Genomic DNA, 54,491 nt, shown 5'->3' with positions numbered 1-54,491 from the left:
TGGCGGTGCAGCAGCGGATTCGATTCGGTCGCGCTGTATCGCCAAGTAACATATTGCAGCGCTTCAGCACCAAATACGTGTTTTCCCTAGGGCGCTCTCCCTATAATCGCTCCGCATCTATCCATTTGAAGAATAAAGGGTCGCTATGAAGAAATCGGCAATTGTGGGCATCGTGGTCGTTCTGGGCGCGGCATGGACCGGTACCGCCTGGTACACGGGCCAAAAGGCCGAGGCTTTCGTCAATCAGTCCATTGGCGATGCCAATGTCGAACTGAAGAAATTTAGCGACCAGTGGGGCATCGCCTCCAACGTCGAGCTGGTGTCCTTCGAACGCGGTGTGTTTTCGTCCACCGCGCGCTACCGCGTGAAGTTCTCGACGCCGGCCGAACAAGGCAAGCCGGCGCAAGACCGCGACGTGCTGTTCGTCGAACACCTGTCGCACGGCCCGCTGCCGCTGTCGAACCTGAAGTCGGGCTCGTTCGCGCCGGCCATGGTCGCCAGCGACTTCGTGCTGGAAGAGACCCCCACCGTCAAGGAATGGTTCGCCGCCACCAAGGGCGTGACGCCGCTGTCCGGTCACTACAGCGTCAGCTACGCCAAGAACATCACCGGCAAGTTCAACCTGGCCCCCGCGGAAGTCACCAAGGGCGACACCAGCCTGACCTTTTCGGGCATGACCGGCAACGTCGACTACACGACCTCGAACAAGCATGGCGTCATCGACCTGAAGACCGACAAGCTGGTGCTGGCCGGCCAGACCGAAAACAGCGACATCGTCAGCATGGCCCTGCAAGGCATTTCGCTGACCAGCGACATGACCCCGGCATCCAACGGCATGTACGTGGGCAGCCAGAAGCTCACGTTCAAGGACTGGACGATCACGTCCAAGGAAAAGCCGCCGGTTCAGTTCAAGGACACCTCGATCGCCGTCGACATGACCGAGAACGGTCCGGCCATGGGCGCCAAGATGGCGCTGGACTTCGGCATGATCAACGTGCAAGCCAAGGACGTTGCCGGCATGAAGCTGGCCCTGGACGTGCAGAAGCTGGACTCCAAGGCGTTCAAGGCGCTGAACGACGTCTATGAAGCCGCTTCGCGCCGCATGATGCAAAGCAATGGTCAAGAGCAACTGCCCCAGTTCACCGAACAGGAACAGCAGGTCATCAAGGCCAATGTCGAGCAGATCCTGGCTGGCAACCCCACGCTGGCCGTGTCGCCGCTGGAAGTGCGCACCGCCAACGGCACGTCCACGTTCAACCTGAACCTGGACTTCGCCAAGCCGGCATCGATGGATGGCGAGTTCGCGGACACGCTGACCCAGGCCGTCAAGAAGCTGGACGCCAAGCTGGTGCTGTCCAAGGGCAACCTGAGCGACCTGATGGCCGTTGAACCGCAGATGCGCGGCGTGTCGGCCGAACAAGCCGTGCAGACCGCCAAGGGCCAGGCCGAAATGGTCGGCACCATGGCTGCCGCGATGGGCGTTGCCAAGGTCGAGAACAACAACATCGTCACCTACCTGAACTACGCTGACGGCCAGGTCGATTTCAACGGCAAGAAGATGCCGGTGGAACAGTTCTTGATGATGGTCATGAGCGGCGCAATGGGTGGCGCGCGCTAAGGCGCGAACACCCGCCTCGCGCAATGAAAAAGCCGCCGCGCCGAAAAGGCGCGGCGGCTTTTTTTATGGTGTGCGCCCGCGTGCCAGTCAGAACGGCAACGCGCCCGCCGCCAGGTCGCCATTGCGCAGCACGGCTACGTGGAAGCGCTTGTCGGCCGCTTTCAGGATGTCTTCGGTCGGATCTCCCTGCACCAGCAACAGATCGGCCACCTTGCCCTCGGCGATCACGCCGTGGTCGGCCAGGCCCATCAGGTCGTGACCGCGCGACGTGCCGGCGATCAGCGCGTCCACGGGCGTCATGCCGAATTCCACCATGAACGCCAGCTCCATCGCATTATCGCCGTGCAGGTTGAACGGCGTGCCCGCGTCCGTGCCCATCGCGATGCGGCCGCCGGCCTTGTAGTACATCTGGAACGATTCACGATGACGTTGTTCGACGGCGCGCGCCTTTTCCACCGCGTATGCCGGGATGCCGTTGTCGGCATTGGCGATGATGTTGCGCACGGCGGCGATAGTCGGCACCAGATAGGTTTCGGCCTCCAGCATTTCGCGCAGGCAGTCCTCGTCCATGAAGATGCCGTGCTCGATGGAGTCGATGCCCGCGCGCACGGCGTTCAGAATGCCTTGCGTGCCCTGCGCGTGGCTGGCGGTGCTTTTGCGAAAGCGCTTGGCCTCGTGCACGCCGGCCTTCAGCTCATCGAAGCTATAGTGCGCGTCCATCGGGCTTACGCCCGGCGTCATGACTCCGCCCGTCGCCATGATCTTCACCAGATCGCAGCCCGCGTGCACCTGTTCGCGCACGGCCTTGATGACGTCGTCGCAGCCGTCGGCCACGCGGCCGATGCGGTTGCCGTGTCCGCCCGTCATGCAGATGATGCGGCCGGATGCCTTGATGGTAGGGCCTGGAAAAATGCCGCGGGCGATCGCATCGCGCACTCCGAATTCCAGGTAGTCCTTGCCGCCGCAGTCCCGCAAGGCGGTCACGCCGCCGCGCAGGCTCGCCTGCGCGTTCTCCAGCGCGGTCAGCGTGATCTGCGCGGGCCCCTGCTTGCTCAGGTGCGCGTTGGGATCGGCGCCGCCCGTGTACACCAGGTGCACGTGGCAATCCGCCAGGCTGGGCATCAGCGTCATGCCGGTGGTGTCCACCCGGATGCCGGCATAGCCTTCGAACTCGGCGGCTGGCGCTACGCGCGCGACCCCCTTGCCGTCGACCAGCACGCCGTGATCGCGCAGCATCTTGCCCAGGCCATCGAATACCAGGCCGCCAATAAACAGGGTCTGCCGTGTCGCCGTCATCTCTTGCTCCGGTTGCGCCGGGCCATCAGCCTTGCACCACATCCAGTCCCTCGCGGGACATGGTTTGCAGGCGAGGCATGAGGCCAAGCAGGTGCTGGCTGTAGGGGTGTTGCGGGCGTTCGAACAGCGTTTCCGTTTCGGCCACTTCCAGCAGTTCGCCGTAACGCATCACGCCGACCCGATCGCACATCTGGCGGATCACCGGCAGGTCGTGGCTGATGAACAGCATGGTCAGCCCCAGTTCTTCCTGCAGGTCTTTCAACAGGTTCAGGATCTGCGCCTGGATGGATACGTCCAGCGCCGACGTGGGTTCATCGCAGATCAGAAAGCGCGGCCGCGTGGCCAGCGCCCGCGCGATGCAGATGCGTTGGCGCTGCCCGCCCGAGAACTCGTGCGGAAAGCGCTCGGCGGCGCGATCGCCCAGGCCCACCACGTCCAGCAGGTCGGCTACGATGCGGCGCGTCTCTGCTTCGCTGGCCGCCAGCTTATGAAAGCGGATGGGTTCGGCGATGATGTCCAGCACGCGCATGCGCGGATTCAGCGACGAGAACGGGTCCTGGAAAATCATCTGGATCTGGCGGCGAAACGGATTGAGCTGCTTCTCGCCTTTCAGCGCGGTCAGGTCCGTGCCGCCGAATGTCACCGAGCCTTCCGAAGGCGTGTACAGCCCCGAAATCAATCTTGCCACCGTGGACTTGCCCGAGCCGGATTCGCCCACCAGGCCGAAGACCTCGCCTTCACCAATCGAAAAGTTCACGCGCTTGACCGCGTCCAGCGTGCGCTGGTTGCGCTTGAACAGCGCGCTCTTTAGCACGAAGCGCATCGACAGGTCGCGCACTTGCACCAGCGGCCCGTCGGTATGCGCGCCGAAGTCGCGCCGTTGGCCCAGCCAATGCGTGGCCAGGTCCAGCGGTTGCGACGGCGTCTTGACGTCTTCGATGTAAGTGACCAGCGGAAAGCGCTTGAGCTTGATGTCCGGACGCGGCACGGCCGAAATCAGGCTGCGCGTATAGGGATGGTCGGGGTCGCCCAGGATCTTGGCGGTCGGCCCTTGCTCGACCAGCTTGCCGTGATACAGCACCGCCACGCGGTCGGTCACGTCGGCGATCACACCCATGTCGTGCGTGATGATGATCATGCCGACCTGCTCTTCGCGGCACAGCTTTTTCAGCAGCTCAAGGATTTGCGCCTGGATGGAAACATCCAGCGCGGTGGTGGGCTCGTCGGCGATGATGACTTCGGGTTCGCAGCACAAGGCCAGCGCGATCACCACACGCTGCCGCATGCCGCCCGAGAATTGGTGCGGGTATTGCTTGACGCGCAGTTCCGGCTGATCGATGCCCACCTGCACCAGCAACTGCACCGCGCGTTTCTTGGCTTCGGCGTGCGTCAGGTTCAGGTGTACCTGCATGGTTTCCACCAGCTGGCTCTCCACCGTTTGCAGCGGGTCGAGCGACGTCAGCGGGTCTTGAAAGATCATGCCGATGCGGCGTCCGCGCACCTTGCGCTTTTGCGCGGGCGTCAGCGTGTCGATGCGTTCGCCATTGAGCAGCACCGCGCCGCCCGCCAGCCGTCCGGGCGCTTCCAGCAGGCCGATCACCGCGTTGCCGATGGTGGACTTGCCCGCGCCGGATTCGCCCACCACGCCCAGGATCTCTCCCTTCTCCAATGCCAGCGATACGCCGTCCACGGCCACCAGCGTGCCACGGCGGCTGGGGAATTCGATTCGGATGTCTTCTATGTTCAACAGGGCCATGACGTCCTCAGCGCAGCTTGGGGTTGAGCGCGTCGCGCAGCCAGTCGCCCAGCAGGTTGACCGATAGCACCAGCGCCACCAACGCAATGCCGGGGAAAATCGAAATCCACCACATGCCCGAAAACAGATAGCTGTTGCCGATGCGGATCAAGGTGCCCAGCGACGGCGCGGTGGGCGGCACGCCCACGCCCAGGAACGACAGCGTCGCCTCGGTGATGATGGCAATCGCCAGGTGGATGGTGGCGATGACCAGCACGGGCCCCATGACGTTGGGCAGGATGTGGCGGCGCAGGATGGTGAAGGGGCCGATGCCGATCAGCTTGGCCGCCTGCACGTATTCCTTGTTGCGTTCGACCAGCGTGGAGCCGCGCACCGTGCGCGCATATTGCACCCAGCCCGAGATGCCGATGGCGAAGATCAGCACATACAGCGCCAGCTGGTCGTGCATGTCGCGCGGCAGCACCCCGCGCGCCACGCCATCGATCAGCAGCGCGACCAGGATGGCGGGGAACGACAACTGCACGTCCGCGATCCGCATGATGAAGCTGTCGATGCGGCCGCCGGCGTAGCCGCTGATCAGGCCCAGGGTCACGCCCAGCACCATCGAGAACAGCACCGAGGCAAAACCCACCAGCAGCGACACGCGCGAACCATAGAGCACGGCCGACAGGATGTCGCGGCCCTGGTCGTCGGTGCCCAGCAGGAAGTCAGGGCTGCCGCCCTCTTCCCACGAAGGCGGCGTGTTGGCGTCCATGATGCTCAAGGAAGCCAGGTCGAAGGGGTTGTGCGGCGCGACGATCGGCGCGAACAGCGCGCCCAGCAGGATGGTCAGCGTGACGATCGCGGCGATGATGGCGCCGGGCGAACGCTTGAAGCTGTGCCACAGGTCGCTGTCGGCGGCGCGCGTGAAGAAGGGAGCGATGCGAGCAATCATGTTGATTCCTTTACTTGCTCTGCACGCGCAGACGCGGGTCCACGGCGAAGTACAGCAGGTCGACGACCAGGTTGATGACCACGAACATGAAGGCGATCAGCACCAGGTACGCCGCCATCACGGGGATGTCCACCATGCTGATCGCCTGGATGAACAGCAAGCCCATGCCCGGCCACTGGAACACGGTTTCGGTGATGATGGCGAACGCGATGATGGAGCCCAGTTGCAGGCCGGTGATGGTGATGACGGGCACCATCGTGTTCTTGAGCGCGTGGCGGAAATTGATCAGCCGTTCAGGCAGGCCGCGCGCGCGGGCGAACTTGATGAAATCCGCGCGCAGCACTTCCAGCATCTCGGCGCGTACCAGCCGCATGATGAGGGTCATCTGGAACAGCGCCAGCGTGATCGCCGGCATGATCAGCGCAAGCCATCCCGACTTGGTCAGAAAGCCCGTGGTCCACCAGCCCAGGCTGACGACGTCGCCGCGTCCGAAGCTGGGCAGCCATCGCAGCTGCACGCCAAAGACAAGAATGAGCAGGATGCCGATCAGGAACGTGGGCAAAGAGATGCCGGCCAGCGACAGCGCCATGAAGGTCTTGGACAGCACGCCGTGGCGCCGCAGCGCGGTGTAGATGCCCATGGGTATGCCCAGCGCCAGCGCCATCACGGCGGACACGAACGACAGTTCCAGCGTGGCGGGCATGCGTTCTTCAAGCAGCTCGCTGACGGGCCGGCGCTGCCGGTATGAAATGCCGAAGTCGCCTTTGGCGGCGTTGCCGACAAAGCGCGCGAACTGCACGACGAAGGGATCGTCCAGGCCGAGCTGTTCGCGCAACTGCGCGCGTTGCTCAGGCGTGGTGTCCTGGCCGACCATGCTGGCGATCGGGTCGCCCACATAGCGGAACATGGAGAACGCGATCAGCGCCACCGTCAACATCACCAGCACCGACTGGATAAGTCGCTGCGCAATAAAGGAAAGCATTATCGGTTGCCCTCGTTTGCAAATAACGCCGGGCCGCGCTTGCCGAGACTGCCGCAAGCGGGGCTGGGCCGGGCGCGCCCGGACGGCTTGCGCCGCCCGGGGCTCACGTCGTTATGGAATCACGACGGCGGTTTACGGCAGGACCACGTCGCGCAGGTCGAGCACGTCGTCGGCGCGCTGGATGACCTTGATGTTGTCCTTCACGCCCCACGACATCGGCTGCTGGTGCAGCGGCAGATAGCCGTAGTCGCTGCGCACGATCTCGAAGGCTTCCTTGATCATGGCGTTGCGCTTGGTCTGATCGGTTTCGACGCCGATCTTGTTGGTCAGCTCGTCCACCTTCTTGTTGCAGTAGCCGCCCAGGTTGAACTGGCCCGCGGCGGTCTTGGCGTCGCGGCAGGCGGCCAGGTTCAGCAGCGCGTTGTGCGCGTCGGTGGAGCTGGGCGTCCAACCCAGCATGTACATGCTGGTCTGGTTGCCCGCTTGCAGCAGGATCTTGCCGAAGTACTTGGACTTGGTCTGCGCCAGCAGGTTGATCTTGATGCCCACGCGCGCCAGCATGCCGGCCACCGCCTGGCAGACCTTTTCGTCGTTGACGTAGCGGTCGTTCGGGCAGTCCATGGTGACGGTGAAGCCCTTCGGATAGCCGGCTTCGGCCAAGAGCTTCTTGGCGCGTTCGGGATCGGGCTTGTAGGGCGCGCCGTAGGAATCGGAATAGCCGTTGATGGCGGTGGCCACCAGCGAGCCCAGCGGCTTGGCCGCGCCGCGCATGATCTTCTCGTTGATGGCCTTGGTGTCCACGGCCAGCACGACGGCTTCGCGCACCTTGGCGTCCTTGAACGGATTCTTGCCCTTGACGTCCGAGAACAGCAGCTCGTCCCGGTCCTGGTCCATGCCGATGAAGATGGCGCGCGCTTCCGGCGCCGTCAGCGGCTTGACGCCTTTGGCGTCTTCCAGCCGCTTCCAGTCTTGCACGGGCACCGGTTGCACCAGGTCCATCTCGCCGGAGATCAGCGCGGCGACGCGCGTGGCTTCCTGCGTGATGGGCTGGAAGATGACTTCGTCGACGTTGGTCTTGATGTCCTTGTTCCAGTAGCCGTCATAGCGCTTGAGCACCGTCTTCACGTCGGGCTGGCGCGACACCAGCATGAAGGGGCCCGTGCCGTTGGCGTTCAGGTTGGCGTAGTTGCCCTGGTTGTCGCCCTTGACGTTGGTGGCCTCGGTGGTCTTGTTTTTCTCCGCCCAGTTCTTGCTCATGATGTACAGGAACACCCATTCGCGCGGCAGGATGGGATTGGGCGTGGGGGTGGTGACTTCGACGGTGTAGTCGTCGATCTTCTTGATGTCGGAAGCCTTGGCGCCGTAGCCCTTCATGTCCGAGCCGGGCGTCAGGCTGCGCTTCCACGAGAAGATCACATCGTCGGCGGTGAAGGGCGAACCGTCGTGAAACTTCACGCCCTTGCGCAGCTTGAACACCCATTTGGTGGGCTCGGGGTTTTCCCAGCTTTCAGCCAGCAGCGGCGTCAGTTTCAGGTTGCCGTCGTAGCCGGCCAGCGTTTCGTAGATGTTGCCCTGAAAGCCCAAGGTGAACGTCTCGTTCAGGGCCATCGGGTCCATCGAGGTGGCGTCGCCCTGATACGCCCAGTGGAAGGTCTTGGCGGCCGCGCCGGCGCTGAACGCCATGGACGCGGCAATGGCGGTCGCCAACGCAGCTTGCTTCAGGTGAGGAAAAGTACGCATAGCCCTCATGCTCCGTGTGGTGCGCGGATCGCGCGACAGAAGTGACAGGGCCCCAGCCCCAACGGGTTCCGGGGCATGGCGTTGCTGCTTACGACGAAAGGCGGTGCGGGGAGGAACGGCGCGCGGCGCAAACCGCGCACGGGCCATGAAAGGCGATGCCGGGAATCACTACAGTGGACTTCGACTTCACGATAGACCCAACCCCTTGTGATTGTCATGGCGGGGACGTGCCCGCGCCGATGCAGATCGAATCTTATAGACGCATTCGTTTAAGCGTCAATCGGTTTGGATTGGGGTTAGTCCGCGCTTGCCGGATGGCTTGAATGGTGCGTTTTCCCGGCCAAAAAGGGGGCGTCGAGCGCGCCGCGCAACGCCGGGCTATTCGTTTGCAGGCAGGGGCGATGCGGGCGTTGCGGCAAGCGTGCGCGCCAGTTCATGGACGGTGCGCTTGCGCCGGTCGCTGTCTTCGTAATGCTTGCCCAGCGCCGACCATTCGGGCCGGCTGCGGGCTTCTTTCAAGGCCTCGGGCAACGGGCCCTTGCGCCAGCCTTCATCGTCCGGAAGGGCTAGTTTCAATGGCTGGCGCGCGGCGTGGCCGCGGCGTTCCAGCGCGTCGATCAATTGGCGCTGGCGCAGCGCCAACAAGCGCAGCACGGCGTCGTCGACGCTGATTTCACGCCAGCCGCGCAGTTTGCCCGCCATGCGCCTGCCCAACTTTTCCACGCCTTGCCACAAGCCGCCCGCCGCCGCGCCGATCAGCATGCCGGTGCCCAGGCTCAAGCCCGCGCTGAAAAGATCCACCGCCGCGCCAGCCATGGCGCCAGCAGCCGCGCCCATGCCCACCTGCACGCCCATGTCCTTGAGCGCTTGCGGATGGAACAGGTCCATGCCCCAGCGTTCGCCTTGCAGTGGCAAGGCTTCGTCGGTGAAGTCGGCCGCGCGAAAGTTGTATAGCGCCAGCAGCGCATTCACGCAGGTTTGTTCGCGTTGGCGCACCTGGTCGCGCAATTGGTTGGAGGTGGCGGCCAGCGCGGCGTCGTCGCTGGGGCTGGCCAGATGCAGCGCCGCGACGTCGATCAGCAGGTCCGCCAACAGCTCGTAAGCGGCGGCGCGGCGTTCACGGCGTTGCGCGGAAAGGCTGTCGGACAGTCGGGCCAGTGCGCCCGCGTGGCGGTCCAGCAGCACGCCCAGCTTGGCGTACAGCTGCTGCTCGCCATCGAGCGGCGGCGCGACGGTGTCGAATTCCACCACTGCGTGCAGGCCCAGACGCGCCATCGCGTCGCGCCATTCGTTGGCGCGGTGCGTGGGGGCGTTCACGAAGTTGAGCACCGGCAGCAAGGGCCGGCCGCAGGCGGCAAGAATGGCGAGTTCATCGCGGTGCTTGCCCAGCACGGGGTCGCGCGCGTCGATCACATACAGCGCCGCATCGCACTCCAGCATTTTGGTGAGCACGCGGGCTTCCTGTTCGAAGCGTCCATGCGCCTCCGGCGTATTCAGGAAGCGGCGGATGCGGGCCGGGCCGTCCAGCCGTTCGTCCGGTTGATCCAGCCGTTCCAGGTATTCCAGCAGCGCGATGCTGTCTTCCATGCCGGGCGTGTCGAACCATTCCAGCACGGGACGGCCGTCCAGGCGCAGGCGCGCGCCTTCAACGTGGCGGGTGGTGCCGGGGCTGTCGGCCACTTCGCCAAAGCCCGTGTCGCGCGTCAAGGTGCGCAGCAGCGATGTCTTGCCGGTGTTGGTGTGGCCGACCAGCGCGATCCTGATGAGTTCGTCAGCCATGGCCGGCCTCCAGCCAGTTCAGCGGTGCGGTAGGCGTTTGCAGGATGGCGTCGGCGGGCAAGCCCAGCGCCAGCAGACGCTCGCGCCAAAGCGCGGCGCGCGAATGCGCATTGTCCGACGGGGATGCGATGAGCCACACGGCGGTATGGCGCGCGTGGGCGGACAGTTCGGCGATCAGCGACAAGGTGCCGCGATCGGGGGTCTGGCGCGCATCGCAGGCGATCAGCAGGCGCGACGCGGCGGCTTGGGCCAGCGCGTCCAGCACGCGATTGCGCTCTTCGCGCGTGTCCAGGTTGCCCGCCATCTGGATGGACGCGGGCAGATCGGTCGGCGGCCAGGCGAGGTCGCCCGGCAGTTCCAGCCCCAACAGCACGGGCTGCCCCGCCAGCCCGGACAACGGCGCGGATTGCACGCGCGGCTGGTGCAGCGCATCCACCGGGCGGTCAATGCCGGTGGATTGCGCCGGTGGCTCCAGGCGATCGCGCAAGGGCGCGAAGCCGGCCAGCAAGGGGTCGATGCGCAAGCGCCGCAGCGCCCGCAGCGTGGCGGCAACGCAGAGCATCGCAGCGAGCAGGCGGGGCACGATGCCGTATACGACCACGACGCCGATCAGCCACCACGACCACTGCACCTGCGCGTCGGCAGACAGCGTCTGCGCACCATCGCTGGCGCGTATGACCGCCGCGTCCGGCATCGCAAAACCCAGATGCGCGGGCAGCCAGCCGATGGCCTGCGTCAGCCAGACAAAGGTGTCGGGCGCGAGCAGCGTGGTGGCCCAGACGAAACGGTAGCTGGCGGTAGACAGCACCAGCAGCAAAGTCGCCAGCGCGGCAGACAAGGCGGTCAGCCATAGCAGGTGGCTGATCGCGCCGAACAGCCAGCGCAAGGCGCCCGCGCGCGCCAGCAGGTTCAGAAAGGCCTGCGGCACCAGCGCGCTGTCAGGACCCCGCGCAAGCTTGCGGGTCGCCCACAGCCATAAACGACCCAGCCCGGTCGCGGCGGTGGGCCTGAGTAAAAAGCTGGCCAGCCAAAGCAGGAAAGTCAGCGCGTGCAGCCCCAGCATTGCGCCCAGCGCCCACAACACGTTGACGGGGCGAGAACCGTCGCCCAACGCGCCAAGCGCCACGCCAATGCCGGACATCAGGGCCAGTACGAACAACGTCGCCAGGATGGCCTGGGCGCTGCGGCGCCAGCCGTCCACAAGGGAAACCAGGTTTTCACGTTGCGCGAGCAGGTCGGCGCGAGCCAGGATGCGCGAGGGCAGATCAGTGTCCAGCTGGCGCACGCGACGCACGGCGTCGGCATCGTCCAGCGGACCCCAATGCGTTTCGCGCAGGCGGATGAGTTCGGCCAGCCAATGCGCGCGCAATCGGCGCGGGGCGTCGGAGCCGGGCGGAGGATCAAAAGCGCGAGAGGTCGAGGGCGGCATCGCGTTGGTAAGCGGCGCGGTGGGACCGCGCGTGAAGGCCGCAAAGGGCGATGCGCCATTGTAGACCCGGCGCATCGGCGCAACGGGCCGACGCGCGGCCGACGGCGATGCGTTCAGCGTTGCCGGCGGGCGCTTCGATATTGGCCGGGCGTGACGCCCACGGCGTCGCGGAACACGCGCGACAGGTGGCTGGCGTTGCCAAAGCCGCTGGCCTGCGCAACACCGGCCAGATCGCCCTTGCCCGCTTCCAGCAGCGTGCGCGCGTGCGCCAGCCGCCGCGCCCGCACCCAGGCATGGGGCGGTTCGCCGAACGAGGCGTGGAACATGCGCGCGAAATGATAGGTGGACAGGGCGGCCACGCCCGCCAGTTCGTCCAGCGTCAAGGGCGCGTCCAGATGCGCATCGACGTAGTCCATGATGCGGCGGCGCACGGCGGAAGCCAGGCCGCCGCGAGCCGGCTGTACGGACTTGCGCGCCACGCCTTGCCGCAACAGATGGTGCAGCACCGTCTCCGCCGCGCTGCTGGCGGCCAGCCGGTCGGCGGGCTGGGCCCAATCGGTTCCCAGCAGTTGCCGGCAGACATCGATCAGCGAGTCGTCCTGGATGTAGGTGCGGTCGCGCAGTTCCAGCGTGCGCGGCTCGCAGTCCAGCCGCATGACGGCCTCGCGGGCAAGGCGCTCGGGGGCGATGTACAGGTGCAGGAAGTGCACCTGATCGTTCATGCACCAGCGCGAATAGTGTTCGGCCGGCAGCACGCAGAACTTGCCCGCGCCGCCGTGCAGTGCGTCTCGTCCCACGCGGAAGGATTTGTCGCCGCCGTGCAGATAGAGCGACAGCGTGTGGTGGCCGGGCGTGTCGTAGCCCAGCGTCTCGCAAGCGCTGCGGGTCCATTGCGAAATGGCGATGCCTTCGCCCAGGGTGGTGGCGCGTTCCAGCGTGGCGGTGGAGCGCGACAGGGTGCGAAAGACGGAGAAGTCGGCGGGGGCCGAAGCGACGGTGCCCATAGAAGCGAAATGCTACTGCGATCTCGCGCGCGCGGCGCGCGTGGGCGCATAAAAACCGCAAGATCCGGCAATCGGGGCGCGGGCTGTCGGCGCACACTGGCGGCCAGGCGAGGGATGACTCCCGCCGACGCCGCGTCCCTTTAATTCTGCCAACCGCATCGTGAACCTTTTCCTGTATTTCCTGACCGTCGTGATCTGGGGCACCACCTGGATCGCCATCAAGCTGCAACTGGGCGTGGTGGCCATACCGGTATCGATTTTCTATCGTTTCGCGCTGGCGGCCCTGGTGCTGTTCGCCGGGCTGCTGCTGACCCGCAAGCTTCAGAAGCTGGACCGGCGCGGTCATGCCCTTTGCGTGGGACAGGGGCTGTGCCTGTTCTGTCTCAACTTCCTGTGCTTCTACACGGCCACGCAGTGGATTCCAAGCGGACTGGTGTCGGTGGTGTTTTCGGCGGCGACCTTGTGGAACGCCTTGAACGCCCGCCTGTGGTTCGGCACCCGGGTTGCACCGCGCGTGATGCTGGCCGGCGCCATCGGGTTCTCGGGGCTGGTGCTGCTGTTCTGGCCGGAGCTGGCCAGCCAGCAAGCCAGCCATGAAACCCTGCTGGGATTGGGGTTTGCGTTGTTGGGCACGTTCTGCTTTTCGACGGGCAACATGCTGTCGTCATTGCAGCAGCGCGCGGGCGTGCGGCCGTTGACCGGCAACGCCTACAGCATGTTCTACGGCGCGACGATCCTGCTGGCGGGCTGTCTTGTCGCGGGCGTGCCGTTCCAGTTCGACACGTCGTCTGAATACGTCGGCGCCCTGCTCTATCTGGCGATTCCGGGGTCCGTGATCGGCTTTACGGCTTACCTGACGCTGGTGGGACGCATGGGGCCGGCGCGCGCCGCGTATTGCACGGTGCTGTTCCCGGTGGTGGCGCTGGGTGTGTCGACGGTGGCCGAAGGCTATCAGTGGACGCCGCCCGCGCTGGTCGGGTTGGTGCTGGTGATGGCTGGCAACCTGCTCGTCTTCACGAAGTGGTCGCCGTTCATGCGGCGCGTGGCGGGTTAAGGGCGCGAGCGCGCCAATTGGCGCAGGGCATCAAGCAGACGGTCGATTTCATCGTCGTTCGTCAGCGGGCTGACCGACACCCGCGCGATCTGGGTCAGGCCGCGCGCCTGCATGTCCAGCGGCGTGTACGGCACGCCATTGCTGCCGATCGTCACGCCCACGGCAGCCATCGCGCGCTGGACGTCGGGGGCGGCCCAGCCGTCCAGGTTGAACGAGATCAGGCTGGATTTTTCACGGCCCTGGTCCAGCACCGTCAGGCCGGCGATCGCCGCAAGTTCGGCGCGCAGCCGTTGCGCGGTGGCGTCCACTGTGGCGCGGATGGACGGCAGCCCCAGCGCCAGCGCCTCTTGCAGCGCATTGGCCAGGCCGCAGCGCAAGGCCAATGAGTTCTCGGCGGACTCCAGGCGTCCGGCGTCGGCGCGCAGCACGGGCCTGCCATCGGCGCCCAGGGGCGCGGAATAGGTGTCGACATACGCGGGCGTCAACTGTTCGAGAAAGCCGCGCCGCACGTACAGCAGGCCGGTGCCGCGCGGGCCACGCAGCGCCTTGCGCCCCACCGTGCTCAATACGTCGCAACCTACCTGCGCCACGTCGACGGGCAACTGCCCGACCGCCTGCGCCGCGTCCACGAAATAGGGAATGCCATGTTGGCGGGCCACGCGGCCGATGGCGGCAGCCGGGTTGATGAGGCCGCCGTTCGCCGGCAGCCAGGTCAGCGCGATCAGGCGCACGCGGTCGTCGATCATGGCGGCCAGCGCGTCGGGATCGACACAACCGCTGGCATCGGACGCTATGGTTTCCAGCACGGCGCCCGCGCGTTCGGCGTGCAGCCGCATGGCCGCCAGATTGCCGCCCCATTCGTGGCGGCCGACCAGGATACGGTCGCCGGGCCGCCACGGCGCGAGCGCCGCGAAGGCCGCGCCCCAACCGGCGGAATTGCCGCTGGTCAGCGCGATTTCATCGGGCTGCGCATTCAGCAAGCGGGCGGCCAGCGTGCGCGCGTTTTCGGTGAGCGCACGCGAGGCCACGCCCGCCTCCATGGGACCCAGCGTGGCCTCGCGTTGCAGATGCGCCTGGATGGCTTGCAGCGTGCCGGTGGAGGGCAACGAGGACCCAGCGTGATTGAAATGCACGCAGGTCTGCGTGCCCGGCGTCTGCTCGCGCAGGGACTGGATGGTGGCGGCGGTCAGGGGGGCGGACATGGTTTGTTCCGTGGAAAGCACGCGTGGTGCAGGCTCGGGCAAGGACTCAGGCGGGGGTCAGCGCGATGACGGCTTCGATCTCGACCGCAACGCCTTGGGGCAGCGAGGCCACGCCCACGGCGCTGCGCGCATGGCGGCCGGCGTCGCCGAATACGTCCACCATCAGGTCGGACGCGCCATTGGCAATCGCGCTCTGGCGGTTGAAGTCGGGGGTGCTGGCCACGAACACGCCAAGTCGCACGACGCGGGCCACGCGGTCCAGGCGGTCGCCGGTGGCGGCAGCGATTTGCGCCAGCAGGCTCAGGGCCGACAGTCGGGCCGCTTCGACGCCATCGGCGTCCGAGATCTGATTGCCCAATTGGCCCAGATACTGGGGCTTGCCGCCCTTGCGCGAAATCTGTCCCGAAATGGTCAGCAGGTTGCCTTCCAGTACGAAGGGAACGTAATTGGCGGCGGGCGCGGCGGCGGCTTCCAGGGCGTAGCCCAGTTCGGCCACGCGGCCGGAGATCGTGCGGGTCATAGCGGATGTCCTGTCAAAGTTGATGGCGTTCAAGCCAGATGGGCAGGCCTTGATGCTATCGGCCATGCAGCTTCCTGACCAATCAATTCTTGTCCGCGACGCATGAACCAAACTAATGCGTTGACGATGCAAGCGGTTCGTCGGCGCGCGCGGCCTCGGTCAGCCAATCCCGCAGGGCGGCGGCCTGGGGCGGCAACGCGCCGCGTGGCGCGACGAACCACCAGCCGATGCGGGGATCTTTCAATACCGCGCCGGGCAGTGCCTGCACCAGCGCGCCGCTGGTCAGATGCGACGCGATCAGCCGGTGCCGGCCCATGGCCAGCCCCTGTCCGGCCAAGGCGGCCTCGACGACGATGTTGTAGTCATGCAGATGGACGGTTTGCGCGCGGCCCAGGTCCATGCCGAATTGGCGCGCCCACGCGTCCCATTCAAAAGGCTGCCTGGCGTGCGAGGTGAGAAGCGGATGGCGCAACAGGTCGTCGGGCGTGCGCGGCCGCTTGCGCCCCGATACGAGCCCGGGCGCACCGACCACCGACAGGTGTTCGGTCATCAGCAACCGCGAGGCCACGCCGGGCCATGACCCCCTTCCATACCGTATCGCCACGTCCACATCCCCGCCCGCCACGTCGGCCAGGCCGATGTCGGGCAACAGTTGCAGGTCGATCTCGGGATGGGCGGCGGCGAAGGCGGGCAGGCGCGGCGCCAGCCAACGCGTGGCGAACGAGGCCAGCAGACCGACCTTGAGCGTGACGCGCGGCGCTGCCGAGGCGCGCAGTTGGTCGGTGCCCTGCCGCAACAGCTCGAACGCCGGGTGCACATGCTGGAAATAGGCGAGACCCTCGGGCGTTAACGCCACTGCGCGCGTGCGCCGTTCAAACAGCGCCACGCCCAGCTCTCTTTCGAGCCGCTGGATGTGATGGCTGATGGCGCTTTGCGTGACGAAGAGCTCCTGCGCGGCCAGCGAAAAACTCAGGCGGCGCGCGGCCGCTTCAAAAGCGCGCAGGGAAACCAGGGCGGGCAGAGATCGCGTGGATCGCATGGCGGGCAAGACGGGCGTCGATGGAGATGCGCGATATCCTACGCGCTTGCGGCGCGGTTGCCCTTTGGTTGCCGCGGATGGCTGCCCATCCATGCATCGCGTGTCGGGCACGGACGGACGCAACGACGAATGCAACGGCGAATGCACACGCCGCCCAATGCAAAAAGCCCGCAAACAAGTTGCGGGCTTTTTTAGGGGTACTGCAAGCGGTGCGGATACTGCATGCACTGCTGAAATTTTGGCTCCCCGAGCTGGGTTCGAACCAGCGACCTGCGGATTAACAGTCCGTCGCTCTACCGACTGAGCTATCGGGGAACAGGTAGAGGGGCCGAATTATGCACAAAAAATCGGAAGAATGCAAAGCGGCCTGAAAATTTCTGTTCAGGCGTGTTGAATCGCGTGAGCCGTGCGGAACAGTTGCGGGACGATATCGCGCAGCAAGCGCTCGCTGGAATAGTCGTGACGCGGCGCGCTGACGCTGATCGCCGCCAGCGGCACATCGCGCGCGTCGCGCAGCAAGACGGCCGCCCCGACCTGGTTTTGCAGAACCTGATCCTCGGTCAGTGCGTAGCCCGCGTCGCGCGCCTGAGCGATCAGCGCCAGCAAGGCTTCTGGGTCAATCACCGTGCGCGGCGTGAACGCGCGCGGCGGCGCATTCACGAGCGCCTGCCGGATCGCCTCGTCGTCGCGCTGCGTCAGCAACATGCGGCCGCCGCTGTTGCACCAGGCGGGCATGCGCCGGCCGGGCAGCATCTCGGCCAGCGTCATTTGACGGCTGGGCAGGCGCAGCAGATAGATCATGTCGTTGCCGGTCAGCACGCTCATGTGCACGGCCAGGCCGCAGCGATCGCGCAGCGCGACCAGATGCGGTGCGGCGATCGACACCAGCCTGTCGTTGCGCAAAAAGAAGTAGCCGAGTTCGACCACGCGCGGCCCCAACCGATAGCGGCGCGACGCCGGATCCTTGATCAGATAGCCCAGCCGTTCCCAGGTATGCACGAAGCGCTGGGCGGCGCTTTTGCCCAGGCCCGTCAGCGTGGCGATCTCGGTCAGGCCCAGCGAATCAGCGGCGTCGCGAAAGGCGTCCAGCACGCGCATGCCCTTTTCCAAGGAGGCGACAAACAGCGCGTCGTCGGGGTCGGTCACAGCGGTGTCGGGAAGGGAAGTTTTGCGGGTCGTCATGAGTGCAGAGGCCGTGGCGTGAGGGGGCGGCACTAGTTTCCCCGAATTGTCCGGGGGCTGAATACCCACTATAAAGGTGATTATTCAATACTTTGTATCGCATAGCAATACTTATATCCACCCACTTGCCGCCCTGCTTTTCGTTCTCGATGACCCATTCCCCCTCTCTCTGCGATATGACTGCCGTGGCGCTGCGCGCAGAAATCGCTGCCGGCCACGTCAGCGCCCGCGACGTCATGGCGGCGCACCTGACGCGCATCCAGGCCTGCAATCCTTCTATCAATGCCATCGTCACCTGCGATGCCGAAGGCGCGCTGGCTCGCGCGGCGGCGGCCGACGAACATCAGGCGAATGGCGACGCGCTGGGCCTGCTGCATGGCCTGCCGATCGTGCACAAGGATTCGTTTCTGACGGCGGGCATGCGCACGACCTACGGCTCGCCGCTGTACCGGGATTTCATTCCCGACCGCGACAGTCTCATCGTGACGCGAGAACGCGCGGCCGGCGCCATCACGCTGGGCAAGAGCAATCTGCCGGAATTCGGCGCGGGCTCGCAGACGTTCAACGCGGTGTTCGGCGCCACTCGCAACCCGTACGACCTGCGCATGACGGCAGGCGGCAGCAGCGGTGGCGCGGCAGCGGCTTTGGCCGCGCGCATGGCGCCGTTGGCCGACGGCACCGACATGGGCGGATCGCTGCGCAATCCGGCCTCGTTCTGCAATGTCGTCGGCCTGCGCCCGTCGCCCGGCCGCGTGCCGCAATGGCCCTCCAGCAACCCCTACAACCCGCTTACGGTGGCGGGCCCCATGGCGCGCACCGTGGCCGACGTGGCGCTGCTGCTGGCCGCCACGGCCGGTCCCGACCCGCGCGATCCCTTGTCGATCGATCAAGACCCGGCGCGTCTGCTGGCCAGCCTGTCGCGCGATTTCAAAGGCGTGCGCATCGCCTATGCGCCTACGTGGGGCGGCCTGCCGGTGCAGCGGCGGGTGTTGCAGGTGCTGGAAAGCCAATTGCCGGTCTTCACCGATCTGGGGGCGCGGGTGGAACAGGCCTGCCCGGACTTCACGGGCGCCAACGACGCCTTCCAGGCGCTGCGCGGCCAGGTGTTCGCGGTGGGCTACGAAGCCGCCCTGCGTGAGCACCGGCATCTGCTCAAGGACACCGTTATCTGGAACATCGAACTGGGGCTGACCCAGCCCGCTGCCACCGTAGTGCAGGCCGAACGCGACCGCGCCGCCCTGTTTGCTCGCATGCATGCCTTCATGCAGACGCACGAATTTCTCATCGGTCCTGTCAGCCAGGTAGCGCCGTTCCCGGTGGATGAGGAAACCGTCAGCTGCATCGGCGATACGCCCATGCACAACTACATCGACTGGATGCGATCCGGCTACTACCTGTCGCTGACCGGTCATCCCGCCATCTCGGTGCCTTGCGGCTTTACCGACGACGGCCTGCCGGTGGGCATCCAGATCGTGGGACGCTACCGCCAGGAACATGCGCTGCTGCAACTGGCGCACGCATTTGAACTTGCCACCCAGCACTGGCGCCGCGAGCCGGTGCTGCCCGACTGACCATTCCAACAACACAAGGGGAAATCCATGAACAAAACACTATCGCGCGCCTTAGCCCTGTGCGTGCTGGCCGCCACGCCGTTGCTGGCAGCGGCCGACACCTATCCGTCCAAGCCGATCACCATGGTGGTGCCGTTCCCGCCGGGCGGGTCGACCGACGTGATCGGACGCCTCTTCGCCGCCAAGCTGGGCGCGCGCCTGGGGCAGACGGTCGTGATCGAAAACAAGCCGGGCGCCAACACCAGCATCGGCGCAGTGGCCGTGGCGCGCGCAGCGCCCGACGGCTACACGCTGATGATCACCGGCGCGCCCACGTTCACGTTGAACTCGCTGCTGTATTCGAACTTGAACTACGACCCTGTCAAAAGCTATGAATACGTCGCCATCGCGGGCAGCACGCCGTTCGTCATCCTGACCAACCCGCAGACCGGCATCGGCACGATGGCCGACATCACCAAGAAATCGGCCGCGCAGTCACTCAGCTTCGGCTCATTCGGCAACGGTTCTACGCCGCACATCGCCGGTGAATCGCTGGCCCAGCGTACCGGCGCAAAGCTGCTGCACGTGCCCTATCGTGGCAGCGCGCCGGCGATGACGGACCTGATCGGCAACCAGATTCCGCTATCGATCGACACGCTGGTCGCCAGCCTGCCGCAGATCAAGGCAGGCAAGGCACGCGCGGTGGCGTTGACCGGCAGCGCGCGCTCGCAGCTGGTGCCCGACGTGCCCACCGTGGCCGAAAGCGGCGTGGCAGGCTACGACTTCGAAACCTGGTTCGGCGTCGTCATGCCGAAGGGCACGCCCGCGCCGATCGTCAATCGCATGTCCAAGGAAATCCAGGCGGTGATGGCGGAGCCTGACACGCGCGCCAAGTTGCAGGAACTGGGTTTCGACGCCACGTATCAGGATCCGGCGGCATTCCGCGCCAAGGTCAGCGCTGAACTTGAGCGCAATGTGGCGGTCATCAAGGCGGCGGGCATCAAGCCGGATTGATGCAGTGCAGCGGCGGCAAGCCACGCGGCGCGTGGTTTGCCGATCCCGTATCATGGCACCCAGAAGGCTCGCGACCTTTCTCGTTTTTTCTGGGTTAATCCATGTCTTCGTTTGACATTCAATTGCTGCTCACTGCCCTGGTGAGCGTCCTGGTGCTGGTCGCTCTCATCGTCTCGCGCATCCGCATGCATCCGCTGCTGGCGCTCTTGATCGTATCGATAGGCGTGGGTTTTGCGACCGGCATGGCGCCCGGCGCCATCGTCAAGAACCTGACCGATGGCGCAGGCAAGACGCTGGGCGCGGTCGGCGTAGTGATCGCGCTTGGCGCCATGCTGGGCAAGATCCTGGCCGATTCCGGCACCACCGAGCGCCTGGCCAACGCCATCCTGCGGCGCACATCCACCCGCATGATTCCCTGGGCCATGACGTTGGTGGCCTTCGTCATCGGCATTCCCATGTTCTTCGAAGTGGGCCTGGTGGTCATGCTGCCGCTGATCTTCAGTGTGGCGCGCAAGCTTGAAACCCAGGAACGCTTCAAGGGGTCGGCCTACGTCTACGTCGGCGTGCCCGTCATCGCCGCGCTGGCGGCCATGCACGGCATGGTGCCGCCGCATCCCGGCCCGCTGACAGCCATCGCCACCTTGAAGACCACCGTCGGCCCGACGATGATCTATGGCTTTCTAGCCGCGTTGCCCGCGATGGTGCTGGGCGGCCCGCTCTATGGCGCCTTCATCACGCCACGCATGACGACCCGGCCCGACGAGGCGCTGCTGGAGCAATTCACCGCTGTCCAGGAAAAGGATGCGGGATCGACCGCGCCCAGCGTCGGCCTGGGCGTGCTGGCGGCCTTGCTGCCCGCGCTGCTGATGCTGGTGCATGCAGTGGCAGAAATGTTGCTGCCCAAGGACTCCGGCGTCACGCACGTGGCGGCCTTCCTGGGCAACCCGCTGGTCGCCATGCTGCTGGGCGTGCTGTTCGCCGCCGTGACGCTCGTGTTCATGCGCGGTGGCGATGCGGAAAAGCTGCGCGACGGCTTGGGCAAAAGTTTGAAGCCCATCGCCGGCATCATGCTGATCATCGCGGGCGGCGGCGCGTTTCAGCAGGTGCTGACCAGCGCCAAGGTGGGCGACGCCATCGTGCACCTGACGCATCAGTTCGCCTTTCCGCCGCTGATCCTGGGCTGGCTGATCGCCATGCTGTTGTCCGTGTCCACCGGTTCCGCCACCGTCGGCATCGTGGGCGCGGCGGGCCTGCTGGCCCCGCTGGCCGGCGCAGACCCCACGTTGAATCTGCCGCTGCTGGCGCTGTCGATCGGCTGCGGTTCGCTGTTCTTCAACTACGCGAACCACGCCGGCTTCTGGATGGTGAAGGAATCGTTCGGCATGACGATGGGCGAAGCCACCAAAACCATTTCCGTCGTGCAATCGATCGTCGCCCTGGTTGGTTTGGGCATGGTCCTGCTGATGAACCTGCTGCCGCCGATGGGCTGATGCCTGTCGCGCTGGCTGCGCGTGGGCGAAAGGCCGTCCAGTAAAAAGGGAAGCCAGCAGGCTTCCCTTTTTGAATTTATGCCGGGACCAATTTTTTCATTGGCGATGGCGGGCCAACATCTTCGCGCGCCCCTTGCATGATGCCTGCGCTTCCGCTCGTGATTGCACGTACGCCGAAGTCGGTAAGCGTAAGTTCACGGACTTCCATTACTGCACCTGGCTTCGAAATGATTTTGGACTCTTTGACGAAAGTCTCGGGCGGCTTCTTGGTGTCAGTGTTCATATCAGTACCTTTTCGTGACAAAGTCGTTAATGGCCTTGGTGCCAGCACCAACAATTTCTACCACGTCGTCGCGTTCGAAGAGCGCGCGGTCACTTGAGTCGAAGTAAATCACGCCAATGGGGTGCTGTCCAGATCGATCCAGAACGGGTACGGCCATTGCAGAATAGCGACCTGGCCCAAGTTTGCGAGCTTCGGCCTCGGTGTATCCCCAATCGAGCACCAATTCAGTACGGAGTTGCTCTTCCGTACCATTTTGACTGGCCATCACCAATGGCTTCTTAGTTCGGATAGCCCTGCCAGTTATGCCTGTATGGATGGGGAAAGTCCGTCCAACACCCTCACCATTAGAGCCGGCATAGTTGATGATCTGCTCTATCTCACGCGGCTCGTGGATTGGGGGGACCACGCGATGGAACGTGGCCCGGATGTCAGCGCCATATTCGCGCTTGTTACACCATTCGGAAAGCATGGCATGGACCGCGGAGACCGCTGCATAGAGCCCTTCGTGGATGACGTCGGGGCCATCCTTTTGGTCTTCGGCGTGTGCGGTCGCGATGCGAACCAGGGTCGCGACGATCAACCAGACGCATGCTGCGACGGCAAATCCAAATATCCATTGATCGAAGGAAGGATCTCGCCAAGTTTTCACCGCAGCGGATCCTGCAACGATTACTGGGGGGCCGTTGAACAGGACTTCTCTAGGCCACTTCTTTTGCCAGAAGCGCTTTCGTTGTGCTCCTGGCAGATGATGTGCATTCATGCCGAAACCCTCCCCCAGCTGTTTATTCTGCCCAGGACGCGGTGCTACGTCAGCAAGCTGCGCCGAGCGACTTTCCTCATCCCACTTCCGTATCAGGATGCCTTGGTTTTAACTCAGAGAAATCGTACTGGTGAGCTAGTGGGACAAAAAGCGCTCTCAGTTGAACCTCCCGCAGCGACGGGGCCGAAGCCTGAAATTTCAGAGAAATCAGATTCCTGATAAGCCGCCGCGCTGGGGCGTGCTGATAGCGCCAGTGTCGTTACGCTCAGTGGGGATTGCTGCTGTGAGCATTGCAGCTCAACGATCCCGGCGCAGTCCTATGGCACTTTCGTACTTCTTCGAAGTACATCTCATGGGGCGGATCTGCAAAAGACGCTGTGAACGCAGTCGGGCAAAAAAAATCCGCATGGCCACGGCTGATGCGGGTTTCTGGTCCGTCTCGGATGGAGCTGGATTGCGTATTGGTGCCGGTGAAAGGAATCGAACCCTCGACCTTCTCATTACAAGTGAGCTGCTCTACCAACTGAGCTACACCGGCACGGCGTGCCGGGGGCACGCGCAGGGACTGCATTGTAATGAAAAATCGGCAGGGCCGCGTGCGCAGGCGCACGGGCCGCCGATCACATCCATTTGGAAGCGCGGGACAGCGGAGCTACAGACATCGCACCGCGTGCCAGGCACGCCGCCCCGCGTCAGGAGGCTACTTAACGATGGTCAGGCGCGGACGCTTGGGTTCGTCGTCGTTGCCGCCGTCATCGCCCTGCGAGGCGTCGGCTTGGGCGTCGGCGCCTTCGGGGGCGGCGGGTTCCGCCGCGCCCTGAGCGCCGGCTTCCGGCGGTTCATAGGGCTGCACTTCAAAGCCCATGCCCGCCCCGGTTTCGCGCGCGTAGATGGCGCTGACGGCGCCGACGGGAACGTAGACGTTTTCGGTCACGCCGCTGAAGCGGGCTTGGAATTCGATGAATTCGTTGCCCAGCACCAGGCGGTTGGTGGCCAGCGTGCCCACGTTCAGCGTGATCTGACCGTCACGGACATGCGCGACGGGCACCATGGTGTGCTCATCGACCTGTACGGTGATGTACGGCGTGTAGCCGTTGTCGGTGCACCATTCATGCAGTGCGCGGATCAGATACGGTTTGGTCGAAGTTTCACCCATCACACAACCAGCCTTAACGACGCATCACTTTTTCCGAAGGCGTCAGCGCTTCGATGTAGGCCGGGCGCGAGAAGATGCGTTCGGCGTACTTTTGCAGCGGGGCCGCGTTCTTGGGAAGTTCGATGCCGTAATGGTCCAGGCGCCACAGCAGCGGAGCCACGGCCACGTCCAGCATCGAGAATTCCTCGCCCAGCATGTACTTGTTCTTCAGCAGCATCGGAGCCAGTTGGGCCAGACGGTCGCGAATGTTCTGGCGCGCGTTGGCCAGCTTCTTCTCGTCGGGCTTGGCGCTGCGGTCTTCCAGCGTCGAGACGTGAACGAACAGTTCTTTCTCGAAGTTGTACAGGAACAGGCGGGTGCGGGCGCGCATGACGGGATCAGCCGGCATCAGTTGCGGATGCGGGAAGCGCTCGTCGATGTACTCGTTGATGATGTTGGACTCGTACAAGACCAGGTCGCGTTCGACCAGGATGGGCACTTGACCGTACGGGTTCATCACCGCGATGTCTTCGGGTTTGTTGTACAGGTCGATGTCACGGATCTCGAAGTCCATACCCTTTTCGAACAACACGAAGCGGCAGCGTTGCGAAAACGGACACGTGGTTCCGGAATAGAGCACCATCATGGTGAAAGTCCTTTATGAAAAACGAAAGGCCAGCGCCTAAATCTAGCAGGCGCTGGCCCCAATTGCCAGACGGGATAGGCGTACGGCCCTATCCTCCGTTGCCGTCCCTTTTTTAGATGGGTGTCGGCGAGCTTGCCTGGCGGGGCGTTGCGGTTAGCGCACGTGTTTCCAGTACGAGGCGTTCAAGCGCCACGTAACGAGGAAGAACAACAGCAGGAACAACATGACGCCAACGCCGAGACGGACGCGGAAAGTCTGGACGGGCTCGGCCATCCAGGACATGAACGCGGTCAGGTCTGCGACGTCGTTGTCGTATGTTGCGACTTGGGCCGGGTTGGCGGCCTTAAATTTGGCATCAAAGGTGGCATGGCCCCGGTAATCAGCTACCGGTTCGGCCTTGACCGTGGAAAAACCTTGAGCATCGTACACCGTCGTGACGCGTTCCCAGGTTTTGGGTGCGCCTTCCTTGGCATCCTTGACTTCCACTTCGTGCATCGCGGTGGTGGTCAGCTCGCGCGGACCCTGGCGTTCCCAGAGCGCATGGGGCATGCCCACCGCCGGGAAAACCAGGTTGTTCCAGCCGGTCGCGCGCGACGTGTCGCGGTAGAAGGTGCGCAGGTAGGTGTAGATGTAGTCGGCGCCGGACGGGCCGGCGTTGACCGATTTGGCGCGAGCGATCACGGACAGGTCCGGGGGCGTCGTGCCAAACCACTTCTTGGCGTCCTTGGGTGACATGGCGATGGTCATCATGTCGCCCACCTTTTCGCCGGTGAACAGCAGGCTTTCCTTGATTTGCTGGTCGGTCAGCCCGATGTCCTTGAGCTTGTTGTAGCGCATCGACGACGCGCTATGACAGTTCAGGCAGTAGTTGACGAACAGCTTGGCGCCGTTTTGCAGCGACGACATGTCGTTGACGCGGTACGGCGCCTTGTCCAGTGGGAAACCGCCTTCGGCGGCAAATGCGGTGGTACACGTGAGCATCAAGGCCACGGCACCAATCAGCTTCTTGATCATGGTTAATCCGTTATCTGGTGGGCTCAGTGGGCGTGGAACGTAACGCGCTCGGGCACTTGCTTGAAGGTGCCAAGGCGGCTCCAGACCGGCATCAGGAAGAAAAATGCCAGGTACAGAAGCGTGCCGATCTGCGACGTGATGTTCAACGGCGGACTGGGCGGCTGCGTACCGATGTAGCCGAGCACCAGGAAGTTGACCATGAAGATGCCGTAGATCCACTTGTGCCAGGTGGGGCGGTAGCGGATCGACTTGACCGGGGAATGGTCCAGCCAGGGCAGGAAGAACAGGATGACGACCGTGCCGCCCATGGCGACCACGCCCCAGAACTTGGCGTCGATCACGCGCAGCAGCACGGCCACGACGATCAGGATGCCGGGGATGGCCACGCGCATGATGCCCTTGAGGTTGCTCTTGACCAGCAACGCAATGGCGCCCAGCACCGACGCGCCCGCCAGCACCCACGTGAATTCGTCGGTAGTGGCGCGCAGCATCGAGTAGAACGGCGTGAAGTACCAGACCGGTGCGATGTGCGGAGGCGTCTTGAGCGAGTCAGCAGGAATGAAGTTGTTGAACTCAAGGAAGTAGCCGCCCATCTCCGGCGCGAAGAACACGATGAATGCGAACACGAGCAGGAAGCCCGCCACGCCCATCAGGTCATGCACCGAGTAGAACGGGTGGAACGGAATGCCATCCTTCGGCCGTCCGTACTTGTCCTTCGGGCCCTGCTTGATCTCGATGCCGTCCGGGTTGTTCGAGCCGACTTCATGCAGCGCCACCAGGTGGGCCGCGACCAGACCGACCAGCACCAGCGGAATCGCAATGACGTGGAAAGCGAAGAAGCGGTTCAGGGTGGCGTCCGACACGACGTAGTCGCCGCGGATCCAGATCGACAGTTCAGGACCGATGAACGGAATGGCGGCGAACAGGTTCACGATCACCTGCGCACCCCAATACGACATCTGGCCCCAGGGCAGCAGGTAGCCGAAGAAGGCTTCGGCCATCAGACAGAGGAAGATCGCCACGCCGAAGATCCACACGAGTTCGCGCGGCTTGCGGTAGGAACCGTAAAGCAGCCCGCGCAGCATGTGCAGGTAGACGACGACGAAGAACATCGATGCGCCCGTCGAGTGCATGTAGCGCACGAGCCAGCCCCAGGGGACCTCGCGCATGATGTATTCGACGGATTGGAACGCGCGTTCGGCGTCCGGCTTGTAATGCATGACCAGGAAAATGCCGGTCACGATCTGCAGCACCAGGACCAATAAGGCCAAAGAGCCAAAGAAATACCAGAAGTTGAAATTCTTCGGTGCGTAGTATTCGGACAGATGTGCTTTCCAGGTGGATGTCACCGGAAAACGCCGGTCCAGCCACCCCAACAGGCCTGTTGTCTCGACGGTTTTCTCGCCAGCCATGTAACGGCTCCTTCTCTAATACGTGGCGTATTTGTTTTACTTACGTAATCGGGAAAAAAGCGCGACGCGAGCGTCAGGCCTTGTTGTCTTCATCGACGCCCACAATGATGCGGGTGTCGCTCAGATACTGGTAGGGCGGTACTTCGAGATTATCGGGAGCGGGCTTGTTCTTGTAGACCCGGCCAGCCAGGTCGAACGTGGAGCCGTGGCACGGGCAGAGAAATCCGCCTTGCCAATTTGCACCCATGCCGCCACCGCCGCCCGTTTCGAAGTGCGAGGTGGGCGAGCAACCCAAGTGGGTACAGATGCCGACGCAAACGAAGATCTCGGGCTTGCGCGAGCGAGCCTCGTTTTCGGCGTATTTGGGAGTGAAGCCAGGCCGCTTGGATTCGGGATCGGCCAGTAAGGGGTCTAGCGTCTTGAGGGCGGCGAGCTGTTCGGGAGAGCGGTGAATGATCCACACCGGCTTCCCACGCCATTCCACGGTTTTCATGGTGCCGACGGGTATATCGCCGATATCCACTTCAACGGGAGCCCCAGCCGCGCGGGCTTTTTCAGAGGGAGAAAACGTGCTCACAAGCGGCACTGCCGTTGCGACACCTGCTACGCCACCCACAGCACAGGCGGTGGTAACCCAGAAACGTCGCGAAGGATCAGGTGGCAGGTTGGGATCAACCGCACCGTCATCATCGTGTACCAGCGTATCCTGACTCATCTTCCTATCCTTGTTGATGCGCCCGCTCTACGAGTAGCATCACTTCTGCGGCATCGGGTTCGCGGGAATATGTAACAACATAGCAACCGCGTATTATAGCGCCAGCCTACTCAAGGGCGTATCACGAAGGGAGTGCTTTTATGAGCAAAACAACTGGTTTCGTCAAAGAATTCCGAGATTTCGCTGTAAAAGGCAATGCTGTTGACTTGGCGGTTGGTGTGATCATCGGTGCGGCGTTCGGAAGGATCGTCGATTCGCTGGTGAAAGACATCATCATGCCGCTGATCAATTTCATCCTGGGCGGCTCTGTCGATTTCTCGAACAAATTCCTGGTGCTGTCGATGCCAGCTGGTTACAACGGCCCGATGACGTATGCCGACCTCACCAAGGCGGGCGCCAACGTGTTCGCGTGGGGTAATTTCGTCACGATCATCATCAACTTCGTGTTGTTGGCTTTCGTGATTTTCTGGATGGTCAAGGCCATCTACAAGGCTCGCACCAAGGCCGAGGAAGCGCCGGCCGCTCCCGCCGCGACGCCCGAAGACGTGGCGCTGCTGCGCGAAATCCGCGATCTGCTCAAGAAATAAATGCCTTGCGGCCGCGCGCCGCATTGTCTGTTATGCGCCGCGTAGCGGCTTGCACCCCCGGCGCATCCAATGCCCGGGGGCGTGCTGACATTACGCGGGATTATCCAGGTCGATGAATTCGACCTTGATGCCGAAGTGCTCGGCCACCGCCTGCCCCAGCGCCTGTGCGCCATAGCGTTCGGTGGCATGGTGGCCGGCGGCAATGAAGCCCACGCCGGTCTCGCGCGCCAGATGCACAGTGGATTCCGACACTTCGCCCGTGATGTAGGCGCTGGCGCCGGCATCCACCGCGTCGGCCAGCATCCCTTGCGCGCCGCCCGTGCACCAGGCCACGCTGGACAAGGGCTGGTCGGGGTCGCCTACGACCAGCGGTTGCCTGCCCAGGCGTTCGGCCACGCGAGCCCCCAGTTGCCCCAGTGTCTGCACGCCGGTGGCCTCGCCCAGCCATACCAGGTTGTCCTGTCCGCAGGTGCGCGGCGTGCCATCGTCGCGGCGCAAGGGCTCAAGGCCCAGCACGCGAGCCAGCTGCGCGTTGTTGCCCAGCGTGGGATGCGCATCCAGCGGCAAGTGGTAAGCGTATAGATTCAGGTCGTTCTTCAGCGCCAGCGCCATGCGCGTGCGGCGCGTGCCGATGATGCGGCGGTCTTCGTTGCGCCACATCCAGCCGTGATGCACCAGCACCGCATCGGCCCCTCGTTCGACGGCCGCGCGTAGTAACGCTTCGCTGGCGGTGACACCGGTGATAATGTGTCCGACTTCGGATCGGCCCTCCACCTGCAAGCCGTTCGGACAGTAGTCTTTGAAACGCGCGGCTTGCAGGGTGTCGTCCAGCCAGCTGGCCAGCACGTGGGAGTCCACTTTTTTCATTGCTCGTCCTATCAGAATCATGCGCCGATATTGGCTGATATTTGCTCAGGCCGTCACGGTCTGCCTGGGTATTCTATTCGTGGTCACGACCTTGCGGCCCGACCTGCTGCGCCTTGCCGGCCCTGGCGCCGCGCCGCCCGCGGCGCTTGCAGCGGGGCGACCAGCCGCCAGCGCGGACATGGGGCCGGTGTCGTATGCGGATGGTGTTGCCCGCGCCGCGCCTTCGGTTGTGAACGTCTACACGACCAAGCACGTCAATGTGCCATTGATGCCCCTGCCCGATGACCCCGTGCTGCGCCAGTTGTTTGGCCAGGTACCCGGTGTGAGCCGTCGGCAGGCCACCACCAGCCTGGGCTCGGGCGTGATCGTCAGCCAGGATGGGCACGTGCTGACCAACTACCACGTCGTGCAGGCGGCCGACGCGATCGAGGTGGCGCTGGCGGACGGCCGGCGCGATGCAGCAAAGGTCGTGGGCGCAGACCCCGACACGGATCTGGCGGTGCTCAAGCTGAGTTCGCTGCGCACGCTGCCCGTCGCCACGTTGGCAGCGGACCGGGGCTTGCGCGTGGGCGACGTGGTGCTGGCGATTGGCAACCCCTTCGGCGTGGGCCAAACCACCACGCAGGGCATCGTATCGGCGTTGGGCCGCAACGGGCTGGGCCTGAACACCTACGAGAACTTCATCCAGACCGACGCTGCGATCAACCCCGGCAACTCCGGCGGCGCGCTGGTGGACGCCACGGGCAATCTGGTGGGTATCAATACGGCGATCTATTCCGAGTCGGGCGGGTCGATGGGCATCGGTTTTGCCACGCCGGTGGAGATCGCGCGCAAGGTCATGGACGACATCGTCAAGACGGGGTCGGTCAAGCGTGGCTGGCTGGGCGTCGAGCCGCAAGACGTGACGGCGGAGCTGGCACGCGCCTTCGAGCTCAAGGGCGATACGCGCGGGGTGATCATCGCGGGCGTGATGCGCGACGGGCCGGCCGCGCGCGGCGGCTTGCGCGTGGGAGATATCGTGCAGTCGGTCAATGGCAAGCGCATGGCCGACACGGTGCAACTGTTGTCCGAGATTGCGCAACTGGCGCCGGGCCAGCGCGCGACGCTCGGCATCCTGCGCGCGGGCAAGCCCGTTGAGGTGGCGGTGGTGGTGGGCACTCGGCCCGGCAAGCCGCGATAACGGGTCGGGAGACCAAACCGCGCAAGAGGCCAACAAACAAGGCCGGGGGACGAAGCAGCGAAGCCGGCCAGCGATACCGGTCAGCGAACCAAGCTGCCATCCCTGACCGCAGCAGTACCCGCTTCGCGTTGAGGGACTAGCCATTGCGCGTCTTGTCCGCCAGCAGGCGCACCACCGACAGCACGGCTTTTTTCGTGGTGTCGGGATGGTGTTGCAGGATGGCGCCGATTTCGGCGCAATAGCCGTCGAGTTCGGGTTTGGGCGGACTGCATGGCTTGCAGCCGGAGGCTGGCCGTGAGCCATAGCCTGGAGGCAGGCTGCCGGCGCCGGAATCGGTGGGGCCTGCAACGCCGTCCGTCAGCCAGGGCACGCTGGTGTCCAGCGCTTTCGCCAGACGCAGCAGCGTTGCCCGAGACGGCGAGTAATGCTCGTCGCGCGTCAGGATTCGGTGGATGCAGGATTGCGGCACGCCGGAGAGGCGCGCCAACTGGTTTTGACTATGGATGCCACGCCACCGCATCAGGGCGCGTAGCCTTTGTGCAGGCGACATGCCTGCAATGTAGAGGGGCCGGCGAGCCCCGACAAGGGTGAAAGAGTCCGATACTGGCTCAGTCTTGTCAGACGCCGCGCGTGGGCCGGGGAGTCGCGCGCGCGGCCCCCCGCAGGCCGATCTCAGTGACGTTCGGTCAGCGAGTCGGACACAGCATCGTCGGCCGCGCCGGGCTTGGGCGACACCATGCGGGCGCAGATCAGCCCCACCTCATAAAGCAGGCAGAGCGGCACCGCCAGCATGAACTGGCTGACGACGTCGGGCGGTGTGACCACCGCCGCGATGATGAAGGCGCCGACGACCACATAACCGCGCGCCGAGCGCAGCTTGGACAATTCGACGATGCCCATCTTGACCAGCAGCACCACGGCCACGGGCACTTCGAACGTGATCCCGAACGCCATGAACATCGTCATGACGAAGCTCAGGTAGGCCTCGATGTCAGGGGCCGGCGTGATCGATTGCGGCGCGAACGTCGCAATGAAGTGGAACACCGTGCGGAAGACGACGAAGTAGCAGAACGCCATGCCCGCGATGAACAGGAACGTGCTGGAGACGATGAGCGGCAGCGCCAGGCGCTTCTCGTGGCGGTACAGCCCTGGCGCGACGAAGGCCCAGGCCTGGTACAGCACGACGGGCAGCGCCACGATGAACGCGGCCATCATCGTGACCTTGACCGGCACCATGAACGGCGTGATGACGCCCGTGGCGATCATGCGCGTGCCTTCGGGCAGCGAGGCCAGCATCGGCGCGGCCAGCACGTCATAGATGGCGGAGGCACCGGGGTAGATGAAGAGCACGATGAACACGGCCACGACCGCGCCTACGGCACGCAACAGGCGGGTTCGCAGTTCAACCAGGTGAGAGATGAAGGTCTCTTGCTGGCCTTCTTCTTGGGAGGCGTCCTGGGTCACGTCGGTGTTCCGGAGGGCGGGACGGGCTTGGCGGCGGGCGCGGGCTCGTCAGCCGCCGGCGCGCGGGGCGCCGGGGCAGGTTGTTGTTGGGCGGGGACGGCAGGTGCGGCGCCGGCGTCGGCCGGGGGCGGCAGGTCCAGGTCCAGGCTGTGGTTTTGTCCCGGCGGCGCGATGGTGCGGGCGGGTTCGATGGCGGGGTCGGCGGCAGAGGTATCGCCCACGATCACCGGGGCGACCTTGCCGTTGGCTTCGCGGGCGACTTCGTCGAGTTCGGCGCGGAACTGCTGGACCGGCTCTTGCAATGACGCGTGCGTTTCGTTCAGCGACTGTTGCACGCCTTGTGCGGCGTCTTCCATCTCGCTTTTGAATTTGCGCAGTTCGTCGATTTCGATTTCGCGTTGGATATCGGACTTCACGTCGTTGACGTAACGCTGCGCGCGCCCCAGCAGGTGGCCAACGGTGCGGGCTACCTTGGGCAGGCGTTCGGGGCCAATGACGATCAAGGCGACGACGCCGATCACCATCAGTTCAGTGAGGCTGACATCAAACATTCGACGGCCGCTCGGAGTGGAAGCAATAAGGGCCGGCCCCGTTCAGGGCGGGCCCGGGAGACGAGCCGATGGCTCAGGAGTTGGTCTTTTCCTTGGCCTGCACGTCGATGGTTTCACCAGACACGCGCTGCTGCGCGATCGGGTCGGCGGGCTTTTCGCCGTTCGCGTCTTTCATGCCTTCCTTGAAACCTTTCACCGCGCCGCCCAGATCCGAGCCGATGTTGCGCAGTTTCTTGGTGCCGAAAATCAGCGCCACGATGACCAGAACGACCAACCAATGCCAAATGCTGAAACTACCCATGATGTTTCTCCGAATTACGCGGTGGGGGCCACGCGTCCTTTCCAGGGTCGCGAGCCGCCGATGATGTGGAAATGCAAATGCGGGACTTCCTGGCCGCCTTCGACGCCAGAGTTGATCATGATGCGAAATCCGCCATCAGGGCCCGGACGGCAACCGTTTTCGGCTGCTAGCCGCGGCGCCAACGACATCATTCTACCCAACCAACCTGCGTCCTCGCCCGTAATATCCTGCATGGATGTGACATGACGTCGAGGAATCAGCAGCAAATGCACCGGTGCTGCAGGATTGATATCGTGAAATGCAACAAAGTCCTCGTCCTCATAGACCTTCTTGGACGGGATGTCGCCAGCGGCGATCTTGCAAAACAGGCAGTTCTCGCTCATTTTCCGGGCTCCGGGGTCAGTCTTTGGGGCGGCTGGCTTTTTCCACCAGTCCCGACAGGCCTTCGCGGCGGGCCAATTCGGCCAGCACGTCTTCCGGCCGCAGCTTGAAGTGGGTCAGCGCGACCAGGCAATGAAACCACAGGTCGGCGGTTTCGCTGACGATGCGTTCCGGCACGCCATCCTTGGCGGCCATGACCAGTTCCGTTGCCTCTTCGCCGATTTTCTTCAGGAAGGAATCCGGGCCCTTGGCCAGCAGCTTGGCCGAATAAGAGGCGCTTGGGTCACCCCCGTTCTCGGGGCGGCGGGTTTCCAGCGTGTCGGCGATACGCGCCAGGATGTCGGCGGTGATAGGCGTTTGATCGGTCATTTGTAGATCAGTTCAGGGTCTTTGAGCACCGGATCGACCGTGATCCAGGATGCCTTGTCCGTCGGCCCTTCCAGGCGGCGGAAAAAACAGCTGGCGCGGCCGGTGTGGCACGCGATGCCGCCTTCCTGGTGCACCTTGAGCAAAATGACGTCGCCATCGCAATCCAGGCGCAGTTCGTGCACTTGCTGCACGTGGCCGGATTCTTCGCCCTTGCGCCACAAGCGCTGGCGCGAACGCGACCAGTACACGGCGCGGCCGGTGGCGGCGGTTTCTTCGAGGGATTCGCGATTCATCCAGGCCACCATCATGATCTGCCCGTTTTCGGCGTCTTGGGCAATGGCGGGGATCAGGCCGTTTTCGTCGAAGACGACGTCGGCCATCCAGGCGGGTTCGGTGCTCATAGTTAGTCCAACCGTACGGAAATGCCTTGTTCGGCCATGAAGCGTTTGCACTCGCCAACGGTGTGCTGGCCAAAGTGGAAGATGCTGGCGGCCAGCACGGCGCTGGCGCGGCCGGTGGTGACGCCATCGGCCAGGTGCTGGAGGTTGCCCACGCCGCCGGAGGCGATGACGGGAACCGGCACCGCATCGGACACGGCGCGCGTCAATTCCAGGTCGAAACCGGACTTGGTGCCGTCGCGGTCCATGCTGGTCAAGAGGATTTCACCCGCGCCGTAGGCGGCCATGCGGCGCGCCCAGGCCACGGCGTCCAGCCCGGTGGCCTTGCGGCCGCCATGCGTGAAGACTTCCCAGCGCGCCGGTTCGCCTTCTGCCGATACGCGGCGTGCGTCGATGGCCACCACCACGCACTGCGAGCCGTGGTAATCGGACGCGGCGCGCACCAGTTCGGGATTGGCCACGGCCGCGCTGTTGATGCTGATCTTGTCCGCGCCGGCATTGAGCAGGCGCTGGATGTCGGACACCTGGCGCACGCCGCCGCCCACCGTCAGCGGAATGAAGACCTGCGAGGCCACCTGCTCGATGATGGGCAGGATCAGGTCGCGGCCATCGCTGGTGGCGGTGATGTCCAGGAAGGTTAGTTCGTCGGCGCCCTGCTCGTTGTAACGGCGGGCGATCTCGACGGGGTCGCCCGCGTCCAGCAGGTTGACGAAGTTCACGCCCTTGACGACGCGACCGGCGGTGACGTCGAGGCAGGGGATGATGCGGCGGGTCAGCGCGCTTTGTACGGGCGCGCCGGCCTCGGTGCTGCGGGTGGAGATGGTCATTTTGCCAATTCGTCGGCGCGCGCCTGGGCGGCCTGGAAGTCAAGCGTGCCTTCGTAGATGCTGCGGCCCAGGATGGCGCCTTCGACGCCCTCTTCCTCGACGGCGCACAGGGCTTCGATGTCCTGGATGCCGGCGATGCCGCCCGAAGCGTACACGGGGATGCGCACGTGCTGGGCCAGGCGAACCGTGGCTTCGACGTTCACGCCCGACAGCATGCCGTCACGGCCGATGTCGGTGTAGATGATGGCTTCGCAGCCGTAGTCTTCGAACTTCTTGGCCAGGTCCAGCACGTCGTGGCGGGTCAGCTTGCTCCAGCCGTCGGTGGCGATCTTGCCGTCGCGCGCGTCCAGGCCGACGATGATCTGGCCGGGGAAAGCGCCGCAGGCGTCTTGCAGGAAGCCCGGGTTCTTGACCGCGGCGGTGCCGATGATCACGTAGGAGATGCCGGCGTCAAGGTAGCGTTCGATGGTGTCGAGGTCGCGAATGCCGCCGCCGATCTGCACGGGGATATCGTCGCCAACGGCGTCCAGGATGGCCTTGATGGGCGCTTCGTTCTTGGGCTTTCCGGCAACGGCGCCGTTCAGGTCGACCAGATGCAGGCGGCGCGCGCCTTGGTCGAGCCAGCGGGTGGCCATGGCGGCGGGGTCTTCGGAGAACACCGTTGCATCGTCCAGGTCACCCTGGCGCAGGCGCACGCAGCGCCCGTCTTTAAGATCGATGGCGGGGATCAGCAGCATGGTGGGCAGCAAAAAAGAAAGGGGGTTGAATGGGCTGGCGCTTGGGGCTCTGGGCCTACGGCTGCCAGTCTACAAAATTGCGATACAGGCGCAAACCGTGCTCGGCGCTCTTCTCGGGGTGGAACTGCACCGCGAAAATGTTAGCCGCCGCCACTGCGCAGGTAAAGGCGACGCCATAATCGGTTTCACCAACTGTCAGGCTGGAATCGTCCGGATCGGCGTAGTAACTATGGACGAAATAGAAGTGCGTGTCGTCCGGAATGCCGTCCCAGATGGGATGAGAGCGCGTCTGGCGGACTTTGTTCCATCCCATGTGCGGCACTTTGAGTCGTTCGGGACGGGTGTCGGCCAAGCCAGCCTCGCCGGTGTCGGCCAGGCAGGCTTCGTCATCGGCGGGGATCAGGTCGGCAAAACGCGGACCGGCGAAACGGCGCACGACGCCCGGGAACAGTCCCAGGCACGAGGTGCCGCCTTCTTCGCTGGACTCGAACAGCATCTGCTCGCCCACGCACACGCCCAACAGGGGCTTGTTGCGGGCGGCGCGCACGACGGCTTCGCGCAGGCCGGATTCGTTCAGGGTGCGCATGCAGTCCGCCATCGCGCCCTGGCCGGGGAACACCACGCGGTCGGCCGCGTCGATGTCTTTGGGCTGGTTGCAGATGCGGACGTCCGCGTCGGGGGCGGCGAACTTCAGGGCGCGTGCGACGGAATGGAAATTGCCCATTCCGTAGTCGACGATGGCGATAGTGGTCACTTCTTTTTGCCTGCTGCGTTGGGGTTGGCGAACGTTACAGCACGCCCTTGGTGGAGGGCACGACGTCGCCCATGCGCGGATCGACTTCCATGGCCATGCGCAGCGCGCGGCCACAGGCCTTGAACACGGTTTCCGCCTGATGGTGGGCGTTGAAGCCGCGCAGGTTGTCGATATGCAGCGTGATCAGCGCGTGGTTCACCAGCCCCTGGAAGAACTCACGCGTGAGGTCTACATCGAAATTGCCGATGTGCGCGCGCGTGAAGGGGATGTGATATTCCAGGCCGGGACGGCCCGAGAAGTCCACCACGACGCGCGACAGCGCTTCGTCCAGCGGCACATACGCATGGCCGTAGCGGCGCAGGCCGGCCTTGGTGCCGACGGCCTTGGCGATGGCCATGCCCAGCGTGATGCCAACGTCTTCGACCGTGTGGTGCGCGTCGATGTGCAGGTCGCCCTCGGCCTTGATGTCCAGGTCGATCAGGCCATGGCGTGCGATCTGGTCCAGCATGTGGTCCAGGAAAGGCACGCCCGTATCGATCGTCTGCTTGCCGGTGCCGTCGATATTGATGGCCACGCGGATGCGGGTTTCGTTGGTGTTGCGGGTGATCTCTGCGGTACGCATGTTAAGCACTCAAAATCTCTTGCAGGGCAGCCAGCAAGGCGGCGTTCTCGGCCGGGGCGCCCACCGAGATGCGCAGGCAGTTTGCCAGGAGCGGATGGGCGTTGGAAAAGTTGCGAATCAATATTTTGCGCGTTTTCAGCGCAAGATGCACGGCGTTGCCATCCAGCTTGCCGGAAAAGCGGGCGAGTACGAAGTTGCCGGCGGAAGGGAATACCCTGACGCCGGGCAAGGCGGCCAGCGCCGCCGCCAGCGGTTCGCGGTCGGCGCGCAGGCGCGCGGCCTGTTCGTCCAGCACGGCCTTGTGGCGCAGCACCGTCATCAACGTGGCTTGCGTCAGCACGTCCAGGTTGTAGGGCGGGCGCAGCTTGTTCAGTTCGACGATCCAGTCCGGATGGCCGGCCAGATACCCAAAACGCAGGCCGGCCAGGCCGATCTTGGAGACCGTGCGCATGACCACCACGTTGGGCGCGTCCAGCACGCGCGGCATCCAGGTGTGCTCGGCGAAGGGCTGGTAGGCCTCGTCCAGCACCACCAGGCCCGGCGCGGCGTCGACGATGGCGGCGACGTCCTCGTCGGACCAGAGGCCGCCGGTGGGATTGTTGGGCACGGCCAGGAACACCACCTTGGGCTGGTGCTCGCGCATGGCGGCCAGCATCGCCGGCAGATCCAGGGTCAGGTCGGCGGTCAGCGGCACGCCCACGAAGCGCGCATGGTCAAAGCGCGCCGCCATGTCGAAATAGACGAACGAGGGCCACGGCGACATCACCACGTCGCCCGGCGCACAGCACGCCTGGACGACGATGTGGATCAGTTCATCAGAGCCGTTGCCAAACAGCACGTCGGCTGCCGCCGGCACGCCGAAAGCGGTCTTGATGGCCGCTTGCAAGGCGGACAGGTCGGCGGCGGGATAGCGGTTCAGCGCCGTGTCGCGCACGGTGCGGGCGATGTCGTCGCGCACCGACTCGGGCAGCTCGTAGGGACATTCCATCGCGTCCAGCTTGATGCAGCCGTCCGCGTGCGCAACCGGGTAGGCGGCGAGTTCGCGGATGTCCGCGCGCACGGTGCCCGCGATGCGGCCAGCGACATCTGCCGCCGGGGCCGCGCTCATGGCTTGTCGATCCGGTACTGAGCGCTGGCGGCGTGGGCTTGCAGGCCCTCGCCCAGCGCCAGTTCGGCGGCGATGCGGCCGAGCGTTTGCGCGCCCTGGTGCGATACCTGGATCAGGCTGGAACGCTTCTGGAAGTCGTACACGCCCAGCGGCGACGAGAAGCGCGCCGTACGCGACGTGGGCAGCACGTGGTTCGGGCCGGCGCAATAGTCGCCCAGCGCTTCCGAGCTGAAACGGCCCATGAAGATGGCGCCGGCATGGCGGATCTTCGCGGTCCAGATTTCAGGTTGTTCGGTGGAAATTTCCAAGTGCTCGGGCGCGATGTCGTTGGCGATCTCGCAGGCCTCTTCCAGGCTCTGCACCTGGATCAGCGCGCCACGGTTGGCCAGGCTGACACGCAGGATGTCGGCGCGCGGCATCGTGGGCAAGAGGCGCGCGATGGCGGCCTCGACTTCTTCGATGAACGCGGCGTCCGGACAGAGCAGGATGGACTGCGCCAGCTCGTCGTGCTCGGCCTGCGAGAACAAGTCCATGGCGATCCAGTCGGCCGGCGTCTTGCCGTCGCAGATGACCAGGATTTCGCTGGGGCCGGCAATCATGTCGATGCCGACCACGCCGAACACGCGGCGCTTGGCGGCGGCGACATAGGCGTTGCCCGGTCCGACGATCTTGTCCACGGCGGGCACGGTGGCGGTGCCGTAGGCCAGCGCGCCCACGGCTTGCGCGCCGCCGATGGCGAACACGCGGTCCACGCCGCCAATGGCGGCCGCGGCCAGCACGATGGGGTTGCGCACGCCGTCGGGCGTGGGCGTGACCATGACCAGTTCCTGCACGCCCGCGACCTTGGCGGGAATGGCGTTCATCAGCACGGAAGACGGATACGCGGCCTTGCCGCCCGGCACGTACAGGCCCACGCGATCCAGCGGGGTGACCTGCTGGCCCAGCATCGTGCCGTCGGCCTCGGTGTAGGTCCAGGTCTGGGCAAGCTGACGCTCGTGATAGCCGCGCACGCGGTCGGCGGCGGCTTCCAGCGCGTTGCGCTGGGCAGCGGGCAGCGTGGCCAGCGCGGCGTGCCAATCGGCCTTGGGAATTTCAAGCGTGCCGGCCGATGCGTCGGGCATGCGGTCAAAGCGCTGCGTGTATTCCACCAGGGCGGCGTCGCCGCGCGTGCGCACGTCGGCCAGGATGTTGGCGGCGGCGCGGTCGATGGACTCGTCCTCGGTGGCCTCGAAGGCCAGCAGCTTGGACAGGGCGGATTTGAATCCGGGATCGCGGGAGTCGAGACGATTGATCAGGGCCATGGCGTCATGGAGCAAAGCGGAAAGCGGCCGCCGCGGGTTCGCGGCGGGCGGGGGTCAGGCGTTGCGGGAGGCGGCTCTTTCGAAAGCGTCCAGCAAGGGTTGCAGGCGGGCGCCGCGCGTCTTGAGTGCGGCTTGATTGACGATCAGGCGCGATGAGATCGGCATGACGTCTTCCACCGCGACCAGGTCGTTGGCGCGCAGCGTGCCGCCGGTGGACACCAGGTCCACGATGCAGTCGGCCAGGCCCACGAGCGGCGCCAATTCCATCGAACCATACAGCTTGATGATGTCCACGTACACACCCTTGGCCGCGAAGTGTTCACGGGCTGAGTGCACGTATTTGGTGGCCACGCGCAGGCGCGCGCCCTGGTGCACCGCGCCTTCGTAGTCGAAGCCGTTGCGCACGGCCACGGCCAGGCGGCACTTGGCGATGTTCAGGTCGATGGGCTGATACAGGCCGCCGGGCTGCTCCTTGGCGTGCTCGATCAGCACGTCCTTGCCCGCGATGCCCAGATCGGCCGCGCCATATTGCACGTAGGTCGGCACGTCCGAGGCACGCACGATGATCAGGCGCAGGCCGGGATCGCTGGTGGGCAGGATCAGCTTGCGCGAGCTTTCCGGGCTTTCCGTGACTTCGATGCCGGCTTCGGCCAGCAACGGCATGGTTTCTTCAAAAATCCGGCCCTTGGACAGCGCCAGGGTCAGGGGCTTCATCGTGGCATCGCTCATGCCTGTTCCTTGCCGGTAACGCGTTGGATGTTCGCGCCCAGGGCGCGCAGTTTCACTTCCATCTGGTCGTAGCCACGATCCAGGTGATAGATGCGGTCGACCAGCGTGTCGCCATCGGCGGCCAGGCCGGCGATGACCAGGCTGGCGGAGGCGCGCAGGTCGGTGGCCATGACGGTGGCGCCCGACAGGCGCTTGACGCCCCGCACCACGGCGGTATGGCCGTCGATGTCGATCTCGGCGCCCATGCGGCGCAATTCCTGCACGTGCATGTAGCGGTTTTCGAAGATGGTCTCGACGACGACCGAGGTGCCTTCGGCCACGGCGTTCAGCGCCATGACCTGGGCCTGCATGTCGGTCGCGAAGCCGGGGTATTCATGGGTGCGAAAGCCCACGGCCTTGGGGCGGCCGGACATCGCGCCGCGGATCCAGTCGGGGCCGGTTTCCAGCGTCAGGCCGGCTTCGGCCAGCTTGTCCAGCGTGGCGCCCAGGATGCCGGGGTCCGTGTTCTTGAGCAGGATGTCGCCGCCCGCCGCGCCCACGGCGCACAGGAAAGTGCCCGCTTCGATACGGTCGGAAATGACGCGGTGTTCGGCGCCATGCAGGCGCTCGACGCCGTCGATCACGATGCGATCGGTGCCATGGCCCTGGATGCGCGCGCCCATCTTGATGAGCAGTTCGGCCAGGTCCACCACTTCGGGTTCGCGCGCGGCGTTCTCCAGCACGGTCTGGCCGTCGGCCAGCACGGCGGCCATCAGCAGGTTTTCAGTGCCGGTGACGGTCACCATGTCGGTGCGCACCGACGCGCCCTTCAGGCGTTTGGCGCGAGCCACGACGAAGCCGTGTTCGATGCTGATCTGCGCACCCAGCGCCGCCAGGCCCTTGATGTGCTGATCGACCGGGCGCTGGCCGATGGTGCAGCCGCCAGGCAGGCTGACGCGTGCTTCGCCAAAGCGCGCCAGCAGCGGGCCCAGCACGAGGATCGACGCCCGCATGGTCTTGACCAGGTCGTAAGGCGCTTCCAGATTGTCGACGCGGTCCGCCTGCAACGTCACCACGCCGTCGGCGCCGCGTTCGGCCTGCACGCCCATGCGCGCCAGCAGGCGCAGCATGGTGGCGGTGTCGTTCAGATGCGGCACGTTGGTCAGCGTCAGCGCGTCGGCCGTCAACAGGCCGGCGCACAGGATCGGCAGCGCCGAATTCTTGGCGCCGGATATCGTGATCTCGCCGTGCAGCGGTGCGCCGCCGGTGATGCGCAATTTATCCATTACTTGCCTGCTTGCTGGTATTCGTCCGGGGTCAGCGTGCGCATCGACAAGGCATGGATCTCGGCCTTCATGCGGTCGCCCAGGGCGGCATAGACCAATTGATGGCGCTGGATCAGGCGCTTGCCTTCGAAGGCCGCGCTGACGATGACGGCGTCGAAATGCGAGCCGTCGCCTTGCACGTCAAGATGTTCACAGGACAGGCCGTCCGCAATGTATTGGCGGACTTGCGCGGGAGTGGGAAGCATGGACGTCAGTTCCTGAGTTTGTAGCCGCTGGCCAGAAGCCGCAGCGCGTAAAGCGAGAGCGCCAGGAATACCCCCGTCACCACCGCCAGGCTGCGCCAGGGCGAGACGTCCGACACCGAGAAGAATCCGAAGCGGAAACCGTCGATGGCGTAGAAGATGGGGTTCCAGTGGGACACGGCCTGCCAGAAAGGCGGCAGGGTGTGAATGGAATAGAACACGCCGGACAGGAACGTCGCGGGCATGATCAGGAAATTCTGGAAGGCGGCCAGCTGGTCGAATTTTTCGGACCACAGGCCCGCAACCACGCCCAGCACGGCCATGATGCCGCAGGACAGCACCGCGAAGACCAACAGCCAGAGCGGATGGGCAGGCACCAGCGATACGAAGCACAGCGCGACGAACCAGACGAACACGCCAACCGTCAGGCCGCGCACGACGGCCGCCAGCACGAAGGCGCCGAAGATGTCGCGGTGCGACAGCGGCGGCAGCAGCATGAACACCAGATTGCCCGTGATGCGGCTTTGGATCAGCGACGAGGACGGATTGGCGAACGCGTTCTGCAGCATGCTCATCATCATGAGGCCGGGGATCAGGAACGCGGTGTACGGCACGGTGCCATAGACCATCAGGCGCCCTTCCAGCACGTGCGCGAAGACCAGCAGATACAGCAGCGCCGTGATGACGGGCGCGGCGATGGTCTGGAAACCCACCTTCCAGAAGCGCAGCAATTCCTTGCGCAGCAGCGTGGGAAAGCCGGAACCCGCATCCAGGCGGGGCTGCACCAGCGGTTGGCTGGCGGTCGCGTTGGATTGCGTCATGACGAGATCTCTTCGGGTTGCAGGGCGGGCGCGGCGGGCTCATCGCCCTGGTGCATGATGCGCACGAACGCGTCTTCCAGGTCAACGCCGCCCACGCGCGCCATCAGCGCCTGCGTGGTGTCCAGCGCGACGACACGGCCGCGCTTGAGCATGGCGATGCGGCCGCACAGGGCTTCCGCTTCTTCCAGGTAGTGCGTGGTCAGCATGATGGTGTGGCCGGCCTTGTTCAGGCGCGAGATGAATTCCCACAGCGTGCGGCGCAGATCGACGTCCACGCCCGCGGTGGGCTCGTCCAGCACGATGACCGGCGGGCGATGCACCAGCGCCTGAGCCACCAGCACGCGGCGTTTCATGCCGCCGGACAGCGCGCGCATGTTGTTGTTGGCCTTGTCGGCCAGCCCCAGGTTGAACAGGATTTCGTCGATCCAGTCATCGTTGTTGCGCAGCCCGAAATAGCCGGACTGGATGCGCAGCGTTTCGCGCACCGTGAAGAAAGGATCGTAGACCAGCTCTTGGGGCACCACGCCCAGCGCGCGCCGCGCCGACTTGTAGTCGGAGACGACGTCGTATCCACAGACGCTGGCGCGTCCGGAGGTGGCATGCGCCAGGCCGGCAAGAATCGAGATCAGCGTGGTCTTGCCGGCGCCGTTGGGCCCGAGCAAGCCGAAGAATTCGCCGTGTTCGATATTCAGGCTGACATTGTCCAGCGCTTGAAAGCCGGGGGCGGGCTTGCGCCCAAGCAGTTTCTGCCAGCCGCGCACACGCGGCGAGTAGATCTTGGAGACGTTTTCTAGACTGACGGCTGACATGACGGCGGGGGAGTGCCCGAAAAGAGCGAATTGATCATTATATAAGCGCGCCGTGACGGCAAGCGCCTATGGCCCCGGTGCGCGTGGGGAATGCCGGATTATCTGTCCCCGAAATAATCGGCCCGGCGGGCCTTTGAGGGGCGCGCCGGGCCGAAGACAGCCGAAACCGGAAACTTATTGGTTGCGCTGGTTCAGGGCCTGGATCAGCCCGTCGATACCGTTCTGGTTGATCTGCTGCGCGAACTGATTGCGGTAGTTCTCGATCAGCCAGATGCCTTCGACGTTCATGTCGTAGATCTTCCAGCCTTGCGGCGTCTTTTCCAGGCGGTAGTCCACGCCAGTGGGCTGGCCGTTGGACTGGCTGATCAGCGTGCGCACGACCACATCATCGGCCTTGGGGTCGCCACGGAACGGCAGCGCCTTGACGGTGGTGCTGGGCGTGACGCGGGTCAGCGCGCCGCTATAGGTGCGCACCAGCGTTCCGCGAAAGGCGTCGGCCAAGGCTTTCTTCTGCTGGTCAGACGCCTGGCGCCAGAAACGGCCAGCGGCCAGGCGCGTGGTCTTCTGGAAGTTGACGTAGGGCAGGATGTGCTGATTGACCACTTCGTTGATGCGCGCGGTGTTGCCGGCTTTGACCGCACCGTCGGCCTTGAGCACGTCAAGCGCTTCGTTGGCGGTGGCGAGGACGAATTGGTCGGGCGCGCCGTTGGGGTCTGGCTTGGCCTGTGCAGCGCTGGCTGCGGCAAGGCCGATAAGGCCCGCGAAGGCCAACCGTTGCATCAGGGAAACAAAAGCAAATCGCATCAAAACTCCTTACGGTACCGATGATTGCAAGCCGACAGCTTACTTGGTTGCAGGCACGGGCGCCGGGGCGGCCTTGCCGGCGGCAGGGGCATCGCCCTCGTCGTCTTCGTAGTTGGGCAGGAAAGCTTCGTCGTCGACGCGCTGGCCCAGCACCATGGCATTGCGGCGTTGCAGATAGGCGTCGCGGATGAAGCTGTACGGATCCAGCGCCACGCGGTCGATCGTGTCGGTGGCGCTCAGCAGGCTGGCGCGCGTATCGACGATGCGCAGGCCCCACAGCGAATTGCGCAGGCGCACGTTGTCGATGGAATCGATGCCCATGTAGCCGTAGGTGGTGCCGGCGAAGTCGCCCGCCAGGCCCACACCGTCGCGCACGCTGGACGAACCGAAGAACGGCAGCACCAGGTACGGGCCCTGGCCGAAGCCCCACACGCCCAGCGTCGTGCCGAAGTCGTTCGGGATCTTGCGCGCGCCATTGGCCGAGGCGACGTCGAAACAGCCGCCCACGCCCATGGTGGTGTTGAACAGGAAGCGGCCCAGCGTGTTCACGAAGTCATGGCCGCGACCTTGCAGGAAGCTGTTCGTGCCGGACCACAGATCGCTGACGTTGCTGAAGATGTTGTGCACGCAGCTGCGCACCGGCTGCGGCGTGACGAAGGTGTAGGCCTGGGCGACGGGCTTGAACACAGCGCGGTCGACCGTGTCATTGAACTTGTAGACGCCCCGGTTGAAGCCTTCCCACGGATCGCGCGGGTCCGGGTTCTGCGGCGCGGCGCAGCCGGCCATCAGGACACCCGCCGCCGCGATGGTGGCAATTCGGGAATATGCGTTCTTGTTCATGATCAGGAGGTCCCTATCAACGATTCTTATGTTATTGCGATGTCGAGGCGTTGCGCAGTTACAGCGTCTTTCGCATCGTCTTTAATTTGGCGTCTTCGCGGCGGGTTCGGGCGACGAAGCGCCTTGCTTTTCTGCCGAACCGTACAGGAACTGGCTGATCAGCTGCTCCAGCACGACCGCGCTCTGTGTATAGCGGATTTTTCCGCCGTCGGTAAAGTTCTCTTCTTCGCTGCCCGCCGTCAGGCCAAGGTACTGCTCGCCCAGCAGGCCGGACGTGAGGATCGAGGCCGAGGTGTCCTTGGGGAATTGGTAAGCTTTTTCCAGATTCACCGACACGACCGCCTGGAAGGTCTTGTCGTCGAAGGTGATGCTGGACACGCGGCCCACCACGACGCCGGCGCTTTTGACGGCCGCGCGCGGCTTCAGGCCGCCCACGTTATCGAAGTTGGCGGAAAGCGTATAGGTGGGGGCGAAGGAAAAGGTGCTGAGGTTGCCGGCCCGCAACGCCAGGAACGCGAGCGCGACCGCGCCCAGCAGTACGAACAGGCCTACCCAGAAGTCGGTTTTTTCGCGTGACATGATCAATCCGTTTCAATTTCCAAACATCAAGGCGGTGAGCAGGAAGTCCAGCCCAAGTACCGCCAGGGAACCCACGACCACGGTGCGCGTGGTGGCGCGCGCCACGCCTTCCGGGGTGGGCTTGGCCTGCCAGCCTTCATAAAGCGCGACCAGCGTGACCGTGATGCCGAACACCACGCTCTTGATGACGCCGTTGGCGACGTCGTTCCAGACGTCGACACCATTTTGCATTTGCGACCAGAACGCGCCCGCGTCCACGCCGATCATCAGGACCCCGACGACCCAGCCGCCCAGCACGCCGACCATCGAGAACACCGCCGCCAGGATGGGCATGGCGATGATGCCGCCCCACAAGCGCGGCACCAGCACGCGGCGAATGGGATCGACGGCCATCACTTCCATGGCCGACAGCTGTTCGCCCGCTTTCATCAGGCCGATTTCGGCGGTCAGCGACGTGCCCGCACGCCCCGCGAACAGCAGCGCGGTCACGACGGGGCCAAGCTCGCGCACCAGCGACAGCGCCACCAGCAAGCCCAGCGCCTCTTCGGAGCCGTAGCGGTTCAGCGTGTAATAGCCTTGCAGCCCCAGCACGAAGCCCACGAACATGCCCGACACGGCAATGATGAGCAGCGAATAGTTGCCGATGAAATGGACTTGCTGGGACACCAGGCGGGGGCGCGAGAAGATGATTCCGCTGCGCGCCAGCATGCCGCCGAAAAAGCGGGTGAAAAAGCCGATGCCCGATATCTGCTTGCGCACCCAGCCGCCCAGCGCGCCGACCATGTTGTTGGAACCGCTCATGATTTGCGCCCCTTCTGTTCGGACAGCCACTTCTGGAAGGCAGGCGTGTCGGGATACTGGAACGCGACCGGGCCGTCGGGCTCGCCCTTCAGGAATTGCTGCACGTAGGGATCTTGCGACGCCGACAGCGATTCGGGTGTGCCCGCGGCGGCCAGCTTGCCTTGGCCCACCAAATACACCTTGTCGGCGATGGAAAAGGATTCCTGCACGTCGTGGGTGATCAGCACCGAGGCGCAACCCAGGCGGTCGGCCAGATGGCGGATCAGGCGCGCGGTGATGCCCAGCGAGATCGGGTCCAGGCCCGCGAAGGGCTCGTCATACAGAATGAGTTCGGGTTCCAGCACGACGGCACGTGCCAGCGCCACGCGGCGCGCCATGCCGCCGGAGATCTCGGCCACCCTCAGGTGCGCGGCGGCGCGCAGGCCTACCGCGTCCAGCTTGTCCAGCACCCGGTCGGTGACCTCGGCTTCGGACAGGCGGGTGTGTTCGCGCAGCGGAAACGCCACGTTTTCGAACACGTTCAAGTCGGTGAACAGCGCCCCTTGCTGGAACAGCACGCCCATGCGTTTGCGCAGGGACTGCAACTGGGCGGGGGTGACGCTGGCCAGGTCTTCGCCAAACGCCTGCACCCGGCCTTGCTGGGCAATCAGCTGGCCGGTGGCCGCACGCAGCAGCGTGGTCTTGCCCGAGCCGGAGCCGCCCATGATGGCGACCACTTCGCCCGCGCGCACGTCCATGGAGATATCGCGCAGGACGGTGAAATCACCGTAGCCAAGCGCTACACCGTCCAGGCGCAGGGCGAATTCCGGGGTGCTGCTTGATTGAGCGGGCATGGGCAACGAAAGGGTGTTTCGGTGGCGGAGCTGCCCGGCTGGCTTGTCGGCGCGCAGGGCGGAATAAACCGGGCTGCGCGGGCAAGTCAGGCTACGGCGGGAAGCGCCCGATGACTCAGGTGCCGGGGCTAAAAAAGACTATGGCTCCCGGCGGCGAGGCGCCATTGTAGCCCGACGCTTTGTAATCACAACGCGCGGGCCCGCCTATGGAACAGTGTTTTCGGTGTCAGGGACAATCCGCCCGTGTCAGCGACGCGCCTGCGCCACAGCCAGTTCGCTTTCCAGGCGGCGCACCAGCGCCGCCGTGGACTCGCGCCGGGCCATGGGCGCGGCCTGCCCGGCCCAGAGCGACAGCACCTGGGTGTCGCCTGCCTTGCCGCCTTCCGTGCGCATGGGACGCGTCAGGGCGTTTTGCAGCGGATACGGCAGGATGTCGGCCGCGATGGCGTCCGCGTCGCGCATGAAGTCATTGGCGATGCCGCGCGCCGGGCGGCCGGAGAAGGCGCGCGTCACCCGCGATTGTTCGGACCGCGATGTGGGCAGCAGGGCTTTGTACGCCTCGCCGATGCCGGATTCGTCGGTGGTTAGGAAGGCCGTCCCCATTTGTGCCGCGTCGGCGCCCAACGCCAGCGCGGCGGCGATGCCGCGGCCGTCCATGATGCCGCCAGAGGCGATCACCGGAATGGACACGGCATCCGCCACCTGCGGCACCAGCGCCATCGTGCCGATCAGCGATTGCTCGAAATCGTCCAGGAACGTGCCACGGTGCCCGCCCGCTTCGGCCCCTTGGGCGACCACCGCATCCACGCCGTCCTGTTCCAGCGCCAGCGCCTCGCGCACGGTAGTGGCCGTGCCTACCGTCATGATGCCCAGCTCGCGGCAGCGCGCCAGGACATCGGCCGGGATGCGGCCGAAGGTGAAGCTGAATACGGCCGGGCGCAGTCGCAGGATGGCGTCGATCTGCCCGGGCAGCGGATCGGCCTGCGGTCCCGGCGCGGCCGGGGCTGGCAGGCCCAGGCGCGCGTGGTAGCGGGCCATCAGCGCCAGCATCCGGTCGGCATCGCCGTGCATGGGCTGGGCCGGGACGCTGGCGAACAGGTTGATGGCGAACGGCCGGTCGGTGTGGGCGCGGATGCCGGCAACGGCGGCATCGATCTGCTCGGGGCTCATGTAGGCGGCTCCGAGCGAGCCCAGGACGCCCGCTTTGGACGCCTCGGACACCAGCGCCACCGTCGTCGCCCCGCCGGCCATGGGCGCCTGGATGACGGGTAGGTCCAGCTTCAGCAGGTCAAGCAAACGGGCGGCCATGGGCGACTCCTTCGGGTTATTGAAGCTGGATGTTTCCAGCCTTGATGACGTGGTCCCACTTCGCGGCTTCGCTCTTGATGAACGCCGCGAATTCCTCGGGCGTGCCGCCACCGGCCTGGCTGCCGGTGTCGGCGATGGCCTTTTGCACATCCGGCTCTTTCAGGATGCGGTTGAATTCGGCGTTGAGCTTGGCGATGATCGGCGCGGGCGTTCCTGCCGGGGCAACAATGCCCTGCCAGTTGTAGGACTCAAAGCCCGGCAGGCCCGATTCGGCCATGGTCGGCACGTCGGGCAGCACTGCCAGGCGCTTGGCCGAGGTCACGGCGATCGGGTGGATCTTGGCGCCCTGGATGGCGGGCAGCGCGGAATAACCCATTTCGAACATCATCGAAATGTGGCCGCCCATCAGGTCGGTCGCGGCCAGGCTGCCGCCCTTGTAAGGCACGTGCACGATGTCGATCTTGGCCTGTTCGCGGAACATTTCGCCCGACAGGTGATGCGCGCCGCCCACGCCCGACGAGCCGAACGACAGCTTGCCGGGCTCTTTCTTTGCCAGCGCGATCAGGTCAGCCAGCGTCTTGACCGGCAGGCCGTTGTTCACGCTCAAGACCAGCGGGCTGTTCTCGATCAGGATGACCGGGGCCAGATCCTTCTGCGGGTCGTAGGGCATTTCCTTCATCAGCGACGGGTTCACCGCCATGGGGGCCAGGTTGCCCGTGCCAATGGTGTAGCCGTCCGGCGCGGCCTTGGCGATCAGGTTGGTGCCGACCACGCCGCCTGCGCCCGCCTTGTTCTCGACCACGATGGGCTGGCCCAGCGATTCGCCCAGCTTGCGCGCCAGCAGGCGCACGCGCGTGTCGGCAAAGCCGCCCGGCGCGTAGGGCACGATCATGGTGATGGGCTTGGCGGGCCAGTCGGCGGTCTGGGCTTGCGCGGCGCCGCTGAAAGCGGCGACGGCCGCCAGGGCGGCAATCAGGGGGCGCAGTGTTTTCATGCTGGGTGACTCCTCGTTCTTTTCTCTAATGTGTACAGCCCTGCGGGCCGATCGCATTATGCCCAGCGCCTTTATCTTCTGTCGTGATTTTTCCCAGCCGCCACGCCGAGACGGCCAGCAGCGCCGCCCCGCCGCCCAGCACCTGCGGCAGGCCCGCGCCCCAGTGGCTGGCCCATGAGGCCAGCAGCGGCCCCAGGATCTGTCCGGCGGCGAAGGAAGCGGTCATGATGGCGGCGGCGCGCGGGGCGGCGGCGCCCGCCATGCGCCTGGCCGTCAGCATGCCCGCCTGCGTGATCACCATGAAGGTGCCGCCCACCAGCAGGGCCGCCACGATGACGGCGGCGATGTGATGCCAGACCGCGGCGGTCAGCATGCCCACGGCCATCAGCGCCTGTGCGGCCTGCCAGACCCGCTTTTCATTGCTTGCGCGCGCCAGCCGGGGAACCAGCAGGCAGGAGACGGCGGCGGCCAGCCCGAACACCGGCCACGCCCAGCCGAACACGGCGGGGTTGGCGATGACCTGCTTGGCCATCGCGGGCAGGAAGGTGGCGGGAATGATGTAGCCGATGCCGAAGACGCCATAGTGCAGCGCCAGCCGGCCCGTGACGCGCGGCACGCGGGCGGGACGCCCGGCGCTTGGCGTTGCCATGGGCGTGGGCGATGGCCGCTTGAGCCCGGGCCAGGCAATGACGGACAGGGCCAGCGTCAACGCGCCCAGCGCCAGCCAGGTGCCGTCCGCCCGCACGCCCCAGGCCATCAATGCCAGGCAGGCCAGCCCGGTCAGCGCGATGCCGGCGCCCACCCCGGCATAGGTCAGCGCCGATGCGGCGGGTTCGCGCGCATCGCCCGGGGGCACGGGACGCGCCGCCGCCACGCAAATGAAGGCGCTGGCGCTGGCATACCCCGCCGCCAGCCGCAGCACGCACCAGACGGCCACGTGATGCGTGAGCGGCATGGCCAGCGTCAGCAGCGCCACCGCCAACAGGCTGAGGGCCAGCTGCACGCGCGCATGGCGCACGGGCCAGGCCACCGCCGCCAGCGCGCCCAGCAGGTAGCCCGCGTAATTGGCCGATGCAATCCAGCTGCCCTGCGCCAGGGACAGGCCGCCCTCATCCGCCATCAACGGCCAGACGGGTGTGAAGGCGAAGCGGCCGATGCCCATGGCGGCGGCCAGCGCCAGCGCGGCCGGCCATGCCAGGCTGGCCGCGCTGCGCGTATCGGAATCGGAAGGGTAAGCAGGCGTTGACATGCGCCTACTCTACGGCTGTACTTATATCTTTAATAGTGAATTATTAAGAACAGAGGTTCTTGAAATGAGAAACTTGGATCTCGACGCCTTGCAGATTTTCAAGGCCGTGGCGGACCAGGGCGGCGTGGCGCGCGCCGCCGCGCACCTGAACCGCGTGCAGTCCAATGTGTCGACGCGCTTGAAGCAATTGGAGGCCTCGCTGAACGCCCCGCTGTTCCGGCGCCAGAACCGCCGTCTGGTGCTGTCGGACCAAGGCCGCGTGCTGTTGTCGTATGCCGACCGGCTGCTGCGCCTGTCCGATGAGGCCCAGGCGGCCGTGCGCGACGGCGCGCCGCAAGGCGTGCTGCGTATCGGCACCATGGAAAGCACGGCCGCCGCGCGGCTGCCGCCCATCCTGGCCGCCTATCACGCGGCCTGGCCGCAAGTGGGAATCGAGCTGGTCACCGGCACGTCGGGCGCGCTGGCCGCGCAGGTGCGCAATTACGAAATCGACGCCGCCTTCGTGGCCCAGCCCTTTCCCGCCGATGGCCTGGCGACGCTGGATGCGTTCAACGAAGCGTTGGCGTTGATCTCGCCGCTGGCCTGGGGGCCGATCAACAGCGCGCGCGATCTTGGCGACCGCACGGTCATCGCGTTCGCGGCGGGCTGCTCGTATCGGCGCATCCTGGAATCGTGGCTGAACCACGAAGGCGTGGCGCCGGGGCGCGTGATGGAGTTCGCGTCGTATCACGCCATCGTGGCGTGCGTGGCGGCAGGCTCGGGCGTGGCCATCGTGCCGCGTTCGGTGCTGGCGCTGTTGGGCGCCGAAGACGCCGTGCGGGTCAAGGCGCTGTCCGGCCCGTATGGGCAGGCGCGCACGCAACTGGTCTGGCGCCCGCATGACGACACGCCTGCGTTGCAGGCGTTGCGTCAGCGCTTGCAGGCTTAGAAGCGGTAGCCCACGCCCAGCGTGGCCACCCACGGGTCGATGCGCGCGGTGCCGATGTGCTGGCCGTCCAGCTTCACCTTCGACTTGATGTCGATGTAGCGGATGTCCGCGTTCATGAACCAGCGTTCATTGATCTTGAAGTCCGCGCCCAGTTGCGCGGCCACGCCCCACGAATCGCCCATCTTCAGGTCGGAACCCTTCAGCGCGCCTTCGGCCTTGGTGTCGAAGAAGTGCGTGTAGTTGATGCCCACGCCGATGTACGGCTGGATCATGCTGTCGGGCAGGATGTGCCATTGCAGGCTCAGGGTGGGCGGCAATTGCTTGCTGGAGCCGATCTTGCCCAGGCCGCTGCCGCTGACGTCGTGCTGGAACGGCCAGGCGCCCAGCAGTTCGATGCCGATGTTGCGCGTCACCATGTAGCCCAACGTGAAGCTGGGGCGCACGTTGTTGTTCGCGTCCAGCTTGACGCTGCCGTCGAGCACCGTGCCGTTGTTGGAAGCGGGGCGCACCTGCGTCACGCCCACTCGGAACAGCACGTCGCCCGCTTCATGCGCATGTGCCGGCGCGGCAAGTGCGCCGGCGGCGATCAATCCGGCAATAGCGGTGGTGCGGAAGCGCCCGTTCAGCGAAAACATTTTTCTTCTCCGATCTTTCCATGAGGGTGAGGCCACAGGTTCTCAGACCTGCGGCGACCCACGATTGACATGTGTCAAACCGTTAAAAGATGCGGAACATGCCGTGGTGGCATGGCAACAGCGGATGCCGATTGTGCGGCGTCATCAGCCCAGCGCCAGCAAGAAGACGCCTGCGCCCAAGCCCAGCATGATGAACGGGCTGACGCGCGTATAGACCAGCGCCGCCGTTGAAAGCGCCGCCACTGCCCAGGCCCAGGCTCCGCCTTCGGCGGCGCGCAGGATGGTGCACGAGGACGCGAGGATCATGCCCGCCGCCACCGGCACCAGGCCCGCTTCGATTGCGCGGATGCAGGTGGTGTGCCGATAGCGCGCCCACACGCGTGCCAGCGCGTAGATCAGCAGCGAGCAAGGCAGGAAGATGGCGATGGACGCCGCGATGGCGCCGGCCCATCCGCCCACGTGCCAGCCTATCAAGGTCACCAGCAGCGACGCGGGGCCGGGCGTGATGCGCGACAACGCAAAGTAGTCCAGGAACTGCGCGTCGTTGATCCAGCCGTAGCTGTCGACGGCCTGCCGATGGATGTCGGGAAGTATGCTCTGACCGCCGCCCACCGTCAGGAACGACAACGGCGTGAACACCGCGAACAGGTCATGCAGCGTCGACAGATTCATGCGCGCGGCTCCTGGCGACGGATGCGCGTGTAGGCAATGAAGATCGACACGGGCGCCATCACGCCTACGACCCACAACAGCGGCAGGCGAAACAGGAAGATCGCGGCGAAGGTGCAGGCCATGATGGCGGCCGGCGCCAGTCCTACCAACGCGCGCCGCGCCGCGCGCAGGCCGGTCTGCAATGACACGCCCACTGCCGCTGCCGCCACGCCGGCCATCGCCAAGTGCAGGCCGTGAGATTGCGCCATGCTGGCGAACAGCGCCGCCGCCGCGATCGCCACCAGCATCGGCAGCACGGTGATGCCCAGGCCTCCCAGCAAAGCGCCCGGCCCGCCGCGCAGCCGAAAGCCGATCCAGATGGCCAGGTTCACCACGTTCACGCCGGGAAAGGACTGCGCCAGCGCCAGGCCCGACAGGAAGTCCGCTTCGGACAACCAGCGTCGCTGCTGCACGAATTCGCGCATCATCCAGCCGCTCAGGCCGCCGCCGAAACTGGTCAGCCCGACCTTGGTGAATGCCAGGAAGATCTGCGGCAACGTGGGGGGCGCAACGAGGGTGTCGGTGGACATGGCGGGTCAACGGTTGGGCGATGGCGCATCTTACGGAAACGAATATGTCGCCTGCCTGAAAAGCATTCGCCGCCTTGGCGCAACGGGCGCGAAGGCGGCGAATGGAGTCTTGCGTGGCGGAAGGATCAGCGCGGCAGTTCGCTGCTGCCCATCAGGAATTCATCGACCGAGCGCGCGCATTGGCGGCCTTCGCGGATGGCCCAGACCACCAGCGATTGGCCACGGCGCATGTCGCCCGCGGCGAAGACCTTTTCCACATTGGTGCGGTAGTCGTCGGTGTTGGCGCGCACGTTGCCGCGCGCATCGCGATCCACGCCGAACGCATCCAGCACGGTCTGCACGGGCGAAACGAAGCCCATGGCCAGCAGCACCAGGTCAGCCTTGATCTCGAATTCCGAGCCTTCGATTTCGCGCATCTTCATCTGGCCGGTGGCTTCGTCCTTGAACCATTCGACGCGCGCGCCGACCAGCTTCTCGACCTTGCCGTTGCTGCCCTTGAGCAGCTTGGTGGTCACGGACCAGTCGCGCTCGCAGCCTTCCTCGTGCGAGGACGACGTGCGCATCTTCAGCGGCCAGTACGGCCACGTCATCGTCTTGTTCTCGGACTCGGGCGGTTGCGGCATCAGCTCGAATTGCGTCACGGACGCGGCGCCATGGCGATTGCTGGTGCCGACGCAGTCCGAACCCGTATCGCCGCCGCCGATCACGACGACGTGCTTGCCCTTGGCCAGCGTCTGGTTGGTCAGGCGGTCGCCGGCAACGGCCTTGTTCTGCTGGCGCAGGAAGTCCATGGCGAAGTACACGCCCGACAGCTCGCGGCCCGGCACCGGCAGGTCGCGCGGGGTTTCCGAACCGCCCGTCATGACGACGGCGTCGAATTCCGCCTTCAGCGATTCCGGCGTGCGCACCGTCAGGCCGTCGGCGACGGGGTCTTTCGGATTGCCGATGTAGGTGGACGGCGCGAATTCCACGCCTTCCGCTTCCATCTGCGAGATGCGGCGATCGATCTGGTGCTTTTCCAGCTTGAAGTCGGGAATGCCGTAACGCAGCAGGCCGCCGATGCGGTCGCTCTTTTCGAACAGCGTCACCGAGTGGCCGGCGCGCGCCAGTTGCTGCGCGCATGCCATGCCGGCGGGGCCGGAGCCCACGACCGCGACCTTCTTGCCGGTCTTCTTGGCCGGCACCAGCGGTGCGACCCAGCCTTCGGCCCAACCCTTGTCGATGATGGCGTGCTCGATGGACTTGATGCCCACGGCGTCGCTGTTGATGTTCAAGGTACAGGCGGCTTCACACGGCGCGGGGCAGATGCGGCCGGTGAACTCCGGGAAGTTGTTGGTCGAGTGCAGCACGTCCAGCGCGCGGCGCCAGTCCTGCTTGTAAACCAGGTCGTTCCAGTCGGGGATGATGTTGTT

General features: G+C 65.1%; 58 protein-coding genes and 2 tRNA genes (1 of these 60 only partly in view). 8 read left to right on the top strand and 52 right to left on the bottom strand.

Translation table 11 applies throughout. The annotated features are described in order from the left end of the window. The first annotated feature begins 145 nt into the window (after window positions 1-145). Window positions 146-1,618, top strand: coding sequence for a YdgA family protein (locus API01S_RS22200; RefSeq protein WP_061306165.1), 1,473 nt, complete (start codon window positions 146-148; stop codon window positions 1,616-1,618). Window positions 1,619-1,705: 87 nt separating this feature from the next. Here the strand turns inward: API01S_RS22200 and API01S_RS22195 are convergent, their stop codons facing one another. The 8 genes from API01S_RS22195 to API01S_RS22160 form a co-directional block, all read right to left on the bottom strand. Then, window positions 1,706-2,914 (bottom strand): metal-dependent hydrolase family protein, encoded by a 1,209-nt coding sequence (locus API01S_RS22195; RefSeq protein WP_061306164.1) that lies wholly within the window; start codon window positions 2,912-2,914, stop codon window positions 1,706-1,708. Window positions 2,915-2,939: 25 nt separating this feature from the next. Then, window positions 2,940-4,670: an ABC transporter ATP-binding protein gene (locus API01S_RS22190; protein WP_006216796.1), complete on the bottom strand. Its 1,731-nt coding sequence runs from the start codon at window positions 4,668-4,670 to the stop codon at window positions 2,940-2,942. A gap of 7 nt (window positions 4,671-4,677) precedes the next feature. Then, a complete protein-coding gene (locus tag API01S_RS22185; protein WP_006216797.1) occupies window positions 4,678-5,604 on the bottom strand; it encodes an ABC transporter permease in 927 nt (308 codons plus the stop codon). Between the two features lie 10 nt (window positions 5,605-5,614). Beyond that, window positions 5,615-6,586: an ABC transporter permease gene (locus API01S_RS22180; protein WP_006216798.1), complete on the bottom strand. Its 972-nt coding sequence runs from the start codon at window positions 6,584-6,586 to the stop codon at window positions 5,615-5,617. 132 nt (window positions 6,587-6,718) lie between these two features. Beyond that, window positions 6,719-8,326: an ABC transporter substrate-binding protein gene (locus API01S_RS22175; protein WP_061306163.1), complete on the bottom strand. Its 1,608-nt coding sequence runs from the start codon at window positions 8,324-8,326 to the stop codon at window positions 6,719-6,721. Between the two features lie 378 nt (window positions 8,327-8,704). Then, window positions 8,705-10,105, bottom strand: coding sequence for a GTPase/DUF3482 domain-containing protein (locus API01S_RS22170; protein ID WP_061306162.1), 1,401 nt, complete (start codon window positions 10,103-10,105; stop codon window positions 8,705-8,707). Then, window positions 10,098-11,534, bottom strand: coding sequence for a DUF2868 domain-containing protein (locus API01S_RS22165; protein ID WP_061306217.1), 1,437 nt, complete (start codon window positions 11,532-11,534; stop codon window positions 10,098-10,100). Before API01S_RS22165 ends, API01S_RS22170 begins: the two co-directional genes overlap by 8 nt. Window positions 11,535-11,647: 113 nt before the next feature. Then, complete coding sequence (locus tag API01S_RS22160) at window positions 11,648-12,538, bottom strand: helix-turn-helix domain-containing protein (RefSeq protein WP_006216802.1); 891 nt, start codon at window positions 12,536-12,538, stop codon at window positions 11,648-11,650. A gap of 160 nt (window positions 12,539-12,698) precedes the next feature. Between API01S_RS22160 and API01S_RS22155 the strand changes: the two genes are divergently transcribed. Next, complete coding sequence (locus tag API01S_RS22155) at window positions 12,699-13,592, top strand: DMT family transporter (RefSeq protein ID WP_061306161.1); 894 nt, start codon at window positions 12,699-12,701, stop codon at window positions 13,590-13,592. On the opposite strand, the gene API01S_RS22150 is transcribed toward API01S_RS22155, so the two are convergent. The 5 genes from API01S_RS22150 to API01S_RS22130 all read right to left on the bottom strand — a co-directional run bounded on the left by API01S_RS22150 (window position 13,589) and on the right by API01S_RS22130 (window position 17,535). Then, window positions 13,589-14,794, bottom strand: coding sequence for an aminotransferase class V-fold PLP-dependent enzyme (locus API01S_RS22150; RefSeq protein ID WP_061306160.1), 1,206 nt, complete (start codon window positions 14,792-14,794; stop codon window positions 13,589-13,591). The two genes, API01S_RS22155 and API01S_RS22150, sit on opposite strands and share 4 nt — an antisense overlap. Window positions 14,795-14,840: 46 nt before the next feature. Continuing rightward, complete coding sequence (locus API01S_RS22145; RefSeq protein WP_006216805.1) at window positions 14,841-15,314, bottom strand: RidA family protein; 474 nt, start codon at window positions 15,312-15,314, stop codon at window positions 14,841-14,843. Window positions 15,315-15,426: 112 nt separating this feature from the next. Further along, the gene (gene gcvA, locus API01S_RS22140; RefSeq protein WP_061306159.1) at window positions 15,427-16,353 is read right to left on the bottom strand and encodes a transcriptional regulator GcvA; all 927 of its coding nucleotides are present in this window, start codon (window positions 16,351-16,353) and stop codon (window positions 15,427-15,429) included. 239 nt (window positions 16,354-16,592) lie between these two features. Further along, window positions 16,593-16,668 (bottom strand) — tRNA-Asn (locus API01S_RS22135). 66 nt (window positions 16,669-16,734) lie between these two features. Further along, window positions 16,735-17,535 carry an IclR family transcriptional regulator gene (locus API01S_RS22130; RefSeq protein WP_061306158.1) on the bottom strand — a complete coding sequence of 267 codons (801 nt, stop codon included), beginning with the start codon at window positions 17,533-17,535 and terminating at the stop codon, window positions 16,735-16,737. Between the two features lie 176 nt (window positions 17,536-17,711). On the opposite strand from API01S_RS22130, the gene API01S_RS22125 reads away from it, so the two are divergent. From API01S_RS22125 to API01S_RS22115, 3 genes are all read left to right on the top strand, one after another. Beyond that, entirely contained in the window at window positions 17,712-19,106 is a 1,395-nt protein-coding gene (locus API01S_RS22125) for an amidase (RefSeq protein WP_254598646.1), read from the top strand. A gap of 27 nt (window positions 19,107-19,133) precedes the next feature. Next, on the top strand, window positions 19,134-20,099 hold the full coding sequence (locus API01S_RS22120; RefSeq protein ID WP_061306157.1) for a Bug family tripartite tricarboxylate transporter substrate binding protein: 966 nt from the start codon (window positions 19,134-19,136) through the stop codon (window positions 20,097-20,099). Window positions 20,100-20,200: 101 nt separating this feature from the next. Further along, on the top strand, window positions 20,201-21,589 hold the full coding sequence (locus API01S_RS22115) for a GntP family permease (RefSeq protein WP_006216812.1): 1,389 nt from the start codon (window positions 20,201-20,203) through the stop codon (window positions 21,587-21,589). Window positions 21,590-21,665: 76 nt separating this feature from the next. Here the strand turns inward: API01S_RS22115 and API01S_RS28950 are convergent, their stop codons facing one another. From API01S_RS28950 to petA, 8 genes are all read right to left on the bottom strand, one after another. Then, complete coding sequence (locus API01S_RS28950) at window positions 21,666-21,872, bottom strand: hypothetical protein (RefSeq protein WP_006216813.1); 207 nt, start codon at window positions 21,870-21,872, stop codon at window positions 21,666-21,668. 1 nt (window position 21,873) lies between these two features. Further along, on the bottom strand, window positions 21,874-22,632 hold the full coding sequence (locus API01S_RS22110; RefSeq protein ID WP_167351733.1) for a GAF domain-containing protein: 759 nt from the start codon (window positions 22,630-22,632) through the stop codon (window positions 21,874-21,876). A gap of 462 nt (window positions 22,633-23,094) precedes the next feature. Beyond that, window positions 23,095-23,170: transfer RNA gene (locus tag API01S_RS22105), tRNA-Thr, on the bottom strand. A gap of 162 nt (window positions 23,171-23,332) precedes the next feature. Beyond that, window positions 23,333-23,788: a ClpXP protease specificity-enhancing factor gene (locus API01S_RS22100; protein ID WP_006216816.1), complete on the bottom strand. Its 456-nt coding sequence runs from the start codon at window positions 23,786-23,788 to the stop codon at window positions 23,333-23,335. A 13-nt stretch (window positions 23,789-23,801) separates the two neighbouring features. After that, complete coding sequence (locus API01S_RS22095; RefSeq protein ID WP_006216817.1) at window positions 23,802-24,413, bottom strand: glutathione S-transferase N-terminal domain-containing protein; 612 nt, start codon at window positions 24,411-24,413, stop codon at window positions 23,802-23,804. Window positions 24,414-24,566: 153 nt separating this feature from the next. Then, the gene (locus tag API01S_RS22090) at window positions 24,567-25,427 is read right to left on the bottom strand and encodes a cytochrome c1 (RefSeq protein WP_006216818.1); all 861 of its coding nucleotides are present in this window, start codon (window positions 25,425-25,427) and stop codon (window positions 24,567-24,569) included. A gap of 23 nt (window positions 25,428-25,450) precedes the next feature. Then, entirely contained in the window at window positions 25,451-26,839 is a 1,389-nt protein-coding gene (locus tag API01S_RS22085; RefSeq protein ID WP_006216819.1) for a cytochrome b, read from the bottom strand. A gap of 73 nt (window positions 26,840-26,912) precedes the next feature. Then, window positions 26,913-27,554 carry a ubiquinol-cytochrome c reductase iron-sulfur subunit gene (gene petA / locus API01S_RS22080; RefSeq protein ID WP_039882595.1) on the bottom strand — a complete coding sequence of 214 codons (642 nt, stop codon included), beginning with the start codon at window positions 27,552-27,554 and terminating at the stop codon, window positions 26,913-26,915. Window positions 27,555-27,694: 140 nt separating this feature from the next. Here petA and mscL point away from each other — a divergent pair, with 140 nt between their 5' ends. Continuing rightward, the gene (mscL, locus tag API01S_RS22075) at window positions 27,695-28,141 is read left to right on the top strand and encodes a large conductance mechanosensitive channel protein MscL (RefSeq protein ID WP_050728267.1); all 447 of its coding nucleotides are present in this window, start codon (window positions 27,695-27,697) and stop codon (window positions 28,139-28,141) included. Between the two features lie 90 nt (window positions 28,142-28,231). Here the strand turns inward: mscL and API01S_RS22070 are convergent, their stop codons facing one another. Then, window positions 28,232-29,008, bottom strand: a complete 777-nt coding sequence (locus tag API01S_RS22070; RefSeq protein ID WP_061306156.1) for a Nif3-like dinuclear metal center hexameric protein — start codon at window positions 29,006-29,008, stop codon at window positions 28,232-28,234. Window positions 29,009-29,027: 19 nt separating this feature from the next. Here API01S_RS22070 and API01S_RS22065 point away from each other — a divergent pair, with 19 nt between their 5' ends. Further along, the gene (locus API01S_RS22065) at window positions 29,028-30,188 is read left to right on the top strand and encodes a trypsin-like peptidase domain-containing protein (RefSeq protein ID WP_050728265.1); all 1,161 of its coding nucleotides are present in this window, start codon (window positions 29,028-29,030) and stop codon (window positions 30,186-30,188) included. 136 nt (window positions 30,189-30,324) lie between these two features. Here API01S_RS22065 and API01S_RS22060 read toward each other — a convergent pair whose 3' ends face one another. The 26 genes from API01S_RS22060 to API01S_RS21935 all read right to left on the bottom strand — a co-directional run bounded on the left by API01S_RS22060 (window position 30,325) and on the right by API01S_RS21935 (window position 50,275). Beyond that, window positions 30,325-30,738, bottom strand: coding sequence for a helix-turn-helix domain-containing protein (locus tag API01S_RS22060; RefSeq protein WP_061306155.1), 414 nt, complete (start codon window positions 30,736-30,738; stop codon window positions 30,325-30,327). Window positions 30,739-30,860: 122 nt separating this feature from the next. Beyond that, window positions 30,861-31,652, bottom strand: coding sequence for a twin-arginine translocase subunit TatC (gene tatC / locus API01S_RS22055; protein ID WP_006216826.1), 792 nt, complete (start codon window positions 31,650-31,652; stop codon window positions 30,861-30,863). After that, window positions 31,649-32,203, bottom strand: a complete 555-nt coding sequence (tatB, locus tag API01S_RS22050; protein WP_061306154.1) for a Sec-independent protein translocase protein TatB — start codon at window positions 32,201-32,203, stop codon at window positions 31,649-31,651. The genes tatC and tatB overlap by 4 nt, the downstream gene beginning before the upstream one ends. A gap of 73 nt (window positions 32,204-32,276) precedes the next feature. Further along, entirely contained in the window at window positions 32,277-32,504 is a 228-nt protein-coding gene (gene tatA / locus API01S_RS22045; RefSeq protein ID WP_006216828.1) for a Sec-independent protein translocase subunit TatA, read from the bottom strand. Window positions 32,505-32,518: 14 nt separating this feature from the next. Continuing rightward, window positions 32,519-32,887 carry a histidine triad nucleotide-binding protein gene (locus tag API01S_RS22040; RefSeq protein WP_061306153.1) on the bottom strand — a complete coding sequence of 123 codons (369 nt, stop codon included), beginning with the start codon at window positions 32,885-32,887 and terminating at the stop codon, window positions 32,519-32,521. A gap of 16 nt (window positions 32,888-32,903) precedes the next feature. Then, window positions 32,904-33,254, bottom strand: coding sequence for a phosphoribosyl-ATP diphosphatase (locus tag API01S_RS22035; RefSeq protein ID WP_006216830.1), 351 nt, complete (start codon window positions 33,252-33,254; stop codon window positions 32,904-32,906). Next, the gene (hisI, locus tag API01S_RS22030) at window positions 33,251-33,655 is read right to left on the bottom strand and encodes a phosphoribosyl-AMP cyclohydrolase (protein WP_006216831.1); all 405 of its coding nucleotides are present in this window, start codon (window positions 33,653-33,655) and stop codon (window positions 33,251-33,253) included. The genes API01S_RS22035 and hisI overlap by 4 nt, the downstream gene beginning before the upstream one ends. A gap of 2 nt (window positions 33,656-33,657) precedes the next feature. After that, a complete protein-coding gene (gene hisF / locus API01S_RS22025; RefSeq protein ID WP_006216833.1) occupies window positions 33,658-34,479 on the bottom strand; it encodes an imidazole glycerol phosphate synthase subunit HisF in 822 nt (273 codons plus the stop codon). Continuing rightward, window positions 34,476-35,216: a 1-(5-phosphoribosyl)-5-[(5-phosphoribosylamino)methylideneamino]imidazole-4-carboxamide isomerase gene (gene hisA, locus API01S_RS22020; RefSeq protein WP_006224535.1), complete on the bottom strand. Its 741-nt coding sequence runs from the start codon at window positions 35,214-35,216 to the stop codon at window positions 34,476-34,478. Before hisA ends, hisF begins: the two co-directional genes overlap by 4 nt. Window positions 35,217-35,271: 55 nt before the next feature. Beyond that, window positions 35,272-35,970 carry an imidazole glycerol phosphate synthase subunit HisH gene (gene hisH, locus API01S_RS22015; RefSeq protein WP_006216835.1) on the bottom strand — a complete coding sequence of 233 codons (699 nt, stop codon included), beginning with the start codon at window positions 35,968-35,970 and terminating at the stop codon, window positions 35,272-35,274. 34 nt (window positions 35,971-36,004) lie between these two features. Next, entirely contained in the window at window positions 36,005-36,592 is a 588-nt protein-coding gene (gene hisB, locus API01S_RS22010) for an imidazoleglycerol-phosphate dehydratase HisB (RefSeq protein WP_006216836.1), read from the bottom strand. 1 nt (window position 36,593) lies between these two features. Beyond that, window positions 36,594-37,700 carry a histidinol-phosphate transaminase gene (hisC, locus tag API01S_RS22005; RefSeq protein ID WP_061306152.1) on the bottom strand — a complete coding sequence of 369 codons (1,107 nt, stop codon included), beginning with the start codon at window positions 37,698-37,700 and terminating at the stop codon, window positions 36,594-36,596. Next, window positions 37,697-39,001, bottom strand: coding sequence for a histidinol dehydrogenase (gene hisD / locus API01S_RS22000; protein ID WP_006216839.1), 1,305 nt, complete (start codon window positions 38,999-39,001; stop codon window positions 37,697-37,699). Before hisD ends, hisC begins: the two co-directional genes overlap by 4 nt. A 54-nt stretch (window positions 39,002-39,055) precedes the next feature. Further along, window positions 39,056-39,730, bottom strand: a complete 675-nt coding sequence (hisG, locus tag API01S_RS21995; protein ID WP_050728261.1) for an ATP phosphoribosyltransferase — start codon at window positions 39,728-39,730, stop codon at window positions 39,056-39,058. Beyond that, entirely contained in the window at window positions 39,727-40,995 is a 1,269-nt protein-coding gene (gene murA / locus API01S_RS21990; RefSeq protein WP_061306151.1) for a UDP-N-acetylglucosamine 1-carboxyvinyltransferase, read from the bottom strand. Before murA ends, hisG begins: the two co-directional genes overlap by 4 nt. Next, window positions 40,995-41,240: a BolA family protein gene (locus API01S_RS21985; RefSeq protein ID WP_006216842.1), complete on the bottom strand. Its 246-nt coding sequence runs from the start codon at window positions 41,238-41,240 to the stop codon at window positions 40,995-40,997. Before API01S_RS21985 ends, murA begins: the two co-directional genes overlap by 1 nt. Before the next feature lie 5 nt (window positions 41,241-41,245). Continuing rightward, window positions 41,246-42,058, bottom strand: coding sequence for an ABC transporter permease (locus API01S_RS21980; RefSeq protein ID WP_006216843.1), 813 nt, complete (start codon window positions 42,056-42,058; stop codon window positions 41,246-41,248). Continuing rightward, the gene (locus tag API01S_RS21975; RefSeq protein ID WP_006216844.1) at window positions 42,055-42,867 is read right to left on the bottom strand and encodes an ABC transporter ATP-binding protein; all 813 of its coding nucleotides are present in this window, start codon (window positions 42,865-42,867) and stop codon (window positions 42,055-42,057) included. Before API01S_RS21975 ends, API01S_RS21980 begins: the two co-directional genes overlap by 4 nt. Window positions 42,868-43,041: 174 nt before the next feature. After that, a complete protein-coding gene (locus tag API01S_RS21970; protein ID WP_006216845.1) occupies window positions 43,042-43,671 on the bottom strand; it encodes an MlaC/ttg2D family ABC transporter substrate-binding protein in 630 nt (209 codons plus the stop codon). Between the two features lie 39 nt (window positions 43,672-43,710). Continuing rightward, window positions 43,711-44,511, bottom strand: a complete 801-nt coding sequence (locus API01S_RS21965; RefSeq protein ID WP_061306150.1) for an MlaA family lipoprotein — start codon at window positions 44,509-44,511, stop codon at window positions 43,711-43,713. A gap of 81 nt (window positions 44,512-44,592) precedes the next feature. Beyond that, entirely contained in the window at window positions 44,593-45,090 is a 498-nt protein-coding gene (mlaD, locus tag API01S_RS21960) for an outer membrane lipid asymmetry maintenance protein MlaD (protein WP_039883756.1), read from the bottom strand. Between the two features lie 12 nt (window positions 45,091-45,102). Next, the gene (gene mlaE / locus API01S_RS21955) at window positions 45,103-45,891 is read right to left on the bottom strand and encodes a lipid asymmetry maintenance ABC transporter permease subunit MlaE (protein ID WP_050728258.1); all 789 of its coding nucleotides are present in this window, start codon (window positions 45,889-45,891) and stop codon (window positions 45,103-45,105) included. Continuing rightward, window positions 45,888-46,724: an ABC transporter ATP-binding protein gene (locus tag API01S_RS21950; RefSeq protein WP_006216849.1), complete on the bottom strand. Its 837-nt coding sequence runs from the start codon at window positions 46,722-46,724 to the stop codon at window positions 45,888-45,890. Before API01S_RS21950 ends, mlaE begins: the two co-directional genes overlap by 4 nt. Before the next feature lie 246 nt (window positions 46,725-46,970). After that, window positions 46,971-48,032 (bottom strand): NAD(P)H-dependent flavin oxidoreductase, encoded by a 1,062-nt coding sequence (locus tag API01S_RS21945; protein ID WP_061306149.1) that lies wholly within the window; start codon window positions 48,030-48,032, stop codon window positions 46,971-46,973. 16 nt (window positions 48,033-48,048) lie between these two features. Further along, the gene (locus API01S_RS21940; protein WP_006216851.1) at window positions 48,049-49,026 is read right to left on the bottom strand and encodes a tripartite tricarboxylate transporter substrate binding protein; all 978 of its coding nucleotides are present in this window, start codon (window positions 49,024-49,026) and stop codon (window positions 48,049-48,051) included. Window positions 49,027-49,051: 25 nt separating this feature from the next. Continuing rightward, window positions 49,052-50,275 (bottom strand): YbfB/YjiJ family MFS transporter, encoded by a 1,224-nt coding sequence (locus API01S_RS21935; protein WP_061306148.1) that lies wholly within the window; start codon window positions 50,273-50,275, stop codon window positions 49,052-49,054. Between the two features lie 64 nt (window positions 50,276-50,339). Here API01S_RS21935 and API01S_RS21930 point away from each other — a divergent pair, with 64 nt between their 5' ends. Continuing rightward, window positions 50,340-51,203: a LysR family transcriptional regulator gene (locus tag API01S_RS21930; protein WP_006216853.1), complete on the top strand. Its 864-nt coding sequence runs from the start codon at window positions 50,340-50,342 to the stop codon at window positions 51,201-51,203. Here API01S_RS21930 and API01S_RS21925 read toward each other — a convergent pair. From API01S_RS21925 to API01S_RS21910, 4 genes are all read right to left on the bottom strand, one after another. Beyond that, window positions 51,200-51,838, bottom strand: a complete 639-nt coding sequence (locus API01S_RS21925; protein WP_006216854.1) for an OmpW/AlkL family protein — start codon at window positions 51,836-51,838, stop codon at window positions 51,200-51,202. The two genes, API01S_RS21930 and API01S_RS21925, sit on opposite strands and share 4 nt — an antisense overlap. 144 nt (window positions 51,839-51,982) lie before the next feature. Next, window positions 51,983-52,510: a chromate transporter gene (locus tag API01S_RS21920; protein ID WP_006216855.1), complete on the bottom strand. Its 528-nt coding sequence runs from the start codon at window positions 52,508-52,510 to the stop codon at window positions 51,983-51,985. Then, the gene (locus API01S_RS21915) at window positions 52,507-53,079 is read right to left on the bottom strand and encodes a chromate transporter (RefSeq protein WP_061306147.1); all 573 of its coding nucleotides are present in this window, start codon (window positions 53,077-53,079) and stop codon (window positions 52,507-52,509) included. Before API01S_RS21915 ends, API01S_RS21920 begins: the two co-directional genes overlap by 4 nt. A 125-nt stretch (window positions 53,080-53,204) precedes the next feature. Continuing rightward, window positions 53,205-54,491: the 3' portion of a glutamate synthase subunit beta gene (locus API01S_RS21910; protein WP_061306146.1), read on the bottom strand. Its footprint extends 180 nt past the window's final position; 1,287 of the gene's 1,467 nt are visible here — the last part of the coding sequence; its start codon lies off the right edge, out of view — the gene reads right to left on this strand; its stop codon occupies window positions 53,205-53,207.

It is taken from the genome of Achromobacter piechaudii NBRC 102461, from assembly GCF_001571245.1.
Classification (GTDB): Bacteria; Pseudomonadota; Gammaproteobacteria; order Burkholderiales; family Burkholderiaceae_B; genus Achromobacter; species Achromobacter piechaudii.
This window is presented reverse-complemented; position numbering and strand designations above follow the sequence as displayed.

What these genes read in the sequence shown, in the direction of transcription:
- API01S_RS22085 (WP_006216819.1), bottom strand. Translation starts at nt 26,839, where the DNA reads ATGGCTGGCGAGAAAACCGTCGAGACAACAGGCCTGTTGGGGTGGCTG.
- gcvA (WP_061306159.1), bottom strand. Translation starts at nt 16,353, where the DNA reads ATGCGATCCACGCGATCTCTGCCCGCCCTGGTTTCCCTGCGCGCTTTT.
- hisB (WP_006216836.1), bottom strand. Translation starts at nt 36,592, where the DNA reads ATGCGTACCGCAGAGATCACCCGCAACACCAACGAAACCCGCATCCGC.
- API01S_RS22130 (WP_061306158.1), bottom strand. Translation starts at nt 17,535, where the DNA reads ATGACGACCCGCAAAACTTCCCTTCCCGACACCGCTGTGACCGACCCC.
- API01S_RS28950 (WP_006216813.1), bottom strand. Translation starts at nt 21,872, where the DNA reads ATGAACACTGACACCAAGAAGCCGCCCGAGACTTTCGTCAAAGAGTCC.
- API01S_RS21985 (WP_006216842.1), bottom strand. Translation starts at nt 41,240, where the DNA reads ATGCTTCCCACTCCCGCGCAAGTCCGCCAATACATTGCGGACGGCCTG.
- petA (WP_039882595.1), bottom strand. Translation starts at nt 27,554, where the DNA reads ATGAGTCAGGATACGCTGGTACACGATGATGACGGTGCGGTTGATCCC.
- API01S_RS22065 (WP_050728265.1), top strand. Translation starts at nt 29,028, where the DNA reads ATGCGCCGATATTGGCTGATATTTGCTCAGGCCGTCACGGTCTGCCTG.
- API01S_RS22060 (WP_061306155.1), bottom strand. Translation starts at nt 30,738, where the DNA reads ATGTCGCCTGCACAAAGGCTACGCGCCCTGATGCGGTGGCGTGGCATC.
- API01S_RS22040 (WP_061306153.1), bottom strand. Translation starts at nt 32,887, where the DNA reads ATGAGCGAGAACTGCCTGTTTTGCAAGATCGCCGCTGGCGACATCCCG.
- API01S_RS21925 (WP_006216854.1), bottom strand. Translation starts at nt 51,838, where the DNA reads ATGTTTTCGCTGAACGGGCGCTTCCGCACCACCGCTATTGCCGGATTG.
- mscL (WP_050728267.1), top strand. Translation starts at nt 27,695, where the DNA reads ATGAGCAAAACAACTGGTTTCGTCAAAGAATTCCGAGATTTCGCTGTA.
- API01S_RS22150 (WP_061306160.1), bottom strand. Translation starts at nt 14,794, where the DNA reads ATGTCCGCCCCCCTGACCGCCGCCACCATCCAGTCCCTGCGCGAGCAG.
- hisF (WP_006216833.1), bottom strand. Translation starts at nt 34,479, where the DNA reads ATGACCATCTCCACCCGCAGCACCGAGGCCGGCGCGCCCGTACAAAGC.
- API01S_RS21950 (WP_006216849.1), bottom strand. Translation starts at nt 46,724, where the DNA reads ATGCCCGCTCAATCAAGCAGCACCCCGGAATTCGCCCTGCGCCTGGAC.
- API01S_RS22175 (WP_061306163.1), bottom strand. Translation starts at nt 8,326, where the DNA reads ATGCGTACTTTTCCTCACCTGAAGCAAGCTGCGTTGGCGACCGCCATT.
- API01S_RS22185 (WP_006216797.1), bottom strand. Translation starts at nt 5,604, where the DNA reads ATGATTGCTCGCATCGCTCCCTTCTTCACGCGCGCCGCCGACAGCGAC.
- API01S_RS22120 (WP_061306157.1), top strand. Translation starts at nt 19,134, where the DNA reads ATGAACAAAACACTATCGCGCGCCTTAGCCCTGTGCGTGCTGGCCGCC.
- API01S_RS21945 (WP_061306149.1), bottom strand. Translation starts at nt 48,032, where the DNA reads ATGGCCGCCCGTTTGCTTGACCTGCTGAAGCTGGACCTACCCGTCATC.
- API01S_RS22125 (WP_254598646.1), top strand. Translation starts at nt 17,712, where the DNA reads ATGACTGCCGTGGCGCTGCGCGCAGAAATCGCTGCCGGCCACGTCAGC.
- hisI (WP_006216831.1), bottom strand. Translation starts at nt 33,655, where the DNA reads ATGAGCACCGAACCCGCCTGGATGGCCGACGTCGTCTTCGACGAAAAC.
- API01S_RS22200 (WP_061306165.1), top strand. Translation starts at nt 146, where the DNA reads ATGAAGAAATCGGCAATTGTGGGCATCGTGGTCGTTCTGGGCGCGGCA.
- API01S_RS21980 (WP_006216843.1), bottom strand. Translation starts at nt 42,058, where the DNA reads ATGACGCAATCCAACGCGACCGCCAGCCAACCGCTGGTGCAGCCCCGC.
- API01S_RS21975 (WP_006216844.1), bottom strand. Translation starts at nt 42,867, where the DNA reads ATGTCAGCCGTCAGTCTAGAAAACGTCTCCAAGATCTACTCGCCGCGT.
- API01S_RS21965 (WP_061306150.1), bottom strand. Translation starts at nt 44,511, where the DNA reads ATGAACAAGAACGCATATTCCCGAATTGCCACCATCGCGGCGGCGGGT.
- hisG (WP_050728261.1), bottom strand. Translation starts at nt 39,730, where the DNA reads ATGAGCGATGCCACGATGAAGCCCCTGACCCTGGCGCTGTCCAAGGGC.
- API01S_RS21930 (WP_006216853.1), top strand. Translation starts at nt 50,340, where the DNA reads ATGAGAAACTTGGATCTCGACGCCTTGCAGATTTTCAAGGCCGTGGCG.
- mlaD (WP_039883756.1), bottom strand. Translation starts at nt 45,090, where the DNA reads ATGTCACGCGAAAAAACCGACTTCTGGGTAGGCCTGTTCGTACTGCTG.
- API01S_RS21970 (WP_006216845.1), bottom strand. Translation starts at nt 43,671, where the DNA reads ATGCGATTTGCTTTTGTTTCCCTGATGCAACGGTTGGCCTTCGCGGGC.
- API01S_RS22070 (WP_061306156.1), bottom strand. Translation starts at nt 29,008, where the DNA reads ATGAAAAAAGTGGACTCCCACGTGCTGGCCAGCTGGCTGGACGACACC.
- API01S_RS22115 (WP_006216812.1), top strand. Translation starts at nt 20,201, where the DNA reads ATGTCTTCGTTTGACATTCAATTGCTGCTCACTGCCCTGGTGAGCGTC.
- API01S_RS22100 (WP_006216816.1), bottom strand. Translation starts at nt 23,788, where the DNA reads ATGGGTGAAACTTCGACCAAACCGTATCTGATCCGCGCACTGCATGAA.
- tatA (WP_006216828.1), bottom strand. Translation starts at nt 32,504, where the DNA reads ATGGGTAGTTTCAGCATTTGGCATTGGTTGGTCGTTCTGGTCATCGTG.
- API01S_RS22110 (WP_167351733.1), bottom strand. Translation starts at nt 22,632, where the DNA reads ATGAATGCACATCATCTGCCAGGAGCACAACGAAAGCGCTTCTGGCAA.
- API01S_RS22165 (WP_061306217.1), bottom strand. Translation starts at nt 11,534, where the DNA reads ATGCCGCCCTCGACCTCTCGCGCTTTTGATCCTCCGCCCGGCTCCGAC.
- API01S_RS22190 (WP_006216796.1), bottom strand. Translation starts at nt 4,670, where the DNA reads ATGGCCCTGTTGAACATAGAAGACATCCGAATCGAATTCCCCAGCCGC.
- mlaE (WP_050728258.1), bottom strand. Translation starts at nt 45,891, where the DNA reads ATGAGCGGTTCCAACAACATGGTCGGCGCGCTGGGCGGCTGGGTGCGC.
- API01S_RS21935 (WP_061306148.1), bottom strand. Translation starts at nt 50,275, where the DNA reads ATGTCAACGCCTGCTTACCCTTCCGATTCCGATACGCGCAGCGCGGCC.
- API01S_RS22095 (WP_006216817.1), bottom strand. Translation starts at nt 24,413, where the DNA reads ATGATGGTGCTCTATTCCGGAACCACGTGTCCGTTTTCGCAACGCTGC.
- hisD (WP_006216839.1), bottom strand. Translation starts at nt 39,001, where the DNA reads ATGGCCCTGATCAATCGTCTCGACTCCCGCGATCCCGGATTCAAATCC.
- API01S_RS21940 (WP_006216851.1), bottom strand. Translation starts at nt 49,026, where the DNA reads ATGAAAACACTGCGCCCCCTGATTGCCGCCCTGGCGGCCGTCGCCGCT.
- API01S_RS22160 (WP_006216802.1), bottom strand. Translation starts at nt 12,538, where the DNA reads ATGGGCACCGTCGCTTCGGCCCCCGCCGACTTCTCCGTCTTTCGCACC.
- hisC (WP_061306152.1), bottom strand. Translation starts at nt 37,700, where the DNA reads ATGAGCGCGGCCCCGGCGGCAGATGTCGCTGGCCGCATCGCGGGCACC.
- API01S_RS22180 (WP_006216798.1), bottom strand. Translation starts at nt 6,586, where the DNA reads ATGCTTTCCTTTATTGCGCAGCGACTTATCCAGTCGGTGCTGGTGATG.
- API01S_RS22035 (WP_006216830.1), bottom strand. Translation starts at nt 33,254, where the DNA reads ATGACCGATCAAACGCCTATCACCGCCGACATCCTGGCGCGTATCGCC.
- API01S_RS22195 (WP_061306164.1), bottom strand. Translation starts at nt 2,914, where the DNA reads ATGACGGCGACACGGCAGACCCTGTTTATTGGCGGCCTGGTATTCGAT.
- tatB (WP_061306154.1), bottom strand. Translation starts at nt 32,203, where the DNA reads ATGTTTGATGTCAGCCTCACTGAACTGATGGTGATCGGCGTCGTCGCC.
- API01S_RS21920 (WP_006216855.1), bottom strand. Translation starts at nt 52,510, where the DNA reads ATGAATCTGTCGACGCTGCATGACCTGTTCGCGGTGTTCACGCCGTTG.
- API01S_RS22145 (WP_006216805.1), bottom strand. Translation starts at nt 15,314, where the DNA reads ATGACCCGCACGATCTCCGGCCGCGTGGCCGAACTGGGCTACGCCCTG.
- API01S_RS21915 (WP_061306147.1), bottom strand. Translation starts at nt 53,079, where the DNA reads ATGTCCACCGACACCCTCGTTGCGCCCCCCACGTTGCCGCAGATCTTC.
- murA (WP_061306151.1), bottom strand. Translation starts at nt 40,995, where the DNA reads ATGGATAAATTGCGCATCACCGGCGGCGCACCGCTGCACGGCGAGATC.
- hisA (WP_006224535.1), bottom strand. Translation starts at nt 35,216, where the DNA reads ATGCTGCTGATCCCCGCCATCGATCTTAAAGACGGGCGCTGCGTGCGC.
- API01S_RS22090 (WP_006216818.1), bottom strand. Translation starts at nt 25,427, where the DNA reads ATGATCAAGAAGCTGATTGGTGCCGTGGCCTTGATGCTCACGTGTACC.
- API01S_RS22170 (WP_061306162.1), bottom strand. Translation starts at nt 10,105, where the DNA reads ATGGCTGACGAACTCATCAGGATCGCGCTGGTCGGCCACACCAACACC.